Here is a 55451-nt window from a genome sequence, read left to right on the forward strand (position 1 = left end):
TCGAAGCTGCGCGTCGTACAATCAGCCGTCGTGTTAAACGTGGTGGTAAGATCTTTATCCGTGTATTCCCGGACAAACCAATTACTGAAAAACCATTAGAAGTTCGTATGGGTAACGGTAAAGGTAACGTGGAATACTGGGTTTGCGAAATCAAACCAGGTAAGATCCTGTACGAAATGGAAGGTGTGAACGATGAATTAGCAACTGAAGCATTCAAGCTTGCTGCTGCTAAACTTCCGTTTAAAACCACTATCGTGACTCGGACGGTAATGTAATGAAAACTAAAGATCTACGTGAAAAGTCGGTAGAAGAGTTGAAAGCTTTGCTTGATGAGCAACAGCTTAACCAATTCCGTCTTCGTATGGCGAAAGCAACTGGTCAATTGGGTAAATCGCATGAAGTTGCGCTTACTCGTAAAACTATTGCACGCATCAAGACCCTCCTTACCGAAAAACAGGGGAACGGGCAATGAGTCAAAATACAGTCCGCACGTTAACTGGCAAAGTTGTAAGCGACAAAATGGAAAAATCTATTGTTGTCCTTATTGAACGCCAAGTTCAACACCCGTTGTATGGCAAATTGATTCGCCGTTCAACCAAATTACACGCTCATGATGAGAACAATACCGCTAAAATCGGTGATGTTGTAACCATCAAAGAAAGCCGCCCAATTTCTAAAACTAAGTCTTGGACTCTAGTTGAAGTTGTTGAAGCAGCTGCTGAGTAATTAACGTTCTTGTTGCATCATCGGTCAATTTCGAGTACTCTTTGAGCCTTTCGAAATTGTGACCGGTGATGCTCGGTTTTGGAGTAGGGCAATGATTCAAACCGAAACGATGCTCGACGTAGCAGACAACAGTGGTGCTCGCCGCGTACAATGTATTAAAGTACTTGGTGGTTCACATCGTCGTTATGCTTCTGTTGGCGACATTATTAAAGTTACTGTAAAAGAAGCAATTCCACGCGCACGTGTTAAAAAAGGTGACGTGATGAATGCTGTAGTTGTACGTACAAAATTCGGTATCCGTCGTCCAGATGGTTCTGTGATTCGTTTCGACGATAACGCAGCCGTTATTTTGAACAACAACAAAGCGCCGATTGCTACTCGTATTTTCGGACCAGTGACTCGTGAACTTCGTACTGAACAGTTCATGAAAATTATTTCATTGGCTCCTGAAGTTCTATAAGAGGCAATCATGGCTAAGATTAAAAAAGGCGATCAAGTAATCGTGATCGCAGGTAAAGAAAAAGGCAAACAGGGTACTGTTTTGTCAGTTTCTAATGACCGCGTTAAGGTTGAAGGCCTTAACCTGGTTAAGAAGCATCAAAAGCCGAACCGTGTTACTGGCGCTGAAGGCGGCATCGTAACTCAGGAAGCTTCGCTTCATATTTCAAACGTGGCAATTTTTAATGCTACAACCCAAAAGGCTGACCGTGTTGGTTACCAAACGATTGACGGCGTGAAAACTCGCGTTTACAAATCAAATGGTGAATCAGTGGCGGTAGCGAAGTAATAGGTTGAAATAGGCAATGGCCAGACTTAAAACACGTTACAACGACGAACTTAAAGCTCAATTACAAGAACAATTGGGCATTAAGAATGTGATGGAGATCCCTCGCATCACTAAAATCACTATCAACATGGGTGTTGGTGCAGCTGCCGCTGACAAGAAACTCCTTGATGGTGCTCTTTCTGATATGCAAGCTATCGCTGGTCAAAAGCCAGTTCTTACGTTAGCTCGTAAATCTATCGCAGGTTTTAAAATCCGTGATGGTTGGCCGATTGGTTGTAAAGTTACTTTACGCGGCGAACGCATGTACGAATTCTTAGACCGTTTGATCTCTATCGCGATCCCTCGTATCCGTGACTTCCGTGGTTTCTCTGCGAAATCATTTGATGGTCGTGGTAACTACTCTATGGGTCTTAAAGAACAAATCGTTTTCCCTGAAATCGATTTCGATAAGATTGATCGTATTCGTGGTATGGATATTACCATCACTACGACTGCTCGCACCGATGACGAAGGCCGTGCGCTTATGCGTGCATTCGGCTTCCCGTTCAAATAAGAGGTCGATATGGCTAAGAAAAGTATGATTAATCGCGAATTGAAACGCGAAGCTACTGTTGCGAAATACGCTGAAAAACGTGCTGAATTAAAAGCTGTTATTGCAAACGTAAATGCAAGCGACGAAGAGCGTTTCGAAGCGATGATGAAGTTACAAGCATTACCACGTAATGCGTCTCCAGTGCGTCTTCGTAACCGTTGTGGTTTAACTGGTCGTCCTCATGGTTACTTCCGTAAGTTCGGTTTAGGCCGTAACAAATTACGTGACACAGTAATGCAAGGTGATGTACCGGGCGTTGTTAAGGCAAGCTGGTAAGGAGCGACTAGAATGAGTATGCAAGATACCGTTGCCGACATGTTAACGCGTGTTCGTAACGCTCAAATGGCAAAGAAACAAACTGTTTCTATGCCTAACTCTAAGTTGAAAGTTGCGATTGCAAACGTACTTCAACAAGAAGGTTATATTGCCAATGTAGAAGTTGCTGACGTTGAAGGCAAAGCAACTCTTACTTTGACATTAAAGTATTTCGAAGGCAAACCAGTTATCGAAACTGTGAAACGCGTAAGCCGTCCTGGTCTACGTCAGTATCGCGGTAAAGATGCACTTCCAAGCGTTAAGCAAGGTTTAGGTATTGCAATTGTTTCTACAAGCAAAGGCATCATGACTGATCGCGCTGCACGTGCTGCGGGTATTGGTGGTGAAGTTATTGCTTTTGTTTCTTAATAGGTGATTCCTCATGTCTCGTGTGGCTAAAGCCCCAGTAACTGTACCTAACGGTGTAACAGTTACTCAGAACGGCCGGCAGGTCGAAGTGAAAGGCAGCAAAGGTACATTGTCTTTCAACCTGCATGCGCTGGTCGAGCTAAAACAGGAAGATGGTACTCTTCAAGTTGCTCCAGTAAAAGAGTCGAAAGACGCTTGGATGCAAGCTGGTACTGCTCGCGCTGTATTAAACAACCTTGTAAAAGGTGTGAACGAAGGTTTCGAACGTAAGTTACAACTGATCGGTGTTGGTTATAAAGCTGCGGTTAAAGGTACTGTTGTTAACCTTAACCTTGGTTTCTCTCATCCAATCGATTACAGCCTTCCTGAAGGTGTAACTGCAGAAACTCCTACTGCAACTGAAATCATCCTGAAATCTGCTAACAAGCAATTATTAGGTCAGGTAGCAGCTGAGATCCGTGGTTACCGTCCACCAGAGCCATATAAAGGTAAAGGTGTTCGTTATTCTGACGAAGTTGTACTTCGTAAAGAAGCTAAGAAGAAATAAGGCGCGAGGTTCTTATGAACGAAAAGAAACAATCCCGTTTGCGTCGTGCGAAAAGCACACGCTTGCACATCCGTGCATTGGGTGCGACTCGTTTGTGTGTAAACCGCACTCCGCGTCACATCTATGCTCAAGTTATCTCAGCAGATGGTGGCAAAGTTTTAGCGCAAGCTTCTACTTTAGATGCTACTTTACGTGCTGGTACAACTGGTAACGTTGAAGCTGCCAAGAAAGTTGGTGCTTTAATCGCAGAACGTGCGAAAGCAGCTGGTGTAACTAAAGTTGCATTTGACCGTTCTGGTTTTAAATATCATGGTCGTATCAAAGCCTTGGCTGATGCTGCTCGTGAAAACGGCTTGGAGTTCTAATCATGGCTAAAGTTGAACAAAACGAAGGTCTTGTTGAAAAGCTGGTAGCCGTTGATCGTGTTGCCAAAGTTGTTAAGGGTGGTCGTATCTTCTCTTTCACAGCATTAACTGTTGTGGGTGACGGTAATGGTCGCGTAGGTTTTGGTCGTGGTAAAGCGCGTGAAGTTCCAGCTGCTATTTCTAAAGCGCTTGAAGCTGCTCGTCGCAACATGATTACTGTTGACCTTGTTGACGGTACTGTTCAGCATCCTATTCATGCTCGTCACGGTGCAAGCCGCGTTTACATGCAACCTGCTTCTGAAGGTACTGGTGTAATTGCGGGTGGCGCTATGCGTGCAGTTCTAGAGGCTGTTGGCGTGCGTAACGTATTAACAAAATGTTATGGCTCTACAAATGCTGCGAACGTAGTAAACGCGACTTTCAACGGTCTGCGTGATATGACTTCTCCTGAGAAAGTCGCTGCGAAACGTGGTCTGACTGTAGAACAAATTCAAGGGTAATCAATCATGAAAACGATTAAAGTTACCCAGACTAAATCAGCATCGCACCGCTTGAAAAATCACAAGCTTTGCCTGAAAGGTTTAGGTCTGCGTCGTATTGGTCATACTGTAGAAGTGCAAGATACGCCTTCTAACCGTGGTATGATCAACCAAGTCTACTATATGGTTAGTGTAGAGGAATAAGCCATGACTCTGCGTTTAAATGAACTTGCACCTGCAGAAGGTGCTAAACGTGAAAACCGTCGTCTGGGCCGTGGTATCGGTTCTGGCGTAGGTAAGACTGGTGGCCGTGGTGTCAAAGGTCAAAAATCACGTAAGAGCGGTGGCGTACGTCCAGGTTTCGAAGGTGGTCAAACTGCGTTATATCGTCGTTTACCTAAATTCGGTTTCACTAGCCAAATCGCTTTAAAAACTGCTGAAGTACGTTTATCTGAGCTTGCTAAAGTTGAAGGCGACATCGTTAGCCTAGAAACTTTAAAAGCGGCGAACGTTGTGCGTAAAGACATGATCCGTGCGCGTATCGTACTTTCTGGTGAAATTACTCGTGCTTTCACTGTTCAAGGTGTTGCATTGACTAAAGGCGCTAAAGCTGCTGTTGAAGCTGCTGGCGGTAAAGTCGAGGAGTAATCTCCAGTGTCTATGTCTCCTAGTTCTTCAGGTCATGTACATATGATGAAAGGCCAACCATTTCACGTGAAATATCGTGAAATTATTCGCCGAATGATGTTTCTCATTGGTGCGTTATTGGTATTTCGACTAGGAGCGCATATTCCAGTACCAGGCATTAATAATGCCGCACTTGAAAATCTTTTTAATGCAAACTCAGGTACTATCCTGGGTTTGTTTAACATGTTTTCGGGTGGTGCATTAGAGCGAATGTCGATTCTTGCTCTCGGGATCATGCCCTACATCTCTGCGTCGATTATCGTGCAGCTGATGTCAACCGTGGTTCCTTCGCTGGAAGCTTTAAAGAAAGAAGGCGAGCAGGGCAAGCGTAAGATTAATCAATATACGCGCCAAGGTACCTTGTTCCTTGCCTTAGTACAGGCAATCGGGATGTGTGCAGGTCTGATCAGTCAAGGGATTACCTTAACGTCAGGTCTTGCGTTTTACGTTCCGGCAGTCACCTCGCTGGTGGCGGGTACAATGTTCCTGATGTGGTTGGGTGAACAGATTACCGAACGTGGGGTGGGCAATGGTATTTCCATGATCATCTTCGCCGGTATCGTTGCCGGATTGCCAAATCTGATTTTGCAATCGCTATCTTCAGTCGATAATGGTCAAACCAGCCTGATTGGTCTGGTGATTTTTGGTCTGTTGTCACTGGCGGTACTGGCAGCCATTGTGTTTATCGAGAAAGCGCAACGTCGTATTCCGGTAAACTATGCTCAAAAACAGCAAGGTCGTCGTGTATTTACTGCACAGCAAACCCATTTGCCATTAAAAATTAATATGGCAGGTGTGATTCCGGCAATTTTTGCCAGCTCTCTGCTGTTGTTCCCGGCCAGTCTGGGTCAATGGGTAGGAAGTGCGGATCCTGATGCAGGGATTATCAAGCGTAGCTTGCAAGATCTGGCACTCGTATTGTCGCCTGGACAGCCATTGTATTTGGTGCTCTTTGGTGCGTTAATTATCTTTTTCTGTTATTTCTATACCGCGCTAGTTTTTAGTCCGAAAGAAGTGTCAGAGAACTTGAAACGCAGCGGAGCTTATGTGCCTGGTATTCGCCCAGGTGAGCAAACTGCTCGTTACTTAGATCATATTCTCAATCGTTTGACCTTTATTGGTTCGATTTATATCACAGTGGTCTGCTTGATGCCGATGGTATTGCAGAGCTCGTTTGGTATTCCATTCTATTTGGGTGGTACCTCATTATTGATCGTTGTGGTAGTCGTGATGGACTTTATGGCTCAGCTTCAAGCACATCTCACCTCGCACCAGTACGATAATCAAACGTTAATGAGAAAAACGACTGCTCATCCTAAGGGATAAGCGCACTTAGAGGTTTCATCATGAAAGTACAAGCTTCTGTAAAGAAAATTTGTGGTAGCTGTAAAGTTATCCGTCGTAATGGGGTTATCCGCGTAATTTGCAGCGCAGAACCTCGTCATAAGCAGCGTCAAGGTTAATCTGATCAAGACCTGTTGATTTCAGTAGGCTAATTAGGTTATTATCCGCCCCTCAAGATTTTTGTGGGGCGGTTGATTATCTTAACTGCCTTTTTGGAGAAAATTGAATGGCTCGTATTGCCGGTGTAAACATTCCGGATAACAAGCATGCTGTTATCTCTCTAACGTACATCTTTGGTATTGGTCGCCACACTGCTAAGAACATCTTAGCTGCTGCTGGTATCGCTACTACCACTAAGATCCGTGAATTAGATGACGCTCAGCTTGATGCGATTCGTGCAGAAGTTGCTAAGGTTCCGACCGAAGGTGACTTACGTCGCGAAATTTCCATGAACATTAAACGTTTAATGGATTTAGGCTGCTACCGCGGTCTTCGTCATCGTCGCAGCTTGCCTGTCCGTGGTCAACGCACCAAAACTAACGCACGTACCCGTAAAGGTCCGCGCAAACCAATTAAGAAATAAGATTTCTGGAAGCTAAAAGATGGCTAAAGATACTCGCACACGCAAGAAGGTCACCCGTACCGTCTCTGAAGGTGTTGCACACATTCACGCTTCTTTTAATAACACCATTGTGACTATTACCGATCGTCAAGGTAATGCACTGGCTTGGGCCACTTCAGGTGGACAAGGCTTCCGTGGATCACGTAAATCAACTCCGTTTGCTGCTCAGGTAGCTGCTGAAGTTGCTGGTAAAGCTGCTTTAGATTACGGTTTGAAAAACTTGGACGTCCTTGTAAAAGGTCCTGGTCCAGGTCGTGAGTCTGCGGTTCGTGCATTAGGTGCAGTGGGTTATAAAATTAACAGCATTACCGATGTGACTCCAATTCCTCACAACGGTTGCCGTCCACCTAAAAAACGTCGCGTGTAAGGAGAAACATTCATGGCTCGTTATATTGGTCCAAAATGCAAACTCTCTCGCCGCGAAGGGACAGACCTGCAACTAAAATCTGGCGTTAAACCATTTGACGTCAAAACTAAAAAACACGCTAAAGCTCCTGGTCAACATGGCCAAGCGCGCGGCAAACAATCTGAGTATTCACTACAATTACGTGAAAAACAAAAAGTACGTCGTATGTACGGTGTTTTAGAGCGTCAATTTAGTAATTACTATAAAGAAGCAGCTCGTGTTAAAGGCGCAACAGGTGAAAACTTGTTGAAATTGCTTGAAAGCCGTCTTGATAACGTTGTTTATCGCATGGGTTTTGGTTCTACACGTGCAGAAGCTCGTCAGCTTGTATCTCACCGTAGCATTACTTTGAATGGCCGTCGTGTTAACATCGCGTCTATCCAAGTTAAAGCTGGTGACGTGATCGCAGTTCACGAAGGTGCTAAACAACAATTACGTATCAAAAACGCAATTGAATTAGCTGCTCAACGTGGTATCCCTTCTTGGATGGAAGTTGATCACGCTAAATTAGAAGGTACGTTCAAAGCTGCACCAGATCGTTCTGATTTACCTGCTGAAATCAACGAAAGCTTGATTGTAGAATTGTATTCTAAATAATCCTTGAGGTAGCAATAATGACGCGTACTGCAAATGAGTTTCTAACTCCGCAAGCGATCAAGGTCGAAGCGGTTAGCGGGACCTCGGCAAAAGTTATTCTGGAACCATTAGAGCGTGGCTTTGGTCATACTCTTGGTAATGCTTTACGTCGCATCCTTCTTTCTTCTTTACCTGGCGCAGCTGTGGTTGAAGTTGAAATTGAGGGTGTTGAGCACGAGTACAGTACCTTAGAAGGCTTGCAGCAGGACATCGTCGAGCTCTTGCTGAACCTGAAAGGATTGTCTATTAAGCTATTCGATCAAAATGAAGCTTATTTGACATTGGAAAAACAAGGTCCAGGTGACGTTACTGCAGCTGACCTTCGTTTACCGCATAATGTTGAAGTGGTTAACCCTGAACACTTGATCGGCACTTTAAGTGCATCAGGCGCGTTAAAAATGCGTTTGAAAGTGGCTCAAGGCCGTGGTTATGAAACATCTGACTCACGTTTCCCAGAAGGTGAAACTCGCCCAGTGGGTCGTTTACAGTTAGATGCTTCTTATAGCCCGATCAAACGTGTGTCTTACATCGTAGAAAATGCGCGTGTAGAACAACGTACTGACCTTGACAAGCTGATCATTGATCTTGAAACCAACGGTACTGTTGATCCTGAAGAAGCAATCCGCAAAGCGGCAACAATCTTGCAACAACAAATTGCAATCTTTGTTGACCTTCAGAAAGATCAGGCACCTGTGGCTCAAGAACCTCGTGAAGAAGTTGACCCAATTTTGCTTCGTCCAGTAGATGATCTAGAGCTTACTGTTCGTTCTGCTAACTGTTTGAAAGCAGAAAATATTTACTACATTGGTGATCTTGTACAGCGCACCGAGGTTGAGTTACTTAAAACACCTAACCTGGGTAAAAAATCGCTTACTGAGATCAAAGATGTTCTGGCATCGAAAGGCTTGCAGCTCGGCATGCGTTTAGAGAACTGGCCACCAGCTAGTCTCCGCATGGACGACCGCTTCGCTTATCGTAGCCGTTAATTAAGTAGGACTATTCACCATGCGTCATCGTAATAGTGGTGTGAAATTAGGCCGTACCAGCAGCCACCGTAAGGCGTTGTTCCAAAACTTAACCAATGCTTTAGTTGAGCACGAGTTAATTAAAACAACTTTGCCTAAAGCGAAAGAACTTCGCCGCGTTGCTGAGCCTTTAATCACTTTAGCTAAAAACGATACAGTTGCAAACCGTCGTTTGGCGTTTGCTCGTACTCGTAATGCAGCAACTGTTGGTAAATTATTTACCGTTCTTGGCCCTCGTTACAAAGAACGTAACGGCGGTTATCTACGTGTTCTTAAAGCGGGCTTCCGTGCAGGTGATGCTGCACCGATGGCTTACGTTGAACTTGTAGATCGCGAAGTTAAATAATTTCGCAAGAGCAGTTCAGTTGTTCTAAAAAAGGTCGGTTTTTTAAACCGGCCTTTTTTTTATGGCCAGTTGTCAGACAATTTTTCTGTTGTGTCCCGAATTGATATAAATTTTATCGCTTTTTATCAAACTTGACATTGAGTATTGTCAAATCTGTGCTTTAATAAAAACAGAACGTTGAACAGGTATAAAAACAAAATGGACAAGCATGTTGATATTCTGATTGTGGGTGCGGGCATCTCTGGTATTGGTCTGGCCGCGCATCTTTCCAAACACTGCCCGCAGCGCACCTTTGAAATTATCGAGCGTCGTGAGAGCTTTGGGGGCACTTGGGATTTATTTAAATATCCGGGTATTCGTTCCGATTCGGATATGTCGACCTTTGGCTTTAATTTTAAGCCCTGGACGCAAGACAGCATTCTGGCTGATGGCGCTTCAATTAAGAACTATCTGTCAGAAGTGATAGCAGAGTATCAACTGAAATCCAAAATTCATTTCCAGCATCGGGTGCTGTCTGCCAATTATGATAGCCAGACCCAGAAATGGTCTGTCGTGATTGAAAATGCACAGGGCAAAAAACAGACCTGGATCGCCAATTTTGTTCTGGGGTGTACCGGTTATTACAATTATGATCAGGGCTTCCAGCCGGATTTCCCGAATCAGTCGGCATTTAAAGGTACTTTTATTCATCCACAGCATTGGCCGGAAAACTTCGATTATTCTGGTAAAAAAGTGGTGATTATTGGCAGTGGTGCTACCGCTATTACCTTGGTGCCTGCAATGGTCAAAGGCGGTGCAGCGCATGTCACCATGCTGCAGCGCTCACCGACTTATATTGCCTCTATTCCATCGGTGGATTTTATCTATAACAACATGCGCAAGGTGTTGCCGGAGGAGCTGGCTTATAAGCTGACGCGGGCACGAAATATTGGTATGCAACGCGGTGTGTATGCGCTGGCACAGAAACAGCCGAAGCTGCTGCGTAAATTTTTATTAAAGTCAATTGAGATGCAGCTGAAAGGCAAAGTGGATATGAAACACTTTAGCCCGAGCTATAATCCATGGGATCAGCGTCTGTGTGTGGTGCCAGATGGAGATTTGTTTAAAGTGCTGCGTGAAGGGCAGGCCAGTGTTGAAACCGACCAGATTGAAGCCTTTACCGAACAGGGCATCCAGTTAAAATCTGGCAAACATCTCGACGCAGATGTGATTGTGTCGGCTACCGGTCTGCAAATTCAGATTTTAGGCGGGGTTAAAGCCACCATTGATCATCAGCCTTTGGATACCTCGAAACATATGCTGTATCAGGGTGTGATGGTCAGCGATGTGCCGAATATGGCCATGATTATTGGCTATATCAATGCCTCCTGGACTTTAAAAGTTGATATTGCTGCGGATTATATCTGCCGTCTGATTAATCATATGGATCAGCAAGGCTATACCGAAGTGATTGCGGAAGGTGATCCTTCAGAGTTGATGGAAGACACTGTGATGGGCAGTTTAACTTCGGGTTATATTGCCCGTGCCGCGAATGTGATGCCAAAGCAGGGTAAACATGCACCTTGGCGGGTGAGCAATAATTATCTAAAAGACCGTAAGGATTTAAAACAGGCTTCATTTGCTGATCCGGTGCTGAAGTTCCGTAAAGCAGTCAGTGAGTCTGCACGTAAACCTAAACTGGTGTCTTAAGCACACATCATCATGATCGTGCAATGAACAAAGGAAGCTCAATTGAGCTTCCTTGTTGTTTATATCGGGTTCTACGCTTGTAATGCGTTATAGGGAGCGGGAAATCAGCTCTTTCATAATTTCATTGGTACCGGCATAAATCCGGTTGGCGCGATTGTCTAAATACGCACGGGCAATCGGATATTCCAGCATATAGCCATAGCCGCCATGCAATTGCAGACATTCATCCACCACTTTGGAAAACAGCTCCGAGATTTTGTATTTGGCCGCCGCTGCTGCATCAACACTTAGCTGATCTTCGAGCTGCAGTTCCATACACCGGTCCAGATAGGCGCGGCAGAAATCAATTTCAGTGCGCATTTCCGCCAGTTTAAAGCGGGTATTCTGAAAGGCGCCAATCGGTTTGCCAAAGGCTTTACGTTCTTTGGTGTATTGCAGGGTATGCGCAAAGGCTGCTTCGGCACCAGCCTGGCAGATAATCGCCACAATCATGCGTTCCCAGGCCAGCTCTTTCATCAGCATGATAAAGCCCATACCTTCCATCCCGAGCAGGTTTTCTTTGGGCACTCGCACATTATCAAAAAACAGCTCGCAGGTGTCCTGACCTTTCATGCCAATTTTATTCAGCGGTTTGCCTTTGCTAAAACCGGCACGATTTGCCTCGACCATAATCAGCGACAGGTTGGCCGAACCTTTGTCGCTATTGCCAGTTTTACACACCACAATCGCCATATCGCATAAATAGCCATTGGTAATAAAAATTTTAGAGCCGTTAATGACGTATTCATCGCCCTCTAAAACTGCCGTGGTGCGTACTGCCTGTAAATCTGAGCCTGTGCCCGGTTCGGTCATGGCAATGGCGGTGACCACTTCACCTGTCGCCATTTTCGGCAACCAGTACTGTTTTTGCTGTTCGTTGCCAAAGTTATGAATATAGTTGGCGACAATATCGGAATGCAGCGAGAAGCCGGTGGCCGAGTCGCCAGCATAGGCCTGTTCTTCAATCAGAATCATACTGTAGAGGCGATCTACCCCGGAGCCACCATACTGCTCTGGCATGGTGGTACACAGCAGCCCCAGTTCACCGGCCTTGTTCCATAAATCGCGGTCTACATGCTGTTGCTGTTCATATTTTTCCGTATTCGGCAAAACTTCCTTTTCATAAAATTTGCGCACCGTATCGCGGAATGCCTCATGCTCACTCTGAAATAATTTTCGTGGCAACATGTTGTTGAGTGGGCGAATTGCAGCAGATTGCATGGTTAGAGTTCCTTCACTTATTTTTATGCCTTGAAACTAAAGCAAACTGAGCCGGCAGTACAATGTGCAGAAACATCATTTCTGGCTTTTTGCTGGCGGTTTTGGTCAGTCCGATAAATTCATCGAAACTTTTTCTGGGCTGGGTTAAACTAATTGCGATATCAATATGATGTGGACAAAACCATGAGTGAAGACATTAGCTTAGAAGAGCGTAAAGTGATTTATCGTGCCCGTCGCGGTTTAAAGGAAATTGATGTCTACTTTGATCCTTATGTGAAAAACTATTATTTAACCGCTGATCCGGAAGAAAAAGCCACGTTTGCGGCGCTGGTTGAACAGGAAGATCCGGATTTGCTGGACTGGTTTATGGAAGTGTCTGAACCGCCACGCCCGGAAATGCGCGAGCTGATCCGTAAATTAAAACACTATGTCCACGGCTAAGCGCGACTTTCAGCTGAAACCGAGCCGTCTGGCGCTGCTGTTTCAGCTGAGCCTGCTGATCCTATTTTCTGTTTTAAGTTTTCAATTATTACATCCGCTGCTTTGGCTGCTAGGTCTGCTCCTGGCGGCTGTCAGTTATTACGGGTTTCAGCGACGCTCCCAATTAACCGCCTTGGCGCATTTAGATGGGGCAGAGTGGAGTCTGCAGTTTAATTCTGGCTCCAAGATTCAACGCGGTCTGCTCGAGCATATTCTGGATCATCAGCTGTATCTGGTGCTGTATTTTCATCATGCACCGGTCAAATCTGCAGTCATCTGGCGTGACCAAGTTTCGTTTGCAGAGTGGAAAGCCTTAAAAACATTGGCAAAAACCATCTAATTGTCAGACAGTTGTATATTTTAATATAAAAATAAGATATTGATTTTAAATAAATTTATAAAGTCTATCATTTTATTTGTCCTACACAGTCACGGTAAATTGGCAAAAAATACCGATTGTTGGACAAAAGCCTCTTGTGTTTGAAAATTATCCAGATATATTAAAGACACCAACAGCAAACAGGGAAATCGCCAGGGTGATCGCCACGTGAATGTTTCTGGTCATCGCAATTGTGTTCAATTGTGGCTGGATGATGAGGAAGCTTGCTGAAGGAACGAATTGCACCAATAAAATGCCCGTAATTGGGTTCCAGTTAATAAGTAGCATGTGCTGAACCGTCGCAATGCTACTTTTTTTTTGCCTAAAATTTGGCTTTCCTGCAAATTCAGTCAATTTTCTTGCCCGCTTTTCATGTCAAAGTACAGCTCTCAGATTAGAGTAAATGCTCTTTTATTCAGATAATGCATCTGATATGTTTGTTGCCATGGACATAAACACAATTATAGAGGACAGGAAAATGTCGCAAGTCCAAAAAATCTGCCAGGGTGTGGCGGTTATTGCATTCACAACAACACTTCTTTCTGGCTGTTCACAAGTGGTGAAAACCGGTGCCAATGTGGCTTTAGGTTTTACAGAAAAACATATTGTTCCTCCCATTCTGGCCATGGATGATGCCGAAATGGTCTGTAGCAGTGGTAATTCCCTGACTCCTGCAATTATGGCCACCAAAGATATGGGTGCAGACCCGACCCGGGTTGCGGTGCTAATGTATTCAGCCGCCGGTATCTGTGCGGAAAACCGTGCCCTGGATGCCGAGCTGCGTTATTTGCGTGCTTCAAAAGCCGGACAGGTCAGTGAAGCGCAAGATGCCCGGATTGAACAGAAACGCTGGGCGGCCATTGCGGCACAGCGCCAATATACCGGTTATCAGTTATTTCAGAATCGCTGGGAAAAGAAATACAGAAAACCACTGGGTGAAGGCTGCCCGAAAATGAATAGCGATATTGATCAGACCGTATATTTGCTTGGCATGATCAGCGGTTTGCAGGCCATGACCAATGATATTAACTCTGGCGGTGCGGTGCATGTGCCCAAAGATATTGCTGCCGTGGTCGAGCGTGGCATGACCTGTCTGAACAACGAAAAGTTCTGGGGTGCACCACAAGCCACCCGTGCCGTGATCTGGACCTTGTTGCCAGGTGCGGGAGAGGGCAAACCGGAGCCGTATCAGACCCTGAAACAGTCGATGCAAATTGGCGAGCAGAAAGGCGTGCGCCTGTCGCATGCTCTGTATGCAGTGGCCGCGCAGGCCAGCGGCGATGATGCCAAAATTCGTGATGCGCTAAAATCATTTGCGGCTGCACGCACCGAAGAAAAACCGATTAACCCACAATTCAAGTTAATTGACAGTATGGCCGCCACCATGGTGCAGGGGATTTCTGACCGTTACTGGACTGAAAATACCGGGGTACGTACTGCCGATGATGGCATGAGCCGTTTCTGGGATGAGCAGGACAATGCGTCTGAACTGGATGATTTATTTGGTGAAGATACAAGCGCTGATCCAGATACGGAACTCAACAATCTGTAAATAGTCGCTACGAGGAGGACGCTTTATACTTAAAAGATTCAACAGGGACAACGACATGACACTTCATTTTTTCAGTAAGAAAATTATTTTTATTGCCGTGTTTATGTCGCTGGCGGCCTGTTTGCAGGTGTTTGCGGATCATTTTATTTATTGGCGTCCTGCTCTGTTACAAGAATTCTGGCGCTTGTGGACAGCGCATTGGGTGCATGTGGGCTGGGTGCATTATCTGCTGAATATTCTGGCCTTTGCCTGTTTGCCTTTTATTTTTCCGCGGGTCAAAACCTGGCATTTTGTCAGCCTGTTATTACTATTACCTCCGGCCATCAGTTTCAGTTTCTATGTCCTGTTTCCACATATTGAAGCCTATGCCGGCCTGTCTGGGGTGCTGCATGGAGCCTATATGGCGGTGGCAGTAGTGCATCTGCTTGATGCTCAAGAACGCCGGTTTGCTGCGCTGGTATTGCTGCTGATTCTGGCCAAACTGCTGTGGGAAAATACCTTTGGCAGTAAGGAAACGGCCGAGCTGATTGGTAGCCCGGTACTGGTCGAGGCACATTTGCTGGGCGTGATCTGGGGTGCGGGATTGGCGATTGTCTATCTGATCTATACTTACAGCTTGAAAAAGTGATCCGGTTGACCATTTCTACCAAAAAGAAAATGAATATTGTCATTTTAAATGAATGTACTTTGATGCACATTCGAAAAGAATGACAACAAGATTTGAATAGCAGCAGGATGGCTGCTTGCTACAGGATGCGCGAAATACGGCCCTGTTGCCGTTTCCGAAAATAAAAAAACAGGAAAAAATATGTCAAATCAAGGACAACGCAGATCCGGACTGGATCTGCTCAGATATATATGGACAGAATGGATTTCTGCCTTTGTGATTCTGGTGCTGCTGCTGCTGACGCTGATCATTGGAACCGGTGAGATGATTCACGGCCAGCTGTTGCGTATGGGCGAACGTCTATACGGTGATCCTGCCACCGGCATGCAGTATTCATTCTTGCGCGCTGAACCAAGTGCCCCTGACTGTGACCGTAATCCAGATATTGACGGCCAGGTGCAGGCACAAATGAAAGCTAACGCGGCCGATGAATTTGCCGATATTTTTGGAACCCCGTCTGAATCGGATGTGCGTGCCTCAATTATGGCCGCGCAGCAGGTCTGTGAAGAAAAATATGTGTTTTATGATCAGGCTGTGCAGCATATGCAGGCGCATCCAAGTTTACGCACCTATCGCAGTGTAGAAACCACTTTCTTTGGCATCTTTAAATTTGGTACGGAAAACCGTGCCTTGCTGCTGGTGTTGATGGTGGTGTTTGCGGCGATTAGTGCCACTTTAAAAACCCATCATATTGGTTTGCGTGGGCCTGCCACACGAATTGATTATCGGATATATACCACCTGCATGACCGTGGCCAATGCCTTTCTGGCATTCTCGGCCTATAGCCAGTATCGTTCGGTGCTGAATTCCGGGGTACCGATGACCGGTGAAATGCAGATCATTTACTGGTTGTGGATGATCCTGTTTAGTGCGCTGACCCTCATCAGTTTATGGCAGTTTGTTCGTCCGCCTGCACCAACGCGAGAAGGCGGCAGTCTAGGTCTGGCTTTCCTGAGTGTACCGCTGTATGCCTATATGGCCATTATTACCGGTATTGCCTTTACCTTCTTCATGGATTATCCAATGGGGCAGGGGATTTACCTGGGCCAGCTGGTGGAATTCTCCAGCATCTTCCTGAATCTGGCGCTGTTTATCTGGGCCGGTATGCTGCTGAAGCAGACCCGTGTGGTGGATAAATTCCTGAACATCATGCGGCCATGGAATCTGGCACCAGAAACCCTGACCTGGTTAATCCTGATTGGTGCAGCATTACCGACAGCCTATACCGGTGCCTCGGGGATTTTCGTGATCGCGGCCGGTGCCATCATTTATAAAGAAGTCTGGAATGCTGGCGGTCGCCGTCAGTTTGCTCTGGCAGCAACGGCACTGTCCGGTTCGATGGGGGTGGTATTACGTCCATGTCTGCTGATTGTGGTCGTTGCCTCTTTAAACAAGGAAGTCACCACCGATGTGCTGTACCACTATGGCGTGTATGTATTCCTGCTGACTACAACAATTTTCCTGGTGGTATCGCTGTTCTTTGCTGAAAGTAAGTTCCGGATTGCTTCACCAGCTGTGGCTGCACCACGATCTTTACGTGCCATGGGTGCGGTGGTGCCGTATGTGATTATTTTCGTGCTGATCTGGATGTTCTACAAATATGCGCTGGACACCAACCTGAACGAATTTACCGCGCCGGTGATGATGCCTGTGATTCTGCTGTTAATTGTCCTGTTTGATAAATTGCGGCATGAACCGGCGCCAATTCCACCAGTAGGTCATTGGGATGAAAGCCTGACAGCAAAATATACCGATTCATCGCAACCGGCGCTGGCGACCGCTAGTGCAGTCAGTGGTGTGGAATACCGCGATGGCGTACATACTGCAACTGAGGATACTGGCATGTCGGCGGATCATAGCGTGGCGGTGTCCGAGCCGGAGCGTGAGGTTGGCTTCTGGAAGTCGATGCACATTTCCATTAGTGAAACCGTGGGGCATATTGGTGCACTGGTGATTTTGATGGCCTTATCGGTCAGTGTCGGCGGCTTCCTGGAACGGATTGAAATCATGGAGGCTTTCCCGACCGATATCAGTAGTACCTTTATTGTGATTAGCCTGATTGTACTGGTGATGGTACTGGTCGGCATGATTATGGACCCGTTTGGTGCGGTCATCCTGATTTCTGCCACGGTGGCACCGGTGGCCTACCAGTATGGGATTGAACCGGTGCATTTCTGGATGATTACCCTGATTGGCTTTGAAATGGGCTATATCACCCCGCCGGTCGCGCTGAACCACTTGCTGGCGAGGCAGTCGATTGGCGATAAAGAAGTGGCGGCGGCAGATGCCGAAGTGCGCCACAAATCCTTCTACTATCGTTTTGAGCGCTGGATTCTGCCGATTCTGGTGATGCTGCCAGCGATGCTGATCATTGCCTATGTACCATACTTCTTTAAACTGTTTGGCTGGTATCAGTAAGCCAGCCGTTCAACCGTGATGATGACCATACCCTGATCTTTTGCGAAAGGTCAGGGTATTTTTATGGCGCCTGTGTAGGACTGGCTTTTTTAAACAGCGGGCTGCACAGTAAAATCGCAATTAAAATCAGGCCAAAGCCGAGCAGGCTAGACAGATCTGGCAATTCCTGCCAGAACAAAAAGCCCCAGATGCCGGCAAAAATAATCGCAATATAATTTACCGGCCCAATCTGACCAGCAGGTGCCAGACTATAGGCCCGCGACATAAAAATCTGGCTGATATTGGCCAGCACCCCGGCACTGATCAGCAGGCCCAGTTCACTCCATTGATAGCTTCGCCATAGCCAGAACATTGGAATGACTGAAATCAGGGTGCCAATCAGGCAGAAATAAAACACAATCCGTTCTGGTGGTTCGGTTTGCGTCAGGGCGCGCACAGTGACAAAGGCGATTGCGGCCAGAAAACTGGCGCCCAGACCAATGATCGACAGATGATTGAACAGGCCGGCATCTGGTTTGGCCACACAGAGTACGCCCATTAGACCAAACAGGGCGGCGATCAGCATGGCTGCACTGACTTTTTCTTTCAGGAATAACCAGGCAATGAGCGGAATAAAGATCGGGGAAGAATAGGTAAACACCATCGCATTGGACAGTTTAAGCTGGGCAATGACATAGAAAAAGCCATACATCGCCAGCAGACCGACCACACTACGCCAGGTATGCATCCACAGACGCCGGGTTTTAAAAAAGCCGAGGCCTTTATTGAACAGCAGCGGCAGAAAAATAAACAGGCCAATAAAATTACGGAAGAACACAATAGTGGCATTGTCGACCGTATGCGAGGCGTAGCGGATACACACGCCCATGAGCGAAAACAGAAAAGCAGAGAGGGTGAGTAAGCCAATGGCTTTGATCAGATCATGCTGAGGCATGGAGGCAGTCATCATCAACCCGGGCGAGGAATAAGGATGTATTCTAGCCGATTTAACGCAGACTGCCGGTCATAATTATTGCTGTTTGAGCTGGGCTTCGAGCAGCTGAATCTGTTCTTCTTTCAGGCGAATCAGTTCATCAGCATCGGCGTGCTGGGCATTGAGCAGCGCGGCCTGATCATCTAGCTGTGCCTGCAGATCTTCCAGTTTGGCCATTTCTTCTTTGGCCAGGGTCGCGTTGGTAGCAACCGGCTGTTTCAGAATATCTTCACTCACCAGTTGCTGTGGTACTTCTTCCAGCTGCACCGCTGGTTCTGCTTTGGCTTTAGCCGCAGGTGCGGCCGGCTGACTTAGCAGCTCGGCTTCAGGTGTTACCTCTGCACTCTGGTTTTGGCTCATCCATTGATAAGACAGCACCACAAGTACGATTACGATCAGGCCCCCAATAATGGCCCATAATAGTTTTGAGCTATTTCTCTGATCAAGCGTCATGAATAAATGAACCTTAATTTTTTTACTTAGGATGACGTGGTTTAAATTGAATCACACCCACTTCATCAGGCGCTGCCGGTGGCTGAGGTTCATCGACATGGGTTGGGCGATTTTCGCTATAGCCACAGTCGATACATTCAATCCATTCATCATCACCTGAGGTCAGCATGACCACCCGATCCATAGCCTGGCATTTTGGACATTTTGCGCCTGCAATGAAACGACGTTTGATGGTCATCATACTGATCCTGTGTTCAAATTAAGGCCCTAGTTTAAGCGTTTTTAATTGGCTTCGTCCAACCTTGATGACGCAATAATGCATCTATTTTTGGCTCGCGTCCTCGGAAATTGATAAACGCGTCAAGTGCTGAATCTTTTCCGCCAACTGCTAGAATAAACTGCCTGAACTGCTTTCCGGTGTCGGTGTTAAATACCCCTTCATTTTCGAAGCGATCGAAGGCATCGCTGGCCAAAACTTCGGCCCATTTATAGGAATAATAACCGGCCGCATAGCCCCCGGCGAAGATGTGACTGAAGCTATGCTGGAAGCGGTTGTAATCGGTGGTTGGCACCACTGCATATTTATGCCGGATTTCATTCAGCACATCCTGAATCTGGCTGGCGGTCAAGGCTGGGGTCATGCGGTGAATATTCAGGTCAAACAGGGCAAATTCCAGCTGGCGCAGGGTCTGCATGCCGGACTGGAAGAAGCGCGCATTCAGCAGCGCCTGCAGTAAATCATCCGGCAGGGTGGCCTGTGTGTCGATGTGCTGACTGAGTACATCCAGGCTTTCTTTGTCCCAGGCCCAGAATTCCATAAACTGGCTTGGCAGTTCCACAGCATCCCAGGCTACGCCGTGAGTGCCGGCCACCGCAATGTTGTCGACTTCCGTCAGCATATGATGCAGGCCATGCCCAAATTCATGGAATAAGGTCAGTACTTCATCATGGGTCAGTAAGGCCGGCTGATCCCCCACGGGCGGGGTGAAGTTACAGACCATATAGCAAATTGGCTGTTGCAGGCCCTGGCTTTGCTGCATGCGCGAACGGAAACCGCTCATCCAGGCGCCGCCGCGTTTGCCCTGACGGGCATACAGGTCAAAATAGAAACCGCCAATTACCTGACCCTGATCTTGCAGTTCAAAATAACGGGCGTCTGGATGCCAGACTGGTGCTTCACGCTCGATAATATCCACATCGTATAGACGTTTAACGATGCTAAATAAGCCATCAACCACTTTTGGCGCCGGGAAATACGGTTTCAGTGCTTCCTGAGACAGATTGAACTGGGCCAGTTTCAGCTTTTCTGAATAGAAACTGGTATCCCACGGTTGCAGCTGCTGAATGCCATCTGCTGCGGCAATGGCTTTCAGTTCGACAATTTCCTGTTCAGCCGGCTGACGGGCATGTTCGGCCAGCTCAACCAGGAACTGCTCAACTGCTTCGACACTTGGTGCCATTTTGCTGGCTAATGACAGTTCGGCATAGTTGTTAAAGCCGAGCAGCTGGGCCATTTCCTGACGCAGGCTTAAAATTTCTTCCATCACCGCGGTATTGTCAAAGGCCTGATCGGCCGACTGGTCAGAAGCACGGGTGGTATAAGCCTTATATAACTCTTCACGCAGGCTGCGATCTTCAGCATAGGTCATAATGGCCAGATAGGACGGGAAATCCAGCGTCGCAACCGGCTGCTCCAGCTCACGTTGCTGGCCATACTGCTTGAGTAATTCCACACTGCTGGCAGGCAGGCCGGCTAGTTGTGCTTCTGTGAGCGGTTTAAAGTAAGCCTGTGTTGCATCCAGTACATGGTTGGAAAAGTCAGAGGACAGCTGCGACAGGCGCGCTGAAATTTCCGCATAGCGTTTTTTCGCTTCACCTTCCAAGGCCACACCTGACAATTTAAAGTCACGCAGCGCCAGTTTAATTGCGCTTTGTTGCGCTGCGGGTAAGTCATTAAACGTCACTGCATCATGAACCTGCTGATAGGTCTGATACAGCACCGTGTGCTGACCGAGCTGGGTATAGTATTCGCTCAGGCCAGGTAACAGTGCCTGATAGACTTCACGGGTTTCGGCATTGTTCATCACCGCATTCAGGTGCGAGAGTACGCCCCAGCTTTCGCTCATCTGGTTTTCCAGATGATCGACCTGCGCCAGAACCTGCAACTGTGCATCGCTACTGGCCGGAATGTCTTGGAGTTGCTGTAAAAAGGCCTGCCCTTGGGTGATGGTCTGTTCAACCTGTTGTTTTAATTGGGGCAGCGTAATCTGGTCAAACTGGGGTACTGGCAGGGTTGCCTGTTCTAATGTCATTTCTTTTTCCATGTTGAAGTCCTGTCTTAGCAATAGATGTAGGGCCTCCAGCGTGGGAAATCAAGCGGTGTGTACAGAATTGCTCAACTTCATACAAAAAAGAGCGCCGTGGCGCTCTGTTTCTGATCGGGCTGCTTAGTCCAGCTTGGACTTGGCATTGGACTTTTTCTTTTTCACTTTGGCTTTTTTCTTGACCTTGTCTTTGCTTTCAGCCTTGGCGGTGACTTTTTTCGCCGGCTTTTTGCCATAAGAACTCGGCTTGGATTTGGCCTTTTTCTTCTTCAACGGCTGTTCGCCATCTTCACTCACGGCAAGCTTGACTGGACGATCATGAAAGATTTCTTCGGTGGCTTCAGCACGCGGCGCGGCTTTGGCCACGCGTGGTGCACGGCTGCGGATCGCGCGGCCAGCATGGGTCAATTGTTTGACCAGCTCGAAATCAATCTTGCGTTCTTCCAGGTTGACTCCGGCCACTTTAACTTTGACTTCATCGCCCAGACTAAAGGTCTGACCGCGTGACTGACCGACCAGTGACTGGCTGGCCTGATCAAACATAAAGAAGTCATCGCCCAGCTGGCTGACGTGAATCATGCCATCGACATACAGGTCTTTCAGCGTGACAAACAGACCAAATTCGGTCACGGCAGAAATCACCCCGACAAATTCTTCGCCTAAATGCTGCTGCATATAATGACATTTCAGCCACATGGTCACAGAGCGGGAAGCTTCATCGGCACGACGTTCGGTTTGCGAGAAATGCTCACCGGCATCATCCAGCGCGGCACCCGAAATCGGATATGGTTTCTGGGCCAGATGCGCTTTAATGGCACGGTGCAAGAGTAGATCCGGATAACGGCGAATTGGCGAGGTGAAGTGAGTATAGGCTTCATAGGCCAGACCATAGTGGCCGGCATTGGCCGCGCCGTAATAGGCCTGCATCATCGAGCGTAATAGCACCGCATGAATACTTGGCGCATCAATGCGGTCTTTGGTGGCATCAATCACGGCCTGATAATCGGCCTGGGTTGGCTGTTCCGGGAAATTCAGCCCCAGCAGTTTTACAAATTCACGAACTTTCTGAATCCGTGAAAACTCAGGTGGCTCATGCACACGGTACAGCATTGGAATATCATTTTTGAGCGCAAACTCTGCTGCTGCCACGTTGGCCAGCAACATGCACTCTTCAATCAGTTTATGCGCATCATTACGGGTTCGTGGCAGGATTTCCTGAATTCCGCCGAGTTCGTCGAAGGTCATATAGGTTTCGACGGTTTCAAATTCCATAGCATGACGCTGGGCACGTAAACCTTTGAGTACCTGATACAGCTGAAACAGGGTATTCAGCGATTTGCGTACATCCCGGTCTTCCGGAATGGCAGCGCTGTCGCCGTCAAAATATTGCGCCACCTGGGTATAGGTCAGACGGGCTTTGGAATGCATTACCGCAGGATAGAATTCGAATTTGGTCACCCGGCCGGCACGGGACAGGTTCAGGTCACAGACCATACACAGACGATCTACCTGCGGATTCAGCGAACATAAGCCATTCGATAAGGCTTCAGGCAACATCGGCAAGACAAAATGCGGGAAATAGACCGAAGTGCCGCGTTCCTGGGCTTCATCATCCAGCGGTTTGCCCGTGCGCACATAGTGGCTGACATCGGCAATCGCGACCACTACGCGGTAGCCGCCCCCTGGACGTTTTTCTGCATACACCGCATCATCAAAGTCGCGGGCATCTTCACCGTCAATGGTGACCAGAGCTAAATCACGTAAATCGACCCGGCCTTCACGGTCTTTGGCCGAGGGTTCTTTAAAACTGTCGGCATCTTTTAAGACATTGTCCGGAAATTCATATGGCAAACCAAACTCTAAAATGGTTTGGGGAATGATGATTTCGGTGTCGGCTTTATCGGCCATCGACTGCACCACATGTCCCGTAGCAAATTCTTCACGGCTTGGATAGTCATCAATGGCAACGCGGACCGAATCGCCCAGATTCAGTTTGGCGTGTTCAACCAGTTCTTTTTCTAAAGTCACCGGCTGATGGCTGTTCGGATTGCCCGGCTGAATAAAATATTCACCGTCATACATCGACAGTTTACCAATGATCTGTTTCACGCGGCGCTGCTGGACTTCGGTAATAAAGCCCCAGGCTTTGCCTTTGCGATCGACCGAGGTCTGGCGTACTTTAACGCGGTCGCCATTAAACACCAGACGCAATTCACGCTCGGGTAGCAGGATGTCATTTTGTCCGTCAATATGGGCAGAACCCAGTCCCTTGCTATTAATGTAGACCGTGGCTTCATGGGTAGGCTGCTCGGCGGCAAGCTGGAACTTGAATCCGTCTTTCATGAGCTGGCCATCACGCACCATGGCAATTAAGCGGTGGCTCAGGGCATCAATACTTTTCTGATCGGCAATTTCAAAATATTCAACCAAGTCGGCATGCGACTGGGCCTGTTGCAGTTTTTCAATACTTTCAAGAATCAGTGTGCGACTTGGAATCGGATTATCGTAACGTTCGGCTTCAGCTTTTGCTTCAGGATCGACCCAGTTTTTCATCATGTCTTTGGCTTCAAGTCAGAAGATAGGTTTAGCATAAGTCATGCAGCGTCAGACTGCACGTAAATGATTGCAATAATGTGTTTTAAGTCTTTATTTTAAGATGATTGCGAGTAGATAAAATCACATTCCCTGTAAATTTGCAGAAAATGCCAGGCTAGAAGCAATAAATTGTTTAAAAAATATTTAATTGAGCAAAAAACTGCAAAAAATAGAGTGACTGCGCTTGCAGTGCTACAGTTAAATTTGTATTATGGCGGCACGTTACGGTGAGATGGGTGAGTGGCTGAAACCACGTCCCTGCTAAGGACGCATACGGGCAACTGTATCGAGGGTTCGAATCCCTCTCTCACCGCCACTTTACTTATGTCGCGCTCATAGCTCAGCTGGATAGAGCACTTGGCTACGAACTAAGGGGTCGGGAGTTCGAATCTCTCTGAGCGCACCAATAAGTAAACTGGGAAATAACGTAGTCTAATATAGACGACACAAGTGACGCGCTCATAGCTCAGCTGGATAGAGCACTTGGCTACGAACTAAGGGGTCGGGAGTTCGAATCTCTCTGAGCGCACCAACTTGAACAATTAACCGCACATGTTGCGGTTTTTTTGTGCCTGCAATTTGGCTACTCAGCTGCATCAGCCGGCTTCCTTATTTGTTACAATTTCAACTGCAATTTAAAACCTGTATAAAATCAGCGTACAAATACATGATTTGTCCAATATCTATCCATTTGGTTGCATTTTTATGAAATAAGACTTAACAAATACCGAAAAGCCCGTATAATGCACCCCATCAAGACGTCGCGCTCATAGCTCAGCTGGATAGAGCACTTGGCTACGAACTAAGGGGTCGGGAGTTCGAATCTCTCTGAGCGCACCAATCTTGATAAAGAATTCTGAAAAAACCGCACATGTTGCGGTTTTTTTGTGTCTATAATTTACTAAAACATTCCCGCATTATTTGATCTTCTGTTGAATCTTTAAGGTCAGCACGGTATTGCCACCCAATGCCGGCAGCAGCTCGTGATACGGCATACTGCGCATGGCGCGTAATAAAAACGGTGCCTGCGCATCAATGTTCATGGCGCTGGTCACATTCAGTAAACTGCCCTCGGCTTGCGGCAAAATCTGCATGCCGCCTTGCACATAGCGTAAATCTCCCCCCACCGCCTGAAACTGCTGCTCCAGAGCGCCTTGTGCCTGAAAACGCAGTTTAAAATCAAACGGAATCTGAATCACGCCCAGTCCGACCGAAATTTTATAGTTGGCATCCAGCTGCCGGGCAGAGGGCTGCTGAATATGAACTTTTTTAATTTGCCGTGGAAACAGGCGCTGGTAGGCTTGCGGTTCAAGCCAGGGTTTTAGCTTGCTTGCTGGCTGGGCATAGTATTGATAGCTGCTGCTAAAACGCATGACTTCCTGCTTTGCGCCATAGGACACCTGATAGGCCGGCAAAATAAAGGATACGGGTTGTTGTGATTTCTGGCTGATCTGCCGGATTTTGTTCATCTGGCTGACACTTAATTCAGGGGCTGGTACGTCACCGGCGGGTAAGGCTCGGGGTGTTGTGCTTTTAAATTTACGTTGCAGTGCTTCCAGAATAAAGGCATTGGTGCCGGCCGGCAGGCCCAGTTTGGCATCGGGCAGGGCATTCAGGATGGTACGAAATAAAAAGCCTTTGGGCTGCGCCAAATCTCCCCAGTGCGTGACCGTGACCAGCGTCTGATGGGCCGACAAGGCAAACCATTCTATTTTTCCGGCGCCATACGGAATGGGTGCGTCAATCACCAGGGTTTCAATACTGTTGTCGGTGCGCTGATGTTGCAGAATCACATCGTCTTTAAAGTTCAGCACCGGAATGGGCGTGGGAATATGAATCCGGTATTTGACCTGACTGATGTGCTGGCGCTGCTCCAGCATCTTGGCGCTTTTTAAGGTCGGAAACAGCTGGGCATAGCCTGAATAATCACTGAGCAGCGCCGCAACTTTGTGACTGGGCACTGGCAGCACCACCGCAGCACTATAAAATTTACCCCGTTTTGTGGATGCGAAAGTTGGCAGCTGAATCGGTTGCGCGGCATGCGCATAAATCAGAATTCCATCTCCGGTCAGCGCGGCCAGCTGCTCGGCACTGCTGCCATAGCCTTGTAAACTGCCTGGCATTTTTCCTGTCCAGCGAACTAAACTGGCCCAGGCAGAAACCGGCAGCAGCAGACTGCAAAGCAGGGCGATCAATCGGGTGTGCGTCTGTGGCATAAAACATCCTGTTTTTGCTGTGGAGGTGAGCGAATCATCCCGTTTTGAATCGGGTTATTTTTTGAATGGTGGTTGCAGCATCATCATGACAGCACTGGCGAGAAAAAGAATAAGGAAATCACCTATTCTAGTGTAATATTTAGCGTAATTTAACTGATTTGATGATGAGCCGATGTCGGAACTCAAGCCTGCCTTGTCGCTACGTTATTTTTTAAATCTGGAAGAATCTCAGGATGGCTTTGCTCTGGCCACCTTTGGTAAAAAACAGTTTACCCGTTTTATTACTCCATTAATTAGTGTCGGGATTATTGCCTGGGGCATTTATTTGGGCCTCGATGGCGTGGGCCGTTACTATCTGGCGCTGGGGGTATTTTTTCTGGTGCTACAGATGCTGATGCGCTACTGGTTCCTGCCGATGATGTTTAAGCGTCAGTTTGTCAAATACCAGTTTGGAAAAAGTGAGCAGGGCATTGCGCTGTATCAGGATTATGCCGAGATTTCTGCCAATGGCCGTGACAAAGTGGTGCATTATAACGAAGTGCAGAATTTTGCTTCAGGCAAGTTGACCTATATGATTGAGCTGAAAAACCGCATGGTGATTATTGTGCCAAAACGCGTGTTTGAAAGCACAGCCGATCAGACCCTGTTTGAAAATACCTTTAAAAAATAAGCCTGTTAAAACCATCACATCATAAGAGGGAAGATCATGAATACACGTCCATCGAAAATTGTCTGTGTGGGTCGCAGTTATGCGGATCATGCCAAAGAACTGGGCAATGCGGTTCCTGATCGTCCGGTGCTGTTTATTAAACCGCCGAGCAGCCTGCGTCCGTTATCTGCCGGGATTGCCTGGAATCCGGCCTGGGGCAGCTGCCATTATGAATGTGAACTCAGCCTGCGTATTGACCAGCCCTTAAAGGCAGAAACCGATCCGCAAAAAGCCTTGCAGGCCGTGGGGGCGGTGACTTTGGGGCTGGACCTCACCTTGCGTGACTTGCAGGATGAACTGAAACAGAAAGGCCATCCATGGGAACGAGCCAAAGCCTTTGATGGGGCTTGTGTACTGGCAGACTGGGTCGATGTTGCAGAAATTAATGACTGGAAAGATGTGCACTATATGCTGCATATTAATGACGAACTGCGTCAGCAGGGGCATACCGCGCTGCTGATTTTTGAAATTGGTGCGCTACTGGCTGAAATTAGCCACAGTTTTAGTTTGGAGCAGGGCGATGTGGTAATGACCGGTACTCCGGCCGGGGTGGGTGCCTTAAAGGCCAATGACCAGTTAAGTATGCGTTTGCAGGGCAAAACCCGGGAATTTGTCTGGAGCACTTTTGTTCAGGCTTAAGCCGTATATCCAGGCGAAAAGGACTACAATTGCAGTCCTTTTTTATGGAGCTTTTCGAGCCTTTCTGGTTTCAGTCTTTGAGTAAATCCTGAAACTTGCTGTGCAGCTTCATCAGTTTGGGTGGAATTACAAAGTTACAATAGCCTTGGGTCGGGTTGTTGGCAAAGAAGTTCTGATGATAGGCCTCTGCCGGATAAAAACGCGGTGCAGCCGTCACTTCGGTGACCACCGGGATGCCTTCTGCCTTGAGCTGCTGGATCATCTGTTCGGCCTGTTGCTGCTGCTCCGGATTTAAATAATAAATCACCGAACGATACTGGCTGCCGACATCATTGCCCTGACGGTTAAGCGTGGTCGGGTCATGGGTGGCAAAGAACACATTTAACAGCTGGGTATAGCTGATTTGACTGTCATCGAAATCAATCAGAATGACTTCAGCATGGCCGGTATCACCATTGCACACCGCTTCATAATTTGGATTGTCCATCTGGCCGCCGGCATAGCCACTCACCACTTTGGCCACACCGCGCAGTTGGAGAAATACCGCTTCGGTACACCAGAAACATCCACCACCAAAAATTGCCTGTTGCATAGGGTCAGCCTTCTGTTTTCAATCGTTCATAAAAAAGGCCTGCAAAGGTGCAGGCCGGTGCAGTATTAACGCGGTTGTACGGCACTTTCCAGCTGAATCAGCAAATTGCCATAACGATCCAGCAGTTTCAGGGTTTTACCAAAGACCTGATAATGGGTCACTTTGGCCAGTGCTTCATTGAATTTCTGATCAATGCCATTGCTGTTGAGGCAGGCCATACGGGTGCCAGCCATTTGGCTTAGCGTTAGCGTGTCACGGCCGGCGCTGTAGCTGCCCATAATCCGGTTACAGCCATCGGCACCGCTAACGCGTTGGGTGGCGCTATCAAATTGCAGGCTTGGAATATTGTGGGCAGTCGGTTCGGTGCGAACCGCGGTATTGCCAATCTGGGTCACAATCCAAGTGCGGTTTTGCAGCTGGACAAGATTGACAGTTTCAACGGTAGCACCCGGGGTTGGTAAAGTTTCACAGCCGCTAAAAACTAGGGCTGAACCTAAAAGGGCAACGGCAGCAAGATGTTTAAGCATATGGATTTCTCTTTATTTTAAAGCTGATGGATGTATCTAAACCAATTTTAAATTTGATCGCCAGTTAAAATTGTATCATTGATTTGACGGAGCGCCAGGAGCGGATGGCGCGGGCAAACCCTGCCGGATTAGTGCTGAAAATTGTGCACTATCCAGCTGGCCCGGCTGTTCCACACGCGGATTGATATAAGCGCGCTGATACCAGCTTTCAATGCTCAAGCTCTGCTCAAGCGCCTGTAAATCATACAAATAATTGGGTAAATAACCCGAAGCTAGCAGGCGATAATCGGTGGGCAAGGTCTGGTTGGATACTGCCTGCACCATGTCAAAGACCAGGGTAGTGCAGTTACTGGTCAGGGTGTTATACCATTTGGGCTGTTGTGCCAGTTCATCGGCTTTGGCCAGATATTCTAGAAACAGGGCTTTTTGCATGTCCCGTGGCATCTTCAGCGGGAAAAAATAGACCTGTTCGCCGCGAATATTACTGCGGGTATAGATAATATCTTTTTCATCCGCTGCCACCAGACTCAGTTCATATTTGCGGAAGAATCCGCCCAGCGAAGAAAATTCTTCATGGCGTTCTTTGCGGATTTCAATCGAAAAAGTTAGCGGTGCGGCATTGGCAAAATCGAAACTGACCAGGGTGTGGGCAATTTGTGGTCCCATCCAGTAGGAAGTGATGATGTTGACGCCCCGAATCTGGTTCAGGTCATAATGGCGACTTTCCCAGCGCTGCTCGTAGGAACCATCGCTGTGCCAGTTAAAGTTACGCACATTGTGCAGAATGACCTGATCGCCGTGACGCTCGGAATGTAACAGCTGCGCCACTTCGGGATTCCAGTCGCGGTCCTGGCGAGGTGGCAGGCCAAAATACCAGAGCTGGCTGCACAGAAACACCAGCAGATAAATCAGCACATCCAGTTTACGGCTAATCAGATGCCGGCTGATATAGATGCCCAGAATGCTCATGGCAAAGGCAATCCACAGGCCAATCAAGATCCGGCTAAACAGCAGTCCAAACGGCTGCTGAAACCACAGGATCAGCACCAGCCAGATCGAGCTGCCAATTACAAACAGGCTAAACAGGCCATGCAAACTGCCTTGAATCAAACGCTGTGCCAGTTCGGGCTGTTGGGGTGTCTGCATGCTGATGAATTCATTCAGAAAAATAAGCTTTATTTTCGGTAGCTGGCAAACTCAAATGCAATGCCAGTTTTGTCATCCAAATGTTGCTCGGCACTGACTTTCTGGAACGCTGCCGGAATTTCCGGATAATGCGCATCGCCCTGCACATCCAGCTCGACATGGGTCAGTTCCAGACGGTCGGCAATATCCATGGTCTGTTTAAAGATTTCACCACCGCCAATAATAAAAATACTGTCCGGCTTTTCTGAAGCCTGCACATCAGCCACGGCCTGAGTTAAAGCTTCTTCAATTGAATAGGCGACTTTGGTGCCCTCAAAGGCCCAATTTGGATCTCGGGTAATCACCCAATTGACACGTTTCGGTAAGGCACGACCCATTGATTCCAGGGTTTTACGGCCCATCACTACCACGCCGCCCTGGGTAATTTCCTTAAAATGTTTTAAGTCGGCAGAAATATGCCATGGCAAATCATTGGCTTTTCCAATACAGCGCTGCTGATCCATGGCCACCACGTGTACAACTTCTAAACCTTGAAATGCCATGCTGTTTCATCCATATCTCATGCGAAAAATTAACCCTATTAAAATGTAAAATCCCCCTCGATGAAAGGGGGATGGGGCATTTGTCCGGAATTAATTGGCTTTAAACCGCTACCGGGGCCTTAATTGCCGGATGTGACTCATAACCGACAATTTCAATATCTTCAAATTTAAACGCGAACAGATCTTTGACGTCCGGGTTCAGTTTCAGCTGGCACAGCCCCAGCGGTTCACGACTGAGTTGCAGTTGTGCCTGTTCAAAATGGTTGGCATATAAATGGGTATCGCCGCCGGTCCAGACAAAATCACCAACCTCTAGATCACATACCTGGGCAATCATATGGGTCAGCAGCGCATAGCTAGCAATATTGAACGGCACGCCAAGAAATACATCAGCACTACGTTGATACAGCTGGCAAGAGAGTTTGCCGTTATGAACAAAAAACTGGAACAGGGTATGACAAGGCGGTAACGCCACCTGACCGGCTTCCTGCGGATTCCAGCCCGATACAATTAAACGGCGTGAATTCGGGTTGGTTTTAATCTCGTTGATTAGCCAGGAAATCTGGTCAAAACCATCCTGATTGTAGCTGTTATCGGCATTTTTGCTGGCGCCAAAGTTACGCCACTGATGGCCATATACCGGACCAAGCTCGCCTTCAGGACGGCCGAAACGCGCGGTCTGTTCTGCCGTTGACCATTCATCCCAAATCGTAACTTTGTTGTCCTGCAGATACTGAACGTTGGTATCACCTTTCAGGAACCATAACAGTTCAATCACAATTGAACGGAAATGCACTTTTTTGGTGGTTAACAGCGGAAAACCCTGAGACAGATCAAAGCGCATCTGATGACCGAATACAGAACGGGTTCCCGTGCCGGTACGGTCGCCTTTGTCGCCGCCGTGGTCAAGGATATGTTGTAACAGGTCAAGATATTGGCGCATGAAATTCTCTCAATCAAATAGTGATGTGGCTCCTGTGTCGACCTTCATTGCAGCGCAAAAGGCTGGCTGTATTGAAGATCTTGGCTTTAAATGAGCACATAAAAGTGCAGCCATCATAACATTGATGCCGGGCCGAGATGAATATTCATCATCATTAAAAAAGGCATCTTAAAAAAGATGCCTCAGCAAAATAGCGGCAGCTTATGCGGTTGGCCGACCGGTGTGCGGGGTGTAAATCAGATCACTCAGGTCATAACCCAGACTTTTGGCCTGCGCCAGATATTCATTTTGTGTGGCTTCATCCAGCTGTGGATGACGATGCAGCAACCATAAGTATTTGCGGCTCGGGTCACCGACCAGTGCGGTCTGATACTCCGGATCAAGTTTTAAAATCCAGTAATCACCTTTGGTAAACGGAATCCAGCGCAGGCCTTCTGGCAAGAAGCTGACTTCCAGCTTGCCATGTTCAGCATCGACCGGGGTGGCTTCACCAATCGATTCATCTAGTTGACCCTGACCATCCAGACGGCGGTTTTGCACACGCACTTTACCATCTTCATTCAGGCTGTAGGTGGCGGAAATATCGGTACTGTCTTCGGGTTCATGGCGCATTGGCAAACGGGCAATTTCGTACTAGGTGCCCAAATAACGTTGCAGGTTAAAACCGGAAATGGTGTTCAGTTCTGAATTCATAAACAACTTCCTGAATTATTTTCATAAAGACTGCAGTTATTCTAAGCAGGCTGAACGGGATTCGGGTTATTGTTGTTAGCGCTCCTGTTTCGGCATGTATGCAGTGTAAATTCAGCCCGGTTTTCTGTGCATCAACTGCTACACAGGTTATTAAAATGCAAAAAATTGGACAGGAAAATAAAGCTTAGGAGTCAAACCGTTTGGCACGTTGCTGGTAGATCGACACCATAAACAGTCCTACCAAGATAAAGCCGAGTGCTTGCAAGGCCATGGCCCAAAGTTGCATTTTCGGTAGAAACAGCAGTAATACGGCCAGCAGGAGCAGCGGTGCCAGATTCAATCCCCCGTACATCAGTCTGCGCTGATGTTCTGGCCAGGAACGACGATTGCTCCATTGATACAGCAGATGTAAGCCCATGCCCAGAATCAGACTGAGGATGACCCAAAACGGTGGCAGCTGTGCCTGCGTCGAGGCCAGATAAATCAGCAGACAGGTACCAATACAGATCATCAGTTTGAGCTGACGATGACAACGCGCGGAATACCAGAAACTGAGCATTTATGCCTGATCCTGATGTTGATACAGCAATGACAGTGGCGAGAACAGACAAATTGCCAGAGCCATAAAGCCAAGTCCTTGTGCGCCCGGTAATAAAATTTCACCCTGTTGCATATTCATGAAAATTAGTGCCAACAGCAGGGCAATCGGAATCCAGGTCAGCAGGCGATACAGTAAACCGGTGGGACGTTGTGCCGCAAAATGAATTTTGCAGTAACGGCAAATCAGAAAAATAATTCCGGTGCCCATAAACATCAGGATGGCATCATAGGCCAGCGGTTGCATCCAGTATAAAACGCCGGTGACCACTGCAATCAGAATAAACAGCATGAGTTTTTGCAGTACGGATACGTTGGGATTAAACCAGAATTCGAGCATAGCCCACCAGATGAATTGTGCAAGGGTGCATTCACTTTAGCAAAAATGGCATAAAAAAAGCGAGGCAAATGCCTCGCTCCGGTTTAACTATTTTTCTGTGTGCCCCAGTCATAGATTTTTTTTTGGTAGGCGTACCACATCATCCAGAGACCGACCAGAATCATTGGCAGACTCAGGAATTGGCCTTTACTCATCCAGGCAATAAACAGCTGGCCATTGTCCGGTTCGCGGAAGAATTCCACCACAAAACGCGCCAGGCCATAACCAATCAGGAACAGTGCCGAAACTGCCATACGTGGACGCGGTTTGGAACTGAACCACCACAGCAGAATAAATAACAGCAGCCCTTCAAACAGCGCCTGATACAACTGTGATGGATGACGTACCAGCTGTAGTGGATCGGTCGGGAAAATCATGCCCAGTGCAAAGTTTGGATCACTGACCGGACGGCCATATAACTCGCCACCAATAAAGTTACCGATGCGTCCAAACATCAGCCCGGTCGGGACACAGGGTGCAATAAAGTCCAGGGTTTGGAACCAGGTCATCTGGTATTTTTTACACCAGAACAGCATGGCCAGCATGACCCCCAGGAAACCACCGTGGAAACTCATGCCTCCGGTCCAGACCTGAAACAGCCACACCGGGTTGGCCAGAAACTGCTCAAAGCCATAAAAGAACACATAACCGACGCGGCCGCCAATGACCACACCCAGCGCACCGTAAAAGATCAGGTCCGAAACCATGTCCGGTGTCCAGCCACGCTGCTTGGCGCGATAGGTGGCCAGACCCCAGGCAAATAAAAAGGCCAGTAAATACATCAGTCCATACCAGTGGACTTGTAAGGGACCCAGCGATATCGCCACCGGATCAATATTTGGATAGGTCAGCATTCCTGTTCCTTGTCATTCTGTTTTGCACAGATTTTAGCTGAATAAGATGAAAAATGTTGTACATTCAATGTGTAAAGATAGCGAGCAGCAAATTATGTGTATTGTGGCCTTTGCCTGGCAGGTTCTGGATGAGCTGCCTTTATGTTTAATTTCAAACCGTGATGAGTTTTATCAGCGTCCAACTGCGGCGTTGCATGCCTGGGAAAATAGCCCGATTTATGCCGGACAGGACTTGCAGTCGGGTGGCACCTGGATGGGCGTGACCGCCAGCGGCCGCTGGGCCATTGTTACCAATTTTCGTAATGGACAGGATCAGCACAATTATCCGACTTCACGCGGGCATCTGATTCAGGATTTTCTGGAATCTGAATTAAGTCCAATTCGCTTTGCGCAAGCCTTGGAGCCGCGCCAGTGCGATTATGCCGGCTTTAATTTATTTGTCGGCGACCGGGAACAGGCGGTGTATATGAGCAACCGAGGGGAGGCGCCGCAAGTGCTGGCCAAAGGGGTATATGTGGTGTCCAATGGCTTAATGGGCGAGCATTGGGAAAAAACCGGCCATTTGCGTAAACGCTTTACCCAGGAATTTTTACCGATGTTACAGCAAGCCCAGTTGCCAGAAGCAGATCTGCAGCATGCTGCCTGGGATATTTTGGAAGATGAACGCAAGGTGATTGCAGATTTATTGCCAGAAACCGGCATTTCTGTCGAGCTGGAAGAGTTATTGTCGTCGACCTTTATTCAGAGTCCGGCGTATGGTACACGCTGTTCCAATATTTTAAGATTAAATGCTCAGCAATGGCACTGGTTAGAGAAAAGCCAGCAGGGTGAAACCGCCGGGCAGATCGTGGAGCTGAATATTCCACTACAGAAATAAAAAATACCGGCATCAAGCCGGTATTTTTAAGTTTAAGGATGCTTAAGAGAAAGCGTTTTATGCTTGCTCTAGTGCCTCACCTGCAATCGGACCACCGTCTTTACGGGTGATGACCACAGTAGCTGAACGAGGAACTTTACCTAACGCACTGTAGCGGGTACTTTGGTTCGCTGGCCAAGCACCACCTGGATGCTGAACATTGACAAAGATCGCTTTATAGTCAGGTGTAATGGTTACCCCGGTAATTTCACAGCCAGATGGACCAACCAGGAAGCGGCGGACACGGTCATTAGAAAGCTGTGCACCCACAATTGTTTCTTGACCACCTGCTTTAGTACTTGCTGCAATCGCGGTACCGCCATCACCGACTGAACCTGGAAGTGCTGCAAGCATCATACAGTTGGTTTCATCTGTATATTGACCATCATCGGTTTGAATCCAAAGGATACCACGTGGGTCAAACCACATACCATCCGGGCTAGAGAAGTCGTTCATATCGTCTAGACCAGACAGGTTGATGTTTGACTCAGCGCGTGCTTCAGCACCAAATAAGAAGATATCCCATTTAAATGCTGTAGCGGCTACCGTGTCGCCTTCTTCACGGAAGCGAATAATATGACCATTCATGTTTCCGAAATTACTTGCGCTTGTGCCCTTGAAGTCAATATAGCTACGTGGGTTAGCGGCATCAGTTGGATACGAACGACCACGGCTGCTGTTATTGGTTAAGGTGACATAAACTTCGCCATTTTCAGGGTTCACTGCAACCCATTCTGGGCGGTCCATTTTGGTTGCACCAACGTGGTCTGCAGCAAGACGGGCATGAACAACGACATCATCCTGACCGGAGAAAGGATAGATTGCATTCGCAGAGGTGAGGCCATTCTGGTTATGCGACAGTTCTAACCATTCACCGGTACCATCATCATTGAACTTGGCAACATATAATGTACCGTTATTCATATATTTGTCGCCAGCAGCATAGCCGCCGTTTACATCTTTAGGGTCCCACACTGCATCTGATACGAACTTATAGATATATTCACCTGTCGCATCATCACCCATATAGAACGCTAATGGCTGACCAGGGATCGGGTTACTACAACGACAATCTTCATGTGCAAAACGGCCGAGTGCAGTACGTTTTACTGGACGTTCAGTTGCGCTAAACGGGTCAATTTCAACAATAAAGCCACAAGTGTTCATGACATTACGGTAGTCTGCTAGCGCGTTTTCACCTTTAACTGAAATATCCCAACGATCATACAGATCTTTGTCACCAGTTAACTCGGCAACTGGAGTGTTCCATAAATATTGCGAAGAACGGGCATTAGCACCACCACGACCATAACGTGATAAGGCAATTTCTTCTTTTGCAATGGCACGTGTGTCATTGGCTTGACGAGCGAAATAACCGCTCCAGTTTTCTTCTGCAGTCAGATATGTCCCCCAAGGTGTATAACCGTTACCGCAGTTTGCAAATGTACCACGTGTTAAAGTACCGTCTTGAGAGAATCGGGTTTTAACCAGATCAGAACCGCGCGCTGGACCACGGATTTCCATTTCAGTTGCGGCAGTAATACGACGGTTAAATTCAGAATTTAAATTAATTTTAACGTCTTGGGTATTTTCATCTTTGCTAATTTCAACAACAGATACACCGTGAGCATTTACTTCACGTAAAACCTGATCTTCAGGGCGGATGCCATCTACTGAAATCGTGCCCACAGGGGTATGTAACTGAGATTGCTGCAGATACTCATGGTTTAATACCAGCAAGCCTTGTTTTGATTCTTTGGCAGCATAGTTTTTGTTGGTTGGGTGCATACCGAAGAAGCTCATACCATCATGGTTATCGCCGGCACGGAATTGATAAGATGCACCTGATGGTAGTTCAGCATCGGTTTTTTCTGGATAAGTAGGGTTAATTGGATCGCCTACTGCATATAACACTTTTAGCTGGTAACCTGCAGGAACACTGAAGAAGTTCGCTGTATTTTTTCTCACAGGTTCAAAGGTTAATTTATTTGGGCGGGCGTTCAGATCGCTCCACTCATGCTGATCAGGAGAGGTTGTGTCTGGAGGAGTAGTTGGATTTTCACCTGAATTAGCAGAATCATTATCATCATCTGAACAGCCGCTCACGCTTGCTGCAAATGCTAATGCCATTGCCCCACTTGTAGTTTTTGCAATAAAACCACGACGATTCATATGTTGATCAAGAATCGTTTGAAAATGCGTATTATTTGAAGTGTTACTATCTTCGGTCAGATCCTGACACGGAATCATTTCATCGTTGTTCATTTAAAAGTCCTAGCTTTTCTTTAATGGCTTGGTTGCTGCTTAAAAGCTAGAAATAAACTACCCGCTGAATATGACAGTACCTTGAAGAAAATATTTCAAAAAAGTTAAATAAGAACAATGGTTTACTAAAATAAAAAAGAGCAGCCGGAGCTGCTCTTTTTTAATCGGGTTTGTAAAAACTTATTCTGCAGCCAGCCGACGCTTCTCAATCAGCTTGCCTGCAAATAAGCCCAATTCGAATAACATCCACATTGGAAGAGCCAGCATAATCATCGACAGTGCATCCGGTGGGGTAACAAACATCGAAACAAAGAAACAGCCAACAATAATAAAGCGGCGTTTCTCGACCAGCTGCTGGGTACTGACCACACCAATTAAAATCAGTAATAGGGTAATAATTGGAATTTCAAAGGTAAACCCGAACACCAAAAACAGCTTCAAACAAAAGGTCAGATAGCTATTAATATCCGTCATCGGGGCAACCGTTTCCGGCGACACACTGATGAAAAAATGCAAAATTGACGGCAGTGCAATAAAGTAAGCAAATGAAATCCCAATATAGAACAGGGCAATACTGCTTATGAGCAACGGCAATGCCAGGCTTTTCTCTTTTTCATATAATGCTGGTTTTACGAAAGCCCACAGCTGATAAATAATAAACGGCATCGCAATCATCAACGCCACAAAAAAGTTCAGCTTAAACGGTGCCATAAAGGTGGCCGTGACATCGGTAGCAATCATGGTCGATGAAGTCGGCAACTGCGCACGCAGCGGCTCAGATAAAATCTGATAGGTGCGATTGGCAAAAGGCAATAAGCAGAAAAACAGCGCAATAACCAGGCCCACAATCTTAAATAAATGCTTGCGCAGAATCACCAGATGTTTGGTGATCGGCATTTCTTCTAAAGCAGCTTGCTCGCCCACTGTCGCCGCTGGCAATTGAGAAGGAGAACTTTGACTCATACAGCCACCTTATAATCGGTAAATTGTGATGTGGTCGGAGGGATAGCTTCAGTCGCGGTTAGCGGTTGATGCTGAGGACGCAGCAACAGCGAAGGTTGCGGGGCAATAAAGGTATAACGCGTCGGCAAATTTTTATTATCCGTTGCAGCGGTCTGGTTCGGTTGTTCTTCCGCGAATATTTTTTGTTGTTTTAGCTCATGCATCTGAGACTGCATTTTTTGCTCAAGTTCCTGAATACGTGCCATTTCCTGTTGCATCTGTTCACGCAGTTCAGAAAGTCGAAGTTCCCGATCAATATCATTTTGCACATTGCTGATGGTACGTTTAATTTTGCCGTACCACTTTCCAACAAAACGTGCAGCTTCAGGCAGCTTTTCTGGACCCAGCACCAATAATGTAATGATGCCGAAAAACAGCAGCTCCGTCATTCCAATATTGAGCATAACAAAATTACCTGAAAAATTATTGTTTTACAGTCGTGTTAACATCAGATGATGTCGCCTGATGTTCAATGGTCCGTGGCTCGTTCAGGGCCGCAGTGGTCGTTTCATCATCTTTAATTGATTTTTTAAAGTCTTTAACCGCACCGCCCACATCTTTACCCAGGTTTTTCAGTTTAGATGTACCAAACAGAAGAATTACCACAATTGCAAAAATCAGAACGTGCCAGATCGATAAACCAGCCATAATATTTACCTCTTTTTAATTCAAGACATATCTCAACAGGTCTAGATGACAGCGAGGTGACAGGAATATTGCGATTCAAAGACAACAGATGGGCTAAAAGCATGTTTTGCCATCAATTATGTTAGGATAATCACCACTTTTTACCTTTCTGTGTACCCGCATGGTGCTGCTGCTTCCGTTAATTTCATTTCTGATTGGATACTTCGGGGTCGCGTATTTAAAGCCGGTGCGTCCGGTGCTAGCGATGTTACTGGCCCGGCTGTTTATTCCGTTACTGATTATCTACAACATGGTGTTTTATCAGGACGGCAGCTTGTGGCTGATTGGTTTTAGTCTGATCAGTTCCATCCTTTTCTTTGCGGTCTTTTATATCTTGCAAAAAGATAAACTGATCGCACTGTGCTTCAGTTATTTAAATGGGGCCTGGCTGGGTTTTCCCTTTGCCTTGGCCCTGTTTGGACCTGCGGCCAGCAGTATTATTGTGGCGCTGTATATTGGCGGATCCTTATTTGGCAATGTTTGTGCGGTGATGGCGGTGAGCCAGACCCGGCAAGAATTAAAGTTTATTGTTAAAAATGTGCTGCTTTCACCGCCGGTGATTGCCCTGAGTCTGGCGGGTATTCTGTCTTTTTGGGATGTGAGCCAGTTTGAACATCAGACCTGGCTACAAGTCATTTACCAAAGCAATAAAGTACTGGTGACCTTTGCCGGCATGTGTGTGCTGGGGATGTGGCTGAGTAAAGTCCGGATTGGCTGGGCTGACTTAAAACGCAGCTTGGGTTTACTGGTCGCACGTATTCCGCTGGCCTTGTTGCTATGTGCTGTGGCGTACTGGTGTTTACCCATTCCGCAGCAGACCTTGATTTATGCCGTCATGCTGATGTTTTTCCTGCTGCCACCGGCTGCCAATATTGTGGCACTAGAAACCCATTATCAGGGCACCGGTGATTCTGCCAAATATATTGCCTCAGGAACGATTGCCAGTGCGATTTTGATTGGCGTATATGGCGTGGTGGTGCATGCGGTGGTGCCGGGTTTATAAATCAAAAAGTTCTCTCTCCCTTTGGGAGAGAGTTAGAGAGAGGGTATAAAAGTTTTTGAAAGTCCTTCTTTATTAAAGAGGGGGATTTACGGAAACCCTTTGTAGAAATGAGCAATATTTTAGCGTCAGAAGAAAGATGTATAGAAGAATCTCTCCCAGCCTCCCTTTTTCAAAGGGAGGAGTTTTAAAAGGATGTTACTTCTCCAAACTCGCTTTAAACAGCTGCATCGCCTGACCTCGATGGCTGATCTTATTTTTTTCTTCCTTGCTCATTTCTGCGCTGGAAATCCCCAGTTCCGGTAACCAGAACAGTGGATCATAACCAAAACCATTTTCACCACGTGGAGCATCCAGAATTTCACCTTGCCAGATGCCCTGGAAAATTTGTGGTAAAGGATCTTCGGCATGCTGCACCAGGGCCAGCACACAAACAAACATCCCTTCAATCGCTGTTCCATCTTTGCGTAAAGGCTGTAAGTCTGCCAGCAGTTTTTCATTATTGGCGGCATCATTGCCATGTGCGCCGGCATAACGGGCAGAGTAAATTCCCGGTGCGCCGTCCAGTGCCGGTACGCAAATCCCGGAATCATCAGCAATCGCGGGTTTGCCAGAAATTTTAGAGGCATGACGCGCTTTAATAATCGCATTTTCAACAAAGCTCAGGCCATCTTCAATGGCATCTTCAATATTAAGCTGGCCTTGCGGGATGACATCAACCGGTAAATTCAGTTCTGCAAACAGTTTTTCAAATTCCGCAATTTTGCCTTTGTTATTGCTGGCTAGAACCAGGGTGCCTTGAGAGAGCCAAGCAGGTGCAGTCATCTCGAATTACTCATGATTGAAAACATGCCGGCTAGTTTAACCGAAAACCACCAGACAGCAGGCATGAAAAAAGCACCCGAAGGTGCTAGTGTTTTTGAACCTGGCTTATTGCGCCTGAATCCATTTGTCGGCACGGTCACGCGCCTGACGAATCTGTTCCTGGGTCAGGTTGGCAGCTAAAGCCGTTTTTTTGCCTTCAGATAAAGAAATCACTTTATTGTCGAGCATGCCATCACGGGTAGACAGTTCATACCACTGATAAGCACCCATATAGTTTTTCTTTTTCTCTTCCATCATCGCCAAGTTAAAGCTGGCGCGATTATCACCGCGGCTGGCCGCTTTTTCAAAATACTGACGGGCCAGGACTTCATCTTTTTTGGTGCCAATGCCATCAGCCAGCATACGGCCTACGTTCAATTGGGCTGAAGACAGTCCCTGATCGGCAGCGGCTTTATACCAGGCAAAGGCCTGACGTTCATCTTTGGCGACATCCTGACCATGCAGATATTTGGTTGCCAGATAGAACTGCGCACCGGCCTGACCGGCTTTGGCAGCTTTAATCAAACCCTGAATGTCCATCACCGAATACTGGGCGGCCTGGCTCGATACCGAACTGCCTGGTGCCACATAATCTGCATGCACCTGCAGGCTAAAAAGTCCAACCAGTAGCGTCGTGCTTAATAATAATTTTTTCATAGAGCGCTCACTCGATAAATTGCGACTTCACCAAACAGATTCGGGATATGTTTACTGAGTAAACTAACTTGTTGATCCCCATTCACAGCGAGTCGATTAATAATACGGATATTGTTTTCAGCACAGAGTGCTTCGAAATCACGGAAAGTACAGAGGTGGATGTTTGGGGTGTTGTACCACATATACGGCAAAGCTTCTGAAACCGGCATTTTTCCTTTCAGTGCCAGGAAAGAACGGGCCTTCCAGTGGGCAAAGTTCGGAAAGGTAATAATCGCCTGTTTTCCGACACGCACCATATCACGCAATAATACGTCAGGTGCATCTACAGCTTGCAAGGCTTGTGCCATGACCACATAGTCAAAAGACTGGTCGGCAAAGCGGCTTAAACCGAGGTTTAAGTCTTGTTGGATGATATTTAACCCCCGACTGACGGCAATTGCAATCTTTTCTTGGTCAATTTCCAGGCCGTAAGCACGAATATTGTGCTTTTTACTCATGTGGGCCAGCAGTTCACCATCACCACAACCGAGGTCTAAAACGCGGGAACCGGGCTTAATCCACTTTTCGGCAAGTTGCTGATCAATACGCATTACACAGCCTCCTGCGGGGTTGCCTTGAGGTGTTCTGCACCTCCCAAAAATGCTCTTAAAGATTTGACATATAACGGAATCGGGAACAGGAAGGAGTCATGGCCCTGTTCGGCATCAATATCTAAATAGCTGACCGGTTTATGGTTGCTAATCAGCGCATCGACAATTTCCTGCGAACGCGAAGGCGAGAAACGCCAGTCGGTGGTAAACGAAATCACCAGGAACTGGCATTGGGTATGGGCCATGGCCTGTACCAGCGACTGTTCGTATTCACGCGACGGATCAAAATAATCCAGCGCCTTGGTCATAATTAAATAGGTGTTGGCATCAAAGTTACGGCTGAACTGTTCACCTTGATAGCGCAAATAGCTTTCCACCTGAAACTCGACATCGAAACCGTACATGAATTTGCCCAGTTTCAGGTCACGGCCAAATTTCTGCTTCATGGCTTCTTCAGACAGATAGGTGATGTGTCCGACCATCCGCGCCAGAATCAGGCCACGTTTTGGATAGCTGTCATGTTCCAGATAACGGCCATGATGAAAATCAGGATCTGAAAGAATCGACTGACGCGCGACTTCATTAAAGGCAATATTCTGTGCCGACAGTTTTGGCGCACTGGCAATAATCACACATTTTTCCAGACGGTCCGGATAATCAACCGACCATTGCAAGGCCTGCATGCCCCCCAAAGAACCGCCAATCACTGCATACCATTTTTGAATGCCTAAGCGGTCTGATAGCATGGCCTGGGTTTTGACCCAGTCACGCACCGTCACCAGCGGGAAATCCGGACCATAAGGGCGGTTTTCATTTTCCGGGTTGGGTGAGGTTGGACCGGTCGAACCATGACAGCCACCAATATTGTTCAGTGCCACCACAAAGAATTTAGAGGTATCAATGGCTTTGCCCGGACCAATACAGCTGTCCCACCAGCCAGACTTTTTATCATCTTCATGATGATAGCCCGCCGCATGATGATGCCCGGACAGGGCATGGCAGATTAAAATGGCATTGGATTTGTCGGCATTCAAGCTTCCGTAAGTTTCAACCATCAGTTCAAAACGTGGCAGAATGCGTCCACATTCCAGCTCTAACGGCTCTTCAAATTGAAACTGTTGTGGCGTTACGACACCCACAGAGTTAGCAGGGAAAGACACAGGAATAATTCGCCTTAGAATCTTTAGAATGAATAAATAAAAAGGATACCACTTGGGGTATCCTTTCTAAAGTACTTTATGTGCTTAAACGGCAGCAGCAACCAATTGTTCTTTGCTTAATACGCCCTGATCAATCAGACGGTTAGTGCTGGCAATAATGGCTTCAATGGATGAAGTCACAATGTTGTCATGCACCCCGGCACCAAAGGCAGATTTACCGGTACCTTTCACCTGCAACTCAACCAAGGCCAAGGCTTTGGCATTGGCACCCGAGCTGATGCCGCGTTCTTCATAGTTCAAGACATCAATTGGTAACTGCAAGGCATCCAAAATGGCCGAGATCGGACCGTTACCTTCACCGCGCAACTGCTGTGTCGAGCCATTCACCACCACTTCAAGTTCAATTACCTGTTTGCCATTGTCATCAGACAATTTATAGCTCTTGGCAGAATAATGTGAATCTTTGGCATCGACATAGGTTTGCTGGAACAATGACCAGATTTGCTGTGCTGAAATTTCAGTGCCTTCTTCATCGGTCACTTGCTGCACCACTTGCGAGAACTCGATTTGTACACGACGCGGCAACACCACGTTGTAGTTCGATTCTAACAAGTAAGCAATCCCGCCTTTACCTGACTGCGAGTTCACCCGAATCACGGCATCATAGTCACGGCCCAAGTCTTTCGGATCGATTGGCAAGTAAGGCATATCCCAGATTTCTTCGTTTTTCTGGTATTCAAAGCCTTTTTTAATCGCATCCTGGTGTGAACCCGAGAACGCCGTGAACACCAAATCACCGGCATATGGATGACGTGGATGCACAGGTAAACCGGTACATTCTTCTACGGTCGCAATAATTTCGTTGATGTTAGAGAAATCCAATTCTGGTGCCACGCCCTGGGTGTACATGTTCAAGGCAATTGCTGCCACGTCAACGTTACCGGTACGCTCGCCGTTACCAAACACACAACCTTCAACACGGTCAGCACCGGCCATAATTGCCAATTCAGAGGCAGCAATACCACAGCCACGGTCGTTATGACAGTGAACAGAGATGATCACCCCGTCACGACGTTTGATGTTGCGGTGCATCCACTCGACCTGGTCGGCATATACGTTTGGAGTCGAAACTTCTACAGTCGCAGGCAAGTTTAAGATGACTTTGTTTTCAGGAGAAGCTTCCCAGATTTCAGTCACGGCGTCACAGACATCTTTAGCCACTTCCAATTCAGTTGCGGTGAAACATTCCGGGCTGTACTGGAAAATCCAGTCGGTTTCAGGATATTGCGCTGCGTATTCTTTCACTTTTTCAGCAGCGTTAATGGCCAACTGTTTGGCACCCGCGACATCAACATTCAAGACTTTTTGACGGAAGGTTGGCGAGTTGGAGTTATAGATATGTACAATCGCGCGTTTTGCACCTTCCAATGCTTCAAAGGTACGCTGAATCAAATGGTCACGTGCCTGAACCAAAACCTCGATATACACATCATCTGGAATGTGGTTTTCTTCAATCAATTTACGGGTGAAATCGAAGTCAATTTGTGAAGCAGACGGGAAGCCAATTTCAATATGCTTAAAGCCAATTTTCACCAACATCTGGAACATTTTGAACTTCTGTTCAATGCTCATTGGTTCGAAAATTGCCTGGTTACCATCACGCAGGTCGGTGCTCATCCAGATAGGCGCTTTTGTAATTTCGTTGTTCGGCCATTGACGGTCTGGCAAGTCAACACGTTGATACATGCGACGATATTTTTTACTTGGATCAGCCAACATCATGAGGTAACTCCTTGTGAAGCATGGGTTGCTTAAGCTTATAAAAAAGCAACGTACTACTTATATAGATGGTATCTATGGTATCAATTTACAAGCGTATTTCCGGAAAATATTAGGATCAGTCCACATTTTCAGAAAGAGTTGCTACCTGGCTGGTACCGTTCGCGGTCTTGCAAATTCCTAAGATAAATATAAGCCAACTGAAGTGGAAATTATTCTCTTAATTTGCATCATTAAAGGTTGTGGAGATAAAAAATTTCACTGGATCTGGTTTTTGTGAAAAATATAGCGACTATTGATCTCTTGCAGGCGCGCCGTTCCCATTAAAGCCATGGTCACTTCCAGTTCTTCCCGCAAAATTTTAATCACATGCGCCACACCTAACGCACCGGCTACTGCCAGACCATAAATATACGGCCGGCCAATCAGCACGGCGGATGCGCCCAAGGCCAGCGCCTTAAAAATATCGGAGCCGCGGCGGATGCCACCATCCAGCACTAAGGGAAAATTTGCCGGCAGTTGTGTGCGTATCATCTGTAGAGCTGTCAGTGGGCTAATGCAGTCATCTAGCACCCGGCCACCATGATTGGAAATGACCAGTCCCTGTACACCGTATTGCAATGCCAGTTGAGCATCTTCAGGATGCACAATGCCTTTGAGCAGCACCGGTAAAGACGTTTGCTGTACCAGCCAGGCGATATCTTCCCAGGTCGGTGCCTGTTGCATCAGACCATCAAACAGGGGATGTTGCTCTGGCCTGAGGATGGGGGATGTAAAGGAAGATAGATGCGGATGAGGCAGATGCGCCGGCACTTGAAAACCGGCCCGACGTTCACGGTCACGAACGCCGCTATGCGGTGAATCGACGGTCACCACAATGGCTTTAAACTGTTGTTGCTCTGCCAGTTGCACCAGTGCCAGCGATTGTTCGCGATTGCCTTGCCAATACAGCTGAAACCATTTAAGAGAGGTTGTTGGCGCAACTTCACGCAGATCGGTAGTACTTAAATGACTCAGGACCAGATTACTGCCCACTGCTTCTGCTGCGAGGGCAGTGGCCAGTTCGCCCTGTGGATGAAACAGTTGCTGATGGCCAACCGGGGCTAGAAAAATTGGATGGGGAAATTCCTGCCCGAACAGTTCGCAGCGGGTATGGCCTTGGCTCAGGTCACGCAGCATTCTGGGCAGCAGTTGCAGCTGCTGAAACTGGTCCAGATTCTGTTGCAGGCTGCGCTCATCCATCGCGCCCCCTTGTAAATAGTGCCAGGTGGTCGGCGTTAAATGCTTGCTGGCCTGAGCTTCATAGTCGGCAATAGTTTGCAGATAAGCGGGAATCTGAGTAAGCGGCGGCAGTGGCTGGGCAGGCATCATAGTTCGCCCCATTGACGTAGCAGATTATGATAATGCGCGGTCAGTTGCAGCACTTGTTCATTATCGCCAAGTTGCTGGCGTAGTTGGCCGATGGTCATATCCAAATTAAACAGCATGCTGCGCTGCCAGTCATCGCGAATCATGCTTTGTGCCCAGGTAAAGGCGGCAATGCGCCGGCCGGCAGTAACCGGTTCTACCCGATGCAGGCTGGTGGCGGGATAGAGAATCACATCGCCGGCATCCAGTTTAACCTCATGTGCGCCATAGGTATCTTCAATCACCAGTTCGCCACCTTGATATTCTTCCGGTTCAGACAAAAATAAGGTCATGGAAACATCAGTACGAATCAGCTGCTGATGTGCAGCCGAATAATGCACGGCGCTGTCGACATGATTGCCATACGTCCCTTGCTGCTGATAGCAGTTAAACATTGGCCGCAGAATATGTTTGGCTAAGGTCGCAGATTGTACCAGTGGATGCTGTCTCAGTGCCTGTTCAATCTGTTCAGCCAGCGCTGGATACACCAGATGCTGTGGGTCAAATTGCAGATTGTGTTTGCTTTTCTTGGCCTGTGGCCCGGCACTGTGCTGGCCATCAATCCAGGCGGTGTGCTGGTCGAGCTGCTGACGGATGTCAGCCACGGCCGCTTTACTGAGAACTTGAGGAACATGCAGCATCATGAGACTTGAATCATCCTTCAGACAGAGCGCTGTCTGTCATCATAAAGCCAAATAAAAAATGAAGCAGCATTTCAGATAAATGCTGCTTCAACAGAACAAAATAAAACTTAGAACTTATAGTTAAAGGTCAGGCTGGCACTGCGCTCCTGACCAAGCGTCATACGCGAACCGCCGTTGTTCAAGGTGCTGATGTATTCTTCATCTGCCAGGTTATAGACATTCAGGTTCAGTGAGGCATTTTCATTGAACTGATAACCGGCCATGGCATCAAATACCACATAGCTTGGAATGCTTGGCATATTGGCTGGAGCAGTGCTGTCGGTGACGACACGTTTTTGCTCATCGACATAACGTGCACCCAGACCCAGTTTAAAGCCGGCAATGTCATAGGTGGTCCATAATGAGGCGGTCCATTCCGGTGACCAGCGCACGCTATCGGTACGGGTCATGACATTGTCACGGAAACTTTGCTGATCTTCCTGTTTGGTTTTCATATGCGCCACACCGGCAGAAATATTCCAGGCATCGGTAATCTGGCCGACTGCACTCAGCTCAACCCCATCGACGATGGTTTTGCCTTCCTGGATGGATTCCTGTGTAATCGCATCTTGGGTAAACTGGTTTTCATTTTCCGTGCGATAGACTGCGGCATTCAGGGCTAGACGGCCATCAAGCAGATCCCATTTGGTACCCAGTTCATAATGATGGGTTTCTTGTGGTTCTGCCGCTGCGCTGTTAATGCCCGACTCAGACATTACAAAGTTGGCGCTGCCCGGTGGGGTTAAGGATTTGCCATAAGAGGCATAAACGCTGCTGTAAGCAGTTGGTTTGTACAGACCGCCAAGTTTCCAGCTCAGCAGGGTGTCATGCGCGCTGATATCTGAAGCTACAAGGGCATTTGTGCCGCGAGGTAAAGATAAGCCTTGATAGTCGGTTTCGTAATAATCTACCCGTACTCCACCGTTTAACTGGAAGCGTTCGCCAAATTTTAAGGTATCAAACAGATAAGCCGCAGCCGTCTGGGTTTCACCATCGCTATAAGCACCGTTATAGATCAGGTCGGCCATTGGATCATTGGGGTTTGGGTTATACAGGCTGGCTTCAGTGGTGGATACTGCAGGCTCATCCGGCATTTGGGTGGCCAGATTGCGGGTGTATTGCTGCTCTTTTAAAAATTCCAGGCCAGCTATCACATCATGTTCAATAGCACCGGTTTTCAGGTTCAGGTTTAAAGTGGTCTGGTTGGCCAGAATTTTATTTTCCTGATCGACGCCCTGACGTGAACGGCTGATGGTCCAGTCGGCTGGATTGGTCGAATCATGTGCAGAAATGGTGTTGATCCCGGTCAGGACTCGGTTCATCTGGGTTTGACCCAAACGGGTGATATTGGTCAGTTTCAGATTATCTGCCAGATCACTTTCAATTTTGGCAGTGAACATGTCGGCATCGACATCTTCGTAGTCATCTACATGGCCATAATAGTTTTCACGATTAACCTTACCAGCTTGGGCAATATCCGGATTGGCATTCCAGAAGCCTTCCATGCCAATGGTTGGAATACCACCATCAGGGATATTACGCTGACGGACGTGTTGTGAATATAAATACAGGCGGGTCGGGGTGTTCAGGCCAAAGGCAACAGATGGGGCAATGGCATAGCTGTTGTTTTCGAGCACATCACGGCCTTGCACGCCGCCTTCTTGTCCCATGACATTGAGACGAAAAGCGGTATTGTCATTGATGGCCTGGTTGATATCGGCCGAGAGGCGGGCATTTTCTGCGGTATTGTAGCTGGCAGAGACTTCGCTACTGTTTTGCAGATGCGGCAGTTTGCTGATCAGGTTGATATAACCGGATGCTGAACCACGACCGGCTTCGGCACCGGCCGGGCCTTTCACGACTTCAACCTGTTCCAGGTTAAATACATCGCGGCTGACTGCGCCCAAATCACGGATACCATCGACATAGGTAGAGGTTTGGGTAGAGAAACCACGCATCTGGAAGGTATCACCAGCGCTGGTATTGCCGTTTTCACCCATTTGTAAGGTAATGCCCGGAGTATTGCGTAGCGCTTCGACCAGTGATGTCGCGCCTTGTTCTTTTAATAAGGTTTGATTAATAACAGAAACTGTTTGTGGGGTATCGACCAGTGGCTGGGTCTGTTTCGCGGAGCTGAGCTGATTGGTTTTATATTTATTTTCAGCCTGAGATTTCACCGTGATTTCAGGAAGCTGGGTGACTTCTTCGGTCGCTGGGGTTGCATGTGCCATGAGCGGCAGGGTGGCTGCAAGGGCAACGAATGATGCAGTGCGTTGATGTTTACGGCTCTTAATCTGTGCCATGGTGGTGTATTTCCTGATATGAATGACAAAATTCCCTTACCACAATGATTTGAGTGCGCAGTTCAAATGCAGAGTAATGATGGACTTATTGTATGTTGTATACGCTCAATAAGTAATGCGAATTTTAGTGATAATAATTCTCAGTAACAATATGGAGATTGGTTAAAACAAGCTAAACAATCAAGAAAATATTTATGGATTGCTCGCATTTAATGAAATAAATCAATAAGAATATTTGAATAATCGTATTTTTGATTTAATTTGATCGGTTTTTAGAATTAAAAAACCCTGCCGGGGCAGGGTTTTGGGGAAGAGTAGTTTTTAGAACTTAAAGGTAGTGCTTAACTGAACACGACGACCTTCTTGGGTGTTGAGATAGCGGTTATAATAAGCATCTTCTAAGGTCACGTATTGATAATCAACAAAATCAACATCAAAGATATTATATAAGGCTACACCAATATCAATATTGTCATTTACTGAGTAATTAGTACCTAAGTGCCATTGAGTATACCCCTTATAATCACCAAGGGTATTTTTTACGTTTCCTTCTTTACGCACTTGGCTACTACGATATTCTCCACGTAACCAAAGTGAGGCATTGCTTGCAGGCTGATAATTTACAAGTACGTTTGCTACATGTTTAGCGTTGTCTGTGTCGTCAATAGTTTTTCCAGAAGAATCAGTTAACTCACCTTCGGTCCAGGTGTAGTTACCTGAAACTTTCCACTGATCATTAACCTGATAGCTTGCAGCCACTTCTACACCATGACTTTCAGCTTCTTCAGCATTATAAGGACGTGCTAGAGTTAAATTGCGATTGGCTGCTGTAGTCCAGTCAATACCCCATTCATTGAATTGAGCATCACATGCAGCTTGATTACCTGTACAATCGAATCCGATTGGACGGCCATTGTAACTTACGCCTGGAACATAAGTACCATTGCTAATTAATTTATCAACATCACTTTGACGAATATGAACTAAGGCATAGTCTGCACCTGTAGTGGTGATCTTATCCTTTGTTTTATTCTGGAATAAAGTTACGTTCGCGTTAAAGCCCTGTAGGTTGTCAAAATAAATGCCAAGCTCCATATTTTCACTAGTTTCAGGCTGTAGGTTAATATTTCCTAAAACAGGCGAGCGACCTTGGCTAGCTACATTTGATAAACCTTGAGTTAATTGTTCTAAACGTGGAACTTTATAGCCTTCAGCGTAACCACCTTTAGCAGTCCACTGGTCATTCATATTCCATACTAAATAAGCACGTGGTGTAAAGAAATCACCAAATGAGCTATGGTCATCAAAACGTCCTCCTAAAGTTAAATTAAGATTAGGTAAAATTGACCATGTATCTTCAATAAAAAGACCATATTGCTCAAAACTTAGCTCAGGGTTCTGACGACGAATACCATCTTTTTGGCTTGCATCCCACCATTGCCCACCAACAGTAATATTATGGTTGGCAAAGTATTGGGTTGTAAATTTAGTATCGAAATACGTATCTTCGCTTTTTAGCTCACGGTTGATAAAGTTTTGTTTTTCTGCAGTGCTGAGCATTCCAGCTGGTAAATAACGCCCCACAGTTTCTGTTTCAACATGAGAAATGCTGCTCTCTAAGCGACCAAAATCGGTTTGCCATTCATGTGAAATATAGCCTTTGTTACGTTCATATTCTTGACTTGGGCCATAACCTTGGGTGGCATCTGGAGTGAGTACCTCTCCATTATCATTTAGATAGGTTCCTAATTGACCACGGCTGTTATCAAACCACTGTTGTGTATTCTCAAAGTCAAGAGCAAATGTATGATCTGGGTGAGGAGTAAAAGTTAATCGTCCACCAAATGTTTCAATATCCGATTTAGTTGGGCTGTTACCTTGTGCTAACTGTTTAGTACCGTCTGTACCAGGTACTGTAATATAAGATTGTTGTCTTTCTGCTTTACGTCCGCGCAATTGTAAGCCTAATAGGTCTTGAACTAAAGGACCTGATGTAAAGATTTCAGCTGCATATTGATTACCAAATTCTGAGCTATTAGGTAACAGGGTTCCATTAAGGCTGAACGAACCTGTCCATGTGTCTGCAACCTTTTTAGTAATAATATTAATTACACCGCCCATTGCATCTGAACCATATAGGGTAGACATTGGGCCACGGATCACTTCAATCCGCTCAATTGCAGAAATTGGGGGAATAAAATTATTGTTAGACTCTGTAAAACCATTGGGTGTAATACTGCCAACACTATTTTGACGTTTACCATCAATAAGAATAAGGGTGTATTCCGAAGGCATACCGCGCATACGGATATTTAATGTTCCTGTTTTCCCTGCTGCAGGACTAATATCTACACCTTCTACACCTTTTAATGCATCTGCTAATGAGGTAATGCGTTTCGTTTTAAAATCTTCTTCGGTAAGAACTGTAATAGAAGCCGGTGCGTCTTTAATTTTTTGTTCATAACCTGCCGCAGAAACCACAATCGTGGATAATTGATGTGTCGGGTCAGCTGTAGTTTCAGTGGTTGTATTTGCAAATGCGGAACTAGCAGAAATTCCAAGAATCGCGAGCGAAAGCGGGCGAAGATTAAAGGTGCGCATAACCGAATTCCAGTATTGGGATATAAGAAGAATAGTTAAAAATATGAGTTAAAAACCATTGAATATTAATGATAGTACTTATCATTTGCAACAAATATTAGACAATAGATAAAAATAGCGAAGGGAATATGAAGAATTTAAGCCGAAAAATTGTTCTGATCGCTTGTTATTTTGTATATCTTTAAATGTTGTCATATAATATGGCACTTTTTTAAAAACTGTTATTACTAAATATCGAGGAAGCCATGCAAGTAACTTCTGAAGCGGTTTCGGGCGTTGCCCGTCGTTTAAATGTATCTGTACCGACGAGCCGTATTAACGAGCAGTTCGAAGCTCGCTTAAAACGCACAGCTAAAACTGCGAAGATTAACGGCTTCCGTCCAGGTAAAGTGCCTGTAAACGTTGTACGTCGTGAATATGGCGCGGGTATCTATCAAGAAGTTGTAAACGACATCATTCGTGACACCGTATTTGAAGCAATCCAACAAGAAAAAATCAATGCTGTTGGTATGCCAAACATTGAAAAAACTGAAATGAAAGACGACGCTTTAGTATATGAAGCGACTGTTGAAGTTTATCCAGAAGTTGAAGTGAAATTCGAAGGTCTGGAAGTTGAGCGTAAAGCATCTGAAGTTAGCGACAAAGATGTAGATCAAATGATCGAAAACCTGCAAAAGCAGCGCGCAACTTGGGCTGAAACCAAAGGCATGGCGAAAAAAGACATGCAAGTCACTTTTGATTTCGAAGGCACAGTAGATGGCGAGAAATTTGAAGGTGGTTCTGCTGAAGACTTCAAACTGGTATTAGGTTCTGGCCGTATGATCCCGGGCTTTGAAGACGGCATCGTGGGCATGAAAAAAGGCGAAGAGAAAGTTATTGATGTAACTTTCCCGGAAGACTACCAAGCTGAACAGCTGGCAGGTAAAGCAGCTCAGTTCAAAATCAATGTAAAACTGGTTGAAAAACAAAAACTTCCAGAAGTTGATGCTGAATTCTTAAAAATCTTTGGTTTAACTGAAGAAGAAGGTGTTGAAAAGTTAAAAGCTGACGTTCGTAAAAACATGGAACGTGAAGTGAAAAACGGTCTTCGTAACCAGGTGAAAGGTGCAACGTTTGATGCACTGGTTGCTGCGAACGAAATCGAAGTTCCTGAATCTATGGTTAAGCAAGAAATTGACCGTCAACGTCAACAAATGATCCAACAGTTCACTCAGCAGTTTGGTGCGCAAGGTGCGAAAGCATTTGACTCAAGCATGCTTCCAGACGAACTGTTCAAAGAACAAGCTGAAAAATCTGTAAAACTTGGCGTATTGGTGAGCAAAGTTTTAGCAGACGCGAAACTTGAAGTGGATGCTGCACGTGTTGATGCTTACATCGAAGATATGGCATCTTCTTATGAAGATCCAAATGAAGTAATTGAATACTTCAAAAATGACAAACAGCAACGTGCTCAAATTGAAGCAGTTGTGTTAGAAGACCAAGTGGTTGATCACATTCTTGCAGCTGCAAAAGTGACTGACAAACAAGTCAGCTACGAAGACTTATTGAAAGAGCAACAAGCTCGTCAACAAGGCTAATTTCAGCTGAAGTAAAAAAGGCGCCTAAGGCGCCTTTTTTATATAATATAAAAACTTGGATGGTTTTAAAGTTTACAAAGCTTATGCAAAAAATATCCATGAATTGTGGGTGAATATTTTGCAATTTAGATGATTATCCCTCATATTGTGATCATGGGTGAACTCACAAGAATTTAGGAATAAATAAACGTATGTATGTTCCATCAATTGATAACGCATTGGTTCCAGTAGTCGTTGAGCAATCATCTCGTGGTGAGCGTTCTTTTGATATTTATTCACGTCTTTTGCGTGAACGGGTGATTTTTTTAACGGGTGAGGTTGAAGACAACATGGCCAACTTGATTGTGGCGCAAATGTTGTTTTTAGAGGCAGAGAACCCAGATAAGGATATTCATTTATACATTAACTCGCCAGGCGGTTCAGTCACTGCCGGTATGGCGATTTATGACACCATGCAGTTTATCAAGCCAGATGTGGTGACTTACTGTATGGGGCAGGCAGCGTCAATGGGTGCATTCCTGCTGAATGCCGGTGCCAAAGGCAAACGTTACTGCCTGGAAAATGCCCGGGTCATGATTCACCAGCCTTTAGGCGGTTTCCGTGGTCAGGCCTCTGATATTGAAATTCATGCGCGTGAAATCCTGTTCATTAAAGAGCGCTTGAACCGTTTGATGGCAGAGCACAGTGGCCAGGACTATGAAAAAGTGGCCAAAGATACCGACCGTGATAACTTTATGACTGCACAGCAGGCCAAAGAATACGGTTTAGTGGACGAAGTGTTATCTAAGCGTCCATAAGTTTTAAAGATTTAAATTGGAGAGAATATGTCCGAACATCCTCAAGGACAAAAACATTGTTCATTTTGCGGTAAAACGCAGTCTGAAGTCGGGAAGCTGATTGCAGGCGAGGACGCATATATCTGTAATGAATGTGTGGACGTATGCCTGGATCTGGTTCAGACCAGTCAACAAGTTGAGTCGAGTGACTGGGCCGCCCGTCCGTTGCCAAAACCGCATGAAATTCGCGCTGCACTGGATCAATACGTGATTGGTCAGGACCTGGCGAAAAAGACCTTATCAGTGGCAGTTTATAACCACTATAAGCGTCTGAAAGTGACGCATAACGGTCAGAAAACCAATGATGCAGTCGAAATTGCCAAAAGTAATATCCTGCTGGTGGGTCCAACCGGTTCGGGTAAAACCTTATTGGCACAGACTTTAGCGCGTTTGCTGGATGTTCCGTTTGCCATGGCCGATGCCACCACCTTAACCGAAGCCGGTTATGTGGGTGAAGATGTTGAAAACATCGTGCAGAAGCTGCTGCAAAAAGCCGATTATGATGTCGAAAAGGCGCAAAAAGGCATTATCTATATCGATGAAATCGACAAGATTACCCGTAAGTCTGAAAACCCGTCGATTACCCGTGATGTATCGGGCGAGGGTGTGCAGCAGGCCTTGCTGAAAATGATTGAAGGCACAGTGGCCTCTATTCCACCGCAGGGTGGCCGTAAGCATCCGCAGCAGGAATTTATCCAGATTGATACTTCCAACATCCTGTTTATCTGTGGTGGTGCATTCTCGGGTCTAGAGAAAATTGTGCAGCAACGTCAGGAAAAAGGTGGTATTGGCTTTACCGCTGAAGTACGTAACAAGGATGAAAGCAAAAAGCTGTCTGAACTGTTCCGTCAGGTTGAAGCAACAGATTTGGTGAAATTCGGTTTAATTCCGGAATTTATTGGCCGTTTGCCAGTCATTGCAACACTGGATGAGCTGGATGAAGACGCATTAATGCAGATTCTGACCGAGCCGAAGAATGCCTTGACGCGTCAATACGAATATCTGTTCGAGATGGAAAATGTCGACCTGATCTTTGATGACGCTGCATTACGTGCGGTGGCGAAAAAAGCCTTGGAACGTAATACAGGTGCGCGTGGTCTGCGTTCAATTCTGGAAAATGCCTTGCTTGAAATCATGTATGACTTGCCAAGTCGTAGTGATGTAGGCACGGTTATTATCACGGAGGCAGTGATTAATGGTCAGGCCAAGCCAGAATTAAAACCGGAACGTCAAAGTAAAGAAGCTGCGGTA

62 protein-coding genes, 4 tRNA genes and 1 pseudogene (2 of these 67 running past the window's edge) are annotated in these 55451 nt (G+C 46.7%); 37 read left to right on the top strand and 30 right to left on the bottom strand.

The window, feature by feature from the left end; translation table 11 throughout:
- From rplP to FTU50_RS01070, 21 genes are all read left to right on the top strand, one after another.
- On the top strand, positions 1-275 hold the 3' portion of the coding sequence (rplP, locus tag FTU50_RS00970; RefSeq protein ID WP_005180280.1) for a 50S ribosomal protein L16. 139 nt of this gene lie to the left of the window's left edge; 275 of the gene's 414 nt are visible here — the last part of the coding sequence; its start codon lies off the left edge, out of view; its stop codon occupies positions 273-275.
- The gene (gene rpmC / locus FTU50_RS00975) at positions 275-472 is read left to right on the top strand and encodes a 50S ribosomal protein L29 (protein ID WP_180047003.1); all 198 of its coding nucleotides are present in this window, start codon (positions 275-277) and stop codon (positions 470-472) included. Before rplP ends, rpmC begins: the two co-directional genes overlap by 1 nt.
- Complete coding sequence (gene rpsQ, locus FTU50_RS00980; RefSeq protein WP_019836860.1) at positions 469-726, top strand: 30S ribosomal protein S17; 258 nt, start codon at positions 469-471, stop codon at positions 724-726. Before rpmC ends, rpsQ begins: the two co-directional genes overlap by 4 nt.
- A 91-nt stretch (positions 727-817) precedes the next feature.
- Positions 818-1186: a 50S ribosomal protein L14 gene (gene rplN / locus FTU50_RS00985; protein WP_001982634.1), complete on the top strand. Its 369-nt coding sequence runs from the start codon at positions 818-820 to the stop codon at positions 1184-1186.
- Between the two features lie 9 nt (positions 1187-1195).
- Complete coding sequence (gene rplX / locus FTU50_RS00990; RefSeq protein ID WP_005180274.1) at positions 1196-1513, top strand: 50S ribosomal protein L24; 318 nt, start codon at positions 1196-1198, stop codon at positions 1511-1513.
- Positions 1514-1529: 16 nt separating this feature from the next.
- Complete coding sequence (gene rplE / locus FTU50_RS00995) at positions 1530-2066, top strand: 50S ribosomal protein L5 (protein ID WP_005180272.1); 537 nt, start codon at positions 1530-1532, stop codon at positions 2064-2066.
- Positions 2067-2075: 9 nt separating this feature from the next.
- On the top strand, positions 2076-2381 hold the full coding sequence (gene rpsN, locus FTU50_RS01000; protein WP_180047001.1) for a 30S ribosomal protein S14: 306 nt from the start codon (positions 2076-2078) through the stop codon (positions 2379-2381).
- A gap of 12 nt (positions 2382-2393) precedes the next feature.
- Positions 2394-2789 (top strand): 30S ribosomal protein S8, encoded by a 396-nt coding sequence (gene rpsH, locus FTU50_RS01005; RefSeq protein WP_180046999.1) that lies wholly within the window; start codon positions 2394-2396, stop codon positions 2787-2789.
- Between the two features lie 13 nt (positions 2790-2802).
- Positions 2803-3336 carry a 50S ribosomal protein L6 gene (rplF, locus tag FTU50_RS01010; protein WP_005180261.1) on the top strand — a complete coding sequence of 178 codons (534 nt, stop codon included), beginning with the start codon at positions 2803-2805 and terminating at the stop codon, positions 3334-3336.
- Between the two features lie 14 nt (positions 3337-3350).
- A complete protein-coding gene (rplR, locus tag FTU50_RS01015; RefSeq protein WP_005180260.1) occupies positions 3351-3701 on the top strand; it encodes a 50S ribosomal protein L18 in 351 nt (116 codons plus the stop codon).
- Between the two features lie 2 nt (positions 3702-3703).
- Positions 3704-4201: a 30S ribosomal protein S5 gene (gene rpsE / locus FTU50_RS01020; protein ID WP_005180258.1), complete on the top strand. Its 498-nt coding sequence runs from the start codon at positions 3704-3706 to the stop codon at positions 4199-4201.
- 6 nt (positions 4202-4207) lie between these two features.
- Complete coding sequence (rpmD, locus tag FTU50_RS01025) at positions 4208-4384, top strand: 50S ribosomal protein L30 (protein WP_005180256.1); 177 nt, start codon at positions 4208-4210, stop codon at positions 4382-4384.
- A 3-nt stretch (positions 4385-4387) separates the two neighbouring features.
- Entirely contained in the window at positions 4388-4828 is a 441-nt protein-coding gene (gene rplO, locus FTU50_RS01030) for a 50S ribosomal protein L15 (protein ID WP_005180254.1), read from the top strand.
- Positions 4829-4873: 45 nt separating this feature from the next.
- Positions 4874-6193 carry a preprotein translocase subunit SecY gene (secY, locus tag FTU50_RS01035; RefSeq protein WP_171065119.1) on the top strand — a complete coding sequence of 440 codons (1320 nt, stop codon included), beginning with the start codon at positions 4874-4876 and terminating at the stop codon, positions 6191-6193.
- A gap of 20 nt (positions 6194-6213) precedes the next feature.
- On the top strand, positions 6214-6330 hold the full coding sequence (gene rpmJ, locus FTU50_RS01040) for a 50S ribosomal protein L36 (protein ID WP_000867907.1): 117 nt from the start codon (positions 6214-6216) through the stop codon (positions 6328-6330).
- 107 nt (positions 6331-6437) lie between these two features.
- Positions 6438-6794, top strand: a complete 357-nt coding sequence (gene rpsM / locus FTU50_RS01045) for a 30S ribosomal protein S13 (protein ID WP_005012957.1) — start codon at positions 6438-6440, stop codon at positions 6792-6794.
- 19 nt (positions 6795-6813) lie between these two features.
- Positions 6814-7200: a 30S ribosomal protein S11 gene (rpsK, locus tag FTU50_RS01050; RefSeq protein ID WP_001040166.1), complete on the top strand. Its 387-nt coding sequence runs from the start codon at positions 6814-6816 to the stop codon at positions 7198-7200.
- A gap of 12 nt (positions 7201-7212) precedes the next feature.
- Entirely contained in the window at positions 7213-7836 is a 624-nt protein-coding gene (gene rpsD, locus FTU50_RS01055) for a 30S ribosomal protein S4 (RefSeq protein ID WP_016658534.1), read from the top strand.
- 17 nt (positions 7837-7853) lie between these two features.
- Positions 7854-8861 (top strand): DNA-directed RNA polymerase subunit alpha, encoded by a 1008-nt coding sequence (locus FTU50_RS01060; RefSeq protein WP_005180245.1) that lies wholly within the window; start codon positions 7854-7856, stop codon positions 8859-8861.
- A 19-nt stretch (positions 8862-8880) separates the two neighbouring features.
- Positions 8881-9246, top strand: coding sequence for a 50S ribosomal protein L17 (gene rplQ / locus FTU50_RS01065; RefSeq protein ID WP_004754212.1), 366 nt, complete (start codon positions 8881-8883; stop codon positions 9244-9246).
- A gap of 198 nt (positions 9247-9444) precedes the next feature.
- Positions 9445-10935, top strand: coding sequence for an NAD(P)/FAD-dependent oxidoreductase (locus FTU50_RS01070; protein WP_005180241.1), 1491 nt, complete (start codon positions 9445-9447; stop codon positions 10933-10935).
- 87 nt (positions 10936-11022) lie between these two features.
- On the opposite strand, the gene FTU50_RS01075 is transcribed toward FTU50_RS01070, so the two are convergent.
- Positions 11023-12195, bottom strand: coding sequence for an acyl-CoA dehydrogenase family protein (locus tag FTU50_RS01075; RefSeq protein WP_075167404.1), 1173 nt, complete (start codon positions 12193-12195; stop codon positions 11023-11025).
- 183 nt (positions 12196-12378) lie between these two features.
- Here FTU50_RS01075 and FTU50_RS01080 point away from each other — a divergent pair, with 183 nt between their 5' ends.
- Together FTU50_RS01080 and FTU50_RS01085 are read left to right on the top strand one after the other, a co-directional pair.
- Positions 12379-12636 carry a succinate dehydrogenase assembly factor 2 gene (locus tag FTU50_RS01080; protein WP_005180238.1) on the top strand — a complete coding sequence of 86 codons (258 nt, stop codon included), beginning with the start codon at positions 12379-12381 and terminating at the stop codon, positions 12634-12636.
- A complete protein-coding gene (locus FTU50_RS01085; protein WP_005180237.1) occupies positions 12623-13015 on the top strand; it encodes a hypothetical protein in 393 nt (130 codons plus the stop codon). The genes FTU50_RS01080 and FTU50_RS01085 overlap by 14 nt, the downstream gene beginning before the upstream one ends.
- Positions 13016-13162: 147 nt before the next feature.
- Here FTU50_RS01085 and FTU50_RS01090 read toward each other — a convergent pair whose 3' ends face one another.
- Entirely contained in the window at positions 13163-13408 is a 246-nt protein-coding gene (locus tag FTU50_RS01090; RefSeq protein ID WP_180062598.1) for a hypothetical protein, read from the bottom strand.
- Positions 13409-13532: 124 nt separating this feature from the next.
- Here FTU50_RS01090 and FTU50_RS01095 point away from each other — a divergent pair, with 124 nt between their 5' ends.
- The 3 genes from FTU50_RS01095 (at position 13533) to FTU50_RS15690 (ending at position 17691) form a co-directional block, all read left to right on the top strand.
- Positions 13533-14606 carry a hypothetical protein gene (locus tag FTU50_RS01095; protein ID WP_163145409.1) on the top strand — a complete coding sequence of 358 codons (1074 nt, stop codon included), beginning with the start codon at positions 13533-13535 and terminating at the stop codon, positions 14604-14606.
- A gap of 55 nt (positions 14607-14661) precedes the next feature.
- On the top strand, positions 14662-15234 hold the full coding sequence (rrtA, locus tag FTU50_RS01100) for a rhombosortase (RefSeq protein ID WP_160240943.1): 573 nt from the start codon (positions 14662-14664) through the stop codon (positions 15232-15234).
- A gap of 1014 nt (positions 15235-16248) precedes the next feature.
- Positions 16249-17691, top strand: coding sequence for a TRAP transporter large permease subunit (locus FTU50_RS15690; protein WP_373685462.1), 1443 nt, complete (start codon positions 16249-16251; stop codon positions 17689-17691).
- Between the two features lie 61 nt (positions 17692-17752).
- Here FTU50_RS15690 and FTU50_RS01110 read toward each other — a convergent pair whose 3' ends face one another.
- The 5 genes from FTU50_RS01110 to rnr all read right to left on the bottom strand — a co-directional run bounded on the left by FTU50_RS01110 (position 17753) and on the right by rnr (position 23997).
- Complete coding sequence (locus FTU50_RS01110) at positions 17753-18640, bottom strand: DMT family transporter (RefSeq protein ID WP_373685460.1); 888 nt, start codon at positions 18638-18640, stop codon at positions 17753-17755.
- Between the two features lie 60 nt (positions 18641-18700).
- Positions 18701-19117 (bottom strand): hypothetical protein, encoded by a 417-nt coding sequence (locus FTU50_RS01115; protein ID WP_075167410.1) that lies wholly within the window; start codon positions 19115-19117, stop codon positions 18701-18703.
- A gap of 22 nt (positions 19118-19139) precedes the next feature.
- Complete coding sequence (locus FTU50_RS01120; protein WP_171065117.1) at positions 19140-19349, bottom strand: YheV family putative zinc ribbon protein; 210 nt, start codon at positions 19347-19349, stop codon at positions 19140-19142.
- Positions 19350-19389: 40 nt separating this feature from the next.
- On the bottom strand, positions 19390-21429 hold the full coding sequence (locus FTU50_RS01125; RefSeq protein WP_168408463.1) for a M3 family metallopeptidase: 2040 nt from the start codon (positions 21427-21429) through the stop codon (positions 19390-19392).
- Positions 21430-21564: 135 nt separating this feature from the next.
- On the bottom strand, positions 21565-23997 hold the full coding sequence (gene rnr / locus FTU50_RS01130) for a ribonuclease R (RefSeq protein ID WP_104483961.1): 2433 nt from the start codon (positions 23995-23997) through the stop codon (positions 21565-21567).
- Positions 23998-24262: 265 nt separating this feature from the next.
- On the opposite strand from rnr, the gene FTU50_RS01135 reads away from it, so the two are divergent.
- The 4 genes from FTU50_RS01135 (at position 24263) to FTU50_RS01150 (ending at position 24876) form a co-directional block, all read left to right on the top strand.
- Positions 24263-24352: transfer RNA gene (locus FTU50_RS01135), tRNA-Ser, on the top strand.
- Positions 24353-24365: 13 nt separating this feature from the next.
- Positions 24366-24442 (top strand) — tRNA-Arg (locus tag FTU50_RS01140).
- Positions 24443-24491: 49 nt separating this feature from the next.
- A tRNA-Arg gene (locus FTU50_RS01145) sits at positions 24492-24568 on the top strand.
- Between the two features lie 231 nt (positions 24569-24799).
- Positions 24800-24876: transfer RNA gene (locus FTU50_RS01150), tRNA-Arg, on the top strand.
- Positions 24877-24953: 77 nt separating this feature from the next.
- Here the strand turns inward: FTU50_RS01150 and FTU50_RS01155 are convergent.
- On the bottom strand, positions 24954-26252 hold the full coding sequence (locus tag FTU50_RS01155) for an SRPBCC family protein (RefSeq protein ID WP_168381471.1): 1299 nt from the start codon (positions 26250-26252) through the stop codon (positions 24954-24956).
- A 172-nt stretch (positions 26253-26424) separates the two neighbouring features.
- Here FTU50_RS01155 and FTU50_RS01160 point away from each other — a divergent pair, with 172 nt between their 5' ends.
- A complete protein-coding gene (locus FTU50_RS01160; protein ID WP_005180217.1) occupies positions 26425-26922 on the top strand; it encodes a YcxB family protein in 498 nt (165 codons plus the stop codon).
- A 36-nt stretch (positions 26923-26958) separates the two neighbouring features.
- Positions 26959-27600: a fumarylacetoacetate hydrolase family protein gene (locus FTU50_RS01165; protein ID WP_180054762.1), complete on the top strand. Its 642-nt coding sequence runs from the start codon at positions 26959-26961 to the stop codon at positions 27598-27600.
- Positions 27601-27670: 70 nt separating this feature from the next.
- Here FTU50_RS01165 and msrA read toward each other — a convergent pair whose 3' ends face one another.
- The 9 genes and pseudogenes from msrA to lgt all read right to left on the bottom strand — a co-directional run bounded on the left by msrA (position 27671) and on the right by lgt (position 33873).
- Positions 27671-28192: a peptide-methionine (S)-S-oxide reductase MsrA gene (msrA, locus tag FTU50_RS01170; RefSeq protein ID WP_005180210.1), complete on the bottom strand. Its 522-nt coding sequence runs from the start codon at positions 28190-28192 to the stop codon at positions 27671-27673.
- 65 nt (positions 28193-28257) lie between these two features.
- Entirely contained in the window at positions 28258-28719 is a 462-nt protein-coding gene (locus FTU50_RS01175; protein ID WP_180054760.1) for an META domain-containing protein, read from the bottom strand.
- Positions 28720-28794: 75 nt separating this feature from the next.
- On the bottom strand, positions 28795-29865 hold the full coding sequence (locus FTU50_RS01180; RefSeq protein WP_180069284.1) for a DUF4105 domain-containing protein: 1071 nt from the start codon (positions 29863-29865) through the stop codon (positions 28795-28797).
- A 29-nt stretch (positions 29866-29894) separates the two neighbouring features.
- Positions 29895-30407 carry a dihydrofolate reductase gene (locus FTU50_RS01185; RefSeq protein ID WP_016658548.1) on the bottom strand — a complete coding sequence of 171 codons (513 nt, stop codon included), beginning with the start codon at positions 30405-30407 and terminating at the stop codon, positions 29895-29897.
- Positions 30408-30507: 100 nt separating this feature from the next.
- Positions 30508-31350, bottom strand: coding sequence for a thymidylate synthase (thyA, locus tag FTU50_RS01190; protein ID WP_005180203.1), 843 nt, complete (start codon positions 31348-31350; stop codon positions 30508-30510).
- Between the two features lie 201 nt (positions 31351-31551).
- A pseudogene (locus FTU50_RS01195) lies at positions 31552-32043 on the bottom strand (lipocalin family protein).
- Positions 32044-32227: 184 nt separating this feature from the next.
- Positions 32228-32602, bottom strand: a complete 375-nt coding sequence (locus FTU50_RS01200; RefSeq protein WP_005180197.1) for a hypothetical protein — start codon at positions 32600-32602, stop codon at positions 32228-32230.
- The gene (locus FTU50_RS01205; protein WP_180062602.1) at positions 32603-32980 is read right to left on the bottom strand and encodes a hypothetical protein; all 378 of its coding nucleotides are present in this window, start codon (positions 32978-32980) and stop codon (positions 32603-32605) included.
- 83 nt (positions 32981-33063) lie between these two features.
- Complete coding sequence (gene lgt, locus FTU50_RS01210) at positions 33064-33873, bottom strand: prolipoprotein diacylglyceryl transferase (RefSeq protein WP_180062603.1); 810 nt, start codon at positions 33871-33873, stop codon at positions 33064-33066.
- Positions 33874-33967: 94 nt separating this feature from the next.
- Between lgt and FTU50_RS01215 the strand changes: the two genes are divergently transcribed.
- A complete protein-coding gene (locus tag FTU50_RS01215) occupies positions 33968-34750 on the top strand; it encodes an NRDE family protein (RefSeq protein WP_104989342.1) in 783 nt (260 codons plus the stop codon).
- A 57-nt stretch (positions 34751-34807) separates the two neighbouring features.
- Here FTU50_RS01215 and FTU50_RS01220 read toward each other — a convergent pair whose 3' ends face one another.
- From FTU50_RS01220 to tatA, 4 genes are all read right to left on the bottom strand, one after another.
- Positions 34808-37054: a PhoX family phosphatase gene (locus tag FTU50_RS01220; RefSeq protein ID WP_180062604.1), complete on the bottom strand. Its 2247-nt coding sequence runs from the start codon at positions 37052-37054 to the stop codon at positions 34808-34810.
- Positions 37055-37234: 180 nt separating this feature from the next.
- Positions 37235-38017: a twin-arginine translocase subunit TatC gene (gene tatC / locus FTU50_RS01225; RefSeq protein ID WP_171431653.1), complete on the bottom strand. Its 783-nt coding sequence runs from the start codon at positions 38015-38017 to the stop codon at positions 37235-37237.
- Positions 38014-38460, bottom strand: coding sequence for a Sec-independent protein translocase protein TatB (gene tatB, locus FTU50_RS01230; protein ID WP_180062605.1), 447 nt, complete (start codon positions 38458-38460; stop codon positions 38014-38016). The genes tatC and tatB overlap by 4 nt, the downstream gene beginning before the upstream one ends.
- A 19-nt stretch (positions 38461-38479) precedes the next feature.
- Complete coding sequence (gene tatA, locus FTU50_RS01235) at positions 38480-38704, bottom strand: Sec-independent protein translocase subunit TatA (RefSeq protein ID WP_005180185.1); 225 nt, start codon at positions 38702-38704, stop codon at positions 38480-38482.
- A 160-nt stretch (positions 38705-38864) separates the two neighbouring features.
- Between tatA and FTU50_RS01240 the strand changes: the two genes are divergently transcribed.
- Positions 38865-39746 (top strand): permease, encoded by an 882-nt coding sequence (locus FTU50_RS01240; RefSeq protein ID WP_180046677.1) that lies wholly within the window; start codon positions 38865-38867, stop codon positions 39744-39746.
- Between the two features lie 195 nt (positions 39747-39941).
- On the opposite strand, the gene rdgB is transcribed toward FTU50_RS01240, so the two are convergent.
- From rdgB to FTU50_RS01285, 9 genes are all read right to left on the bottom strand, one after another.
- A complete protein-coding gene (rdgB, locus tag FTU50_RS01245; RefSeq protein ID WP_104498068.1) occupies positions 39942-40568 on the bottom strand; it encodes an RdgB/HAM1 family non-canonical purine NTP pyrophosphatase in 627 nt (208 codons plus the stop codon).
- A gap of 105 nt (positions 40569-40673) precedes the next feature.
- The gene (locus FTU50_RS01250) at positions 40674-41264 is read right to left on the bottom strand and encodes a tetratricopeptide repeat protein (RefSeq protein WP_075167424.1); all 591 of its coding nucleotides are present in this window, start codon (positions 41262-41264) and stop codon (positions 40674-40676) included.
- Complete coding sequence (gene metW, locus FTU50_RS01255; protein ID WP_016658558.1) at positions 41261-41854, bottom strand: methionine biosynthesis protein MetW; 594 nt, start codon at positions 41852-41854, stop codon at positions 41261-41263. Before metW ends, FTU50_RS01250 begins: the two co-directional genes overlap by 4 nt.
- Positions 41854-43014, bottom strand: a complete 1161-nt coding sequence (locus FTU50_RS01260) for a homoserine O-acetyltransferase (protein WP_005180176.1) — start codon at positions 43012-43014, stop codon at positions 41854-41856. The genes metW and FTU50_RS01260 overlap by 1 nt, the downstream gene beginning before the upstream one ends.
- An 84-nt stretch (positions 43015-43098) precedes the next feature.
- Positions 43099-44796 (bottom strand): 2-isopropylmalate synthase, encoded by a 1698-nt coding sequence (gene leuA / locus FTU50_RS01265; RefSeq protein ID WP_005180175.1) that lies wholly within the window; start codon positions 44794-44796, stop codon positions 43099-43101.
- Between the two features lie 255 nt (positions 44797-45051).
- On the bottom strand, positions 45052-46164 hold the full coding sequence (locus tag FTU50_RS01270) for an alpha-hydroxy acid oxidase (protein ID WP_373685461.1): 1113 nt from the start codon (positions 46162-46164) through the stop codon (positions 45052-45054).
- Positions 46161-46844 (bottom strand): Fe2+-dependent dioxygenase, encoded by a 684-nt coding sequence (locus FTU50_RS01275; protein WP_104499714.1) that lies wholly within the window; start codon positions 46842-46844, stop codon positions 46161-46163. The genes FTU50_RS01270 and FTU50_RS01275 overlap by 4 nt, the downstream gene beginning before the upstream one ends.
- Positions 46845-46951: 107 nt before the next feature.
- Positions 46952-49186: a catecholate siderophore receptor Fiu gene (locus tag FTU50_RS01280; RefSeq protein ID WP_180046679.1), complete on the bottom strand. Its 2235-nt coding sequence runs from the start codon at positions 49184-49186 to the stop codon at positions 46952-46954.
- 321 nt (positions 49187-49507) lie between these two features.
- The gene (locus FTU50_RS01285; protein WP_180069287.1) at positions 49508-51787 is read right to left on the bottom strand and encodes a TonB-dependent receptor domain-containing protein; all 2280 of its coding nucleotides are present in this window, start codon (positions 51785-51787) and stop codon (positions 49508-49510) included.
- A 245-nt stretch (positions 51788-52032) separates the two neighbouring features.
- Here FTU50_RS01285 and tig point away from each other — a divergent pair, with 245 nt between their 5' ends.
- From tig to clpX, 3 genes are all read left to right on the top strand, one after another.
- Positions 52033-53364: a trigger factor gene (gene tig / locus FTU50_RS01290; protein ID WP_075167430.1), complete on the top strand. Its 1332-nt coding sequence runs from the start codon at positions 52033-52035 to the stop codon at positions 53362-53364.
- Between the two features lie 191 nt (positions 53365-53555).
- Complete coding sequence (gene clpP, locus FTU50_RS01295) at positions 53556-54161, top strand: ATP-dependent Clp endopeptidase proteolytic subunit ClpP (RefSeq protein ID WP_005180162.1); 606 nt, start codon at positions 53556-53558, stop codon at positions 54159-54161.
- Positions 54162-54188: 27 nt separating this feature from the next.
- A protein-coding gene (clpX, locus tag FTU50_RS01300) for an ATP-dependent protease ATP-binding subunit ClpX (RefSeq protein ID WP_075174636.1) crosses the window boundary here: on the top strand, positions 54189-55451 show its 5' portion. 48 nt of this gene lie beyond the right edge of the window; only the first 1263 of its 1311 coding nucleotides appear in the window; it begins with the start codon at positions 54189-54191; its stop codon lies beyond the right edge, outside the window.

It is taken from the genome of Acinetobacter sp. YH12112, from assembly GCF_013418945.1.
Classification (GTDB): Bacteria; Pseudomonadota; Gammaproteobacteria; order Pseudomonadales; family Moraxellaceae; genus Acinetobacter; species Acinetobacter indicus.

Bases quoted from the DNA above. Each gene is read 5' to 3' on its own strand.
- rpmC (WP_180047003.1), top strand. From the start codon at position 275: ATGAAAACTAAAGATCTACGTGAAAAGTCGGTAGAAGAGTTGAAAGCT.
- rpsQ (WP_019836860.1), top strand. From the start codon at position 469: ATGAGTCAAAATACAGTCCGCACGTTAACTGGCAAAGTTGTAAGCGAC.
- rplN (WP_001982634.1), top strand. From the start codon at position 818: ATGATTCAAACCGAAACGATGCTCGACGTAGCAGACAACAGTGGTGCT.
- rplX (WP_005180274.1), top strand. From the start codon at position 1,196: ATGGCTAAGATTAAAAAAGGCGATCAAGTAATCGTGATCGCAGGTAAA.
- rplE (WP_005180272.1), top strand. From the start codon at position 1,530: ATGGCCAGACTTAAAACACGTTACAACGACGAACTTAAAGCTCAATTA.
- rpsN (WP_180047001.1), top strand. From the start codon at position 2,076: ATGGCTAAGAAAAGTATGATTAATCGCGAATTGAAACGCGAAGCTACT.
- rpsH (WP_180046999.1), top strand. From the start codon at position 2,394: ATGAGTATGCAAGATACCGTTGCCGACATGTTAACGCGTGTTCGTAAC.
- rplF (WP_005180261.1), top strand. From the start codon at position 2,803: ATGTCTCGTGTGGCTAAAGCCCCAGTAACTGTACCTAACGGTGTAACA.
- rplR (WP_005180260.1), top strand. From the start codon at position 3,351: ATGAACGAAAAGAAACAATCCCGTTTGCGTCGTGCGAAAAGCACACGC.
- rpsE (WP_005180258.1), top strand. From the start codon at position 3,704: ATGGCTAAAGTTGAACAAAACGAAGGTCTTGTTGAAAAGCTGGTAGCC.
- rpmD (WP_005180256.1), top strand. From the start codon at position 4,208: ATGAAAACGATTAAAGTTACCCAGACTAAATCAGCATCGCACCGCTTG.
- rplO (WP_005180254.1), top strand. From the start codon at position 4,388: ATGACTCTGCGTTTAAATGAACTTGCACCTGCAGAAGGTGCTAAACGT.
- secY (WP_171065119.1), top strand. From the start codon at position 4,874: ATGAAAGGCCAACCATTTCACGTGAAATATCGTGAAATTATTCGCCGA.
- rpmJ (WP_000867907.1), top strand. From the start codon at position 6,214: ATGAAAGTACAAGCTTCTGTAAAGAAAATTTGTGGTAGCTGTAAAGTT.
- rpsM (WP_005012957.1), top strand. From the start codon at position 6,438: ATGGCTCGTATTGCCGGTGTAAACATTCCGGATAACAAGCATGCTGTT.
- rpsK (WP_001040166.1), top strand. From the start codon at position 6,814: ATGGCTAAAGATACTCGCACACGCAAGAAGGTCACCCGTACCGTCTCT.
- rpsD (WP_016658534.1), top strand. From the start codon at position 7,213: ATGGCTCGTTATATTGGTCCAAAATGCAAACTCTCTCGCCGCGAAGGG.
- FTU50_RS01060 (WP_005180245.1), top strand. From the start codon at position 7,854: ATGACGCGTACTGCAAATGAGTTTCTAACTCCGCAAGCGATCAAGGTC.
- rplQ (WP_004754212.1), top strand. From the start codon at position 8,881: ATGCGTCATCGTAATAGTGGTGTGAAATTAGGCCGTACCAGCAGCCAC.
- FTU50_RS01070 (WP_005180241.1), top strand. From the start codon at position 9,445: ATGGACAAGCATGTTGATATTCTGATTGTGGGTGCGGGCATCTCTGGT.
- FTU50_RS01075 (WP_075167404.1), bottom strand. From the start codon at position 12,195: ATGCAATCTGCTGCAATTCGCCCACTCAACAACATGTTGCCACGAAAA.
- FTU50_RS01080 (WP_005180238.1), top strand. From the start codon at position 12,379: ATGAGTGAAGACATTAGCTTAGAAGAGCGTAAAGTGATTTATCGTGCC.
- FTU50_RS01085 (WP_005180237.1), top strand. From the start codon at position 12,623: ATGTCCACGGCTAAGCGCGACTTTCAGCTGAAACCGAGCCGTCTGGCG.
- FTU50_RS01095 (WP_163145409.1), top strand. From the start codon at position 13,533: ATGTCGCAAGTCCAAAAAATCTGCCAGGGTGTGGCGGTTATTGCATTC.
- rrtA (WP_160240943.1), top strand. From the start codon at position 14,662: ATGACACTTCATTTTTTCAGTAAGAAAATTATTTTTATTGCCGTGTTT.
- FTU50_RS15690 (WP_373685462.1), top strand. From the start codon at position 16,249: ATGGCCATTATTACCGGTATTGCCTTTACCTTCTTCATGGATTATCCA.
- FTU50_RS01110 (WP_373685460.1), bottom strand. From the start codon at position 18,640: ATGATGACTGCCTCCATGCCTCAGCATGATCTGATCAAAGCCATTGGC.
- FTU50_RS01115 (WP_075167410.1), bottom strand. From the start codon at position 19,117: ATGACGCTTGATCAGAGAAATAGCTCAAAACTATTATGGGCCATTATT.
- FTU50_RS01125 (WP_168408463.1), bottom strand. From the start codon at position 21,429: ATGACATTAGAACAGGCAACCCTGCCAGTACCCCAGTTTGACCAGATT.
- rnr (WP_104483961.1), bottom strand. From the start codon at position 23,997: ATGATGAAAAACTGGGTCGATCCTGAAGCAAAAGCTGAAGCCGAACGT.
- FTU50_RS01155 (WP_168381471.1), bottom strand. From the start codon at position 26,252: ATGCCACAGACGCACACCCGATTGATCGCCCTGCTTTGCAGTCTGCTG.
- FTU50_RS01160 (WP_005180217.1), top strand. From the start codon at position 26,425: ATGTCGGAACTCAAGCCTGCCTTGTCGCTACGTTATTTTTTAAATCTG.
- FTU50_RS01165 (WP_180054762.1), top strand. From the start codon at position 26,959: ATGAATACACGTCCATCGAAAATTGTCTGTGTGGGTCGCAGTTATGCG.
- msrA (WP_005180210.1), bottom strand. From the start codon at position 28,192: ATGCAACAGGCAATTTTTGGTGGTGGATGTTTCTGGTGTACCGAAGCG.
- FTU50_RS01175 (WP_180054760.1), bottom strand. From the start codon at position 28,719: ATGCTTAAACATCTTGCTGCCGTTGCCCTTTTAGGTTCAGCCCTAGTT.
- FTU50_RS01180 (WP_180069284.1), bottom strand. From the start codon at position 29,865: ATGCAGACACCCCAACAGCCCGAACTGGCACAGCGTTTGATTCAAGGC.
- FTU50_RS01185 (WP_016658548.1), bottom strand. From the start codon at position 30,407: ATGGCATTTCAAGGTTTAGAAGTTGTACACGTGGTGGCCATGGATCAG.
- thyA (WP_005180203.1), bottom strand. From the start codon at position 31,350: ATGCGCCAATATCTTGACCTGTTACAACATATCCTTGACCACGGCGGC.
- FTU50_RS01200 (WP_005180197.1), bottom strand. From the start codon at position 32,602: ATGCTCAGTTTCTGGTATTCCGCGCGTTGTCATCGTCAGCTCAAACTG.
- FTU50_RS01205 (WP_180062602.1), bottom strand. From the start codon at position 32,980: ATGCTCGAATTCTGGTTTAATCCCAACGTATCCGTACTGCAAAAACTC.
- lgt (WP_180062603.1), bottom strand. From the start codon at position 33,873: ATGCTGACCTATCCAAATATTGATCCGGTGGCGATATCGCTGGGTCCC.
- FTU50_RS01215 (WP_104989342.1), top strand. From the start codon at position 33,968: ATGTGTATTGTGGCCTTTGCCTGGCAGGTTCTGGATGAGCTGCCTTTA.
- FTU50_RS01220 (WP_180062604.1), bottom strand. From the start codon at position 37,054: ATGAACAACGATGAAATGATTCCGTGTCAGGATCTGACCGAAGATAGT.
- tatC (WP_171431653.1), bottom strand. From the start codon at position 38,017: ATGAGTCAAAGTTCTCCTTCTCAATTGCCAGCGGCGACAGTGGGCGAG.
- tatB (WP_180062605.1), bottom strand. From the start codon at position 38,460: ATGCTCAATATTGGAATGACGGAGCTGCTGTTTTTCGGCATCATTACA.
- tatA (WP_005180185.1), bottom strand. From the start codon at position 38,704: ATGGCTGGTTTATCGATCTGGCACGTTCTGATTTTTGCAATTGTGGTA.
- FTU50_RS01240 (WP_180046677.1), top strand. From the start codon at position 38,865: ATGGTGCTGCTGCTTCCGTTAATTTCATTTCTGATTGGATACTTCGGG.
- rdgB (WP_104498068.1), bottom strand. From the start codon at position 40,568: ATGACTGCACCTGCTTGGCTCTCTCAAGGCACCCTGGTTCTAGCCAGC.
- FTU50_RS01250 (WP_075167424.1), bottom strand. From the start codon at position 41,264: ATGAAAAAATTATTATTAAGCACGACGCTACTGGTTGGACTTTTTAGC.
- metW (WP_016658558.1), bottom strand. From the start codon at position 41,854: ATGCGTATTGATCAGCAACTTGCCGAAAAGTGGATTAAGCCCGGTTCC.
- leuA (WP_005180175.1), bottom strand. From the start codon at position 44,796: ATGATGTTGGCTGATCCAAGTAAAAAATATCGTCGCATGTATCAACGT.
- FTU50_RS01270 (WP_373685461.1), bottom strand. From the start codon at position 46,164: ATGATGCCTGCCCAGCCACTGCCGCCGCTTACTCAGATTCCCGCTTAT.
- FTU50_RS01275 (WP_104499714.1), bottom strand. From the start codon at position 46,844: ATGATGCTGCATGTTCCTCAAGTTCTCAGTAAAGCGGCCGTGGCTGAC.
- FTU50_RS01280 (WP_180046679.1), bottom strand. From the start codon at position 49,186: ATGGCACAGATTAAGAGCCGTAAACATCAACGCACTGCATCATTCGTT.
- FTU50_RS01285 (WP_180069287.1), bottom strand. From the start codon at position 51,787: ATGCGCACCTTTAATCTTCGCCCGCTTTCGCTCGCGATTCTTGGAATT.
- tig (WP_075167430.1), top strand. From the start codon at position 52,033: ATGCAAGTAACTTCTGAAGCGGTTTCGGGCGTTGCCCGTCGTTTAAAT.
- clpP (WP_005180162.1), top strand. From the start codon at position 53,556: ATGTATGTTCCATCAATTGATAACGCATTGGTTCCAGTAGTCGTTGAG.